Here is a 57,671-nt window from a genome sequence, read left to right as displayed (position 1 = left end):
GGCGACAGCCGACCGAGGCGCCAGTGCCGATACACCGCGCGCCAACTGTCCTGGCTCTCGCACTGAATGGCATATTGCAGGCTGCGGCAGTCTTGCCACACATCGATCCATTCGCCGAGGCGATACAGCGCATTGGAAAACAGCAACTGCTTGCGATCGTCCAGCGCCTCGGCACTCGGTTGCAGCGCTTCGAGCTGGTTTTTCAGGGCTTGCCAGCGGTCGAGGTCCGCGTCTTTGTGGTCAAGCCATTCGGCGGTCGCGGTCAGCAGTGGCGCGAACTTATCCACAAGCTCCGGCGTGCGTCGCTCGAGGGCATAGAGCGCGTCGTCGAGGGCATCGATCACCGGCAACAGATGGATCATTCGCCCGCGCAGTTCCTTGGTATTACGCACTGTCTGCGGCCGCGCGCCCTCGTGGGGCAACTGCCCGATCATCAATTCCAGGCTGTTGAAGTTCGCCACCATCGATGAACGCAGGGCGCTGACTTCGTCCGGCTGCACGTTGCGACTGAGGAAACGCAGGCTGTAGGTCGAGGCATCGGCGAACCATTTATTCACCGAATCGTTGAACACCGGTGCCAGCCGCCGTGGCCAGAACATGGCGCCGACCACTGCCGCGCAGGCAATGCCGAGAAAGATCTCTTCGGTGCGCGCCTCGGCCACATCCCACACCGCCAGCGGGTTATCCACCACCGGCAGCGCAATCAGCGGCAAGGTGTAACCGGCGAGCATCAAGGCGTAGCTGTTGGCCGTGCGCAGGTGCAAGGACAGGAACAGCAGAATTCCGGTCCACAGCGCGATGACCACCACCAGCACATAAGGGCTCTGCACAAACATCGGCACGAAAAAAGCCGCCGCCGCCGCACCGAGCAAAGTGCCAACGGCGCGGTACAACGCCTTGGAGCTGGTAGGGCCGACGAACGGGCTGGAAACGATGTACACCGTGGCCATCGCCCAATACGGACGAGGCATTTGCATAAGCATGGCGATGTACAGCGCGATCATCGATGCCGCGAACGTGCGCACACCGTAGAACCAGTCCCGCGCCGGGGGCACGCCAGTGAAAAATCCGCTCAAGGTTGAGCCACCGCAGGATGGTTGGCCGCTTCGAAAGCTTTCAGTACCCGCAGCGCCGCTTCCAGATCACTCGGGGCGATCCCTTCGAGCACTTCATGGCGCAAACGCACCAACTCGATTTCGACTGCCTGCACCAGTTCGCGACCGGTCTCGGTCAGGCTCAGGCACTTGGCGCGGCGGTCTTGGGTGTCTTCGGTACGACAGACGTAACCGGCATGGCACAGCTGATCCAGCAAACGCACCAGAGAAGGACTCTCCATCCCCGCCGCCTGCGCGACCGTCACCTGCCGCACACCCTCACCCAAACGCCCGATCATCAACAACGGCACGGCGCAGGCTTCGGAGATTCCATAGTTGACCAGCGTGGTCTGGCAGATCTTCCGCCAATGCCTGGCGGCCACCACCATGGCGCTGCTGATGTTCATCTGGAGAGCGGCGAGATTCTTTGGCATGAAGGGAGGCACACACTGTTAGTTTGCTAACTATCAATATGGCATTGGCGGGGAAAGTTGGTCAAGTTTTGAAACAATTCTCATGCTGGCAATGAGTTTTCACAGGTCCTCAAGACTGATTGGTTCGCCAGTTTCCTGATTGCGAGCGCGTATGAGCGTTGCAAGGTCGACATCATCCAGGCGGTCCAGCATCGCTTCATAGAGATCCGCCGAAACCAGATACGCCCTGATTCGATTGTTATCCACTACCGCGACTGGCCCGGCTTGTGTATCCCGCAAGACAGCACCGACGTTTTTAGCCAACTCGGTGATGCTGATGATTCTTTCGGCCAAAACATATTGCATGGGTCAGTCTCATCTTGGGATTTGTCGCCATGGAAGCTACTTCAAGCAAGTTAATAAGACCCAGAAGAAACCTGTGACGAGGTTTTTCGTTTACACCCCCCGCCCCTTCCTCAGCAGCACATCCAGCTGATCCACCACCTCCGCCCAATCCGCATCATCCAGAATCTCCTCACGCAGCAGCTCTGCCTGGCTCTCGCTCCAGAAGAACGCGTCCGCCAGGTGCAGTTCGGGTTTGAGTGGTGAATGGGTAGCGATGAATTTATCGATGCTTTCGGCGTCATCAGACAGGCCGAGTTGTTTGAACAGAGATGGGAGGCTGTGGGTTGGGGATTCCATGTTTGGCTCCTTCGTGATGGCTACTAAATGGGGGTGACCGCTACGCGGTCAATCGCGGGCAAGTCCGCTCCCACAGGGTTTTCGCAATTCCTGTGGGAGCGGGCTTGCCCGCGATTGACGGCAACGCTACGCCGACAGACTCAACTCGCACACCTCGGCATGCGGCACCATTTTCAAGAATTCCGGTACGCTCATGTGTACCAGATTGTTGTGGTTGCCGGCTTCGAGGTAGATGTCTTTCTGCCGGGTCAGCTGTGGGTCGATGACCATGTCCATCCCGTAGGATTCACCCAGTGCAGGCACGGCGCCGCGTTCGCAATCATCGAACAGGTGCGGCAGGTTGCTTTCACGGGTGATTTGCCATTCGCTACTGCCACGTACTTTGCTCAGGTCCAGGTGACGGCTGGCGGGTAGCACGGCCATCAGGTAATGCCCGTGGCGATCGTCGAGAATCACCGATTTGGCGACCCGTTCGGCAGGAATGCCCGCGAGCCGAGCCGTTTCAAGGCTGCTGGCCGAGTGCGGGTGGGAAACGATGTCATAGTCGCAGTGCGCCTTTTCCAGGCTGTTCTGCACGGTTTTAGCCATACGCATGATGCACCTCGGTGTCCGCAGCAACGAATCGCGGACGATGGTTAACTTTTTGTCTCCCTTAAAAGTCTAGGCCCGCTGGCGGGATCCGGCGTGAAATCCGCCCGTCGGACGCTGTCGACAACTGGTCAAAATTCATACAAGTGCAGGCTCAACTAGACTTGTATACAGAGCTACGAACAGCTCGCGGACGGATGACTCTCCCGGAGGGTCAAGTGAACACTCGTTGCTGTGCAATTGCGCTGCTGTTGGCCTTGAGCGGATCGGTCTTCGCAGCGGACACCGTCGTCCTGCTGGTTCCCAACCCTATCGGGATCTGGCTGATCACGTTCGGCATAGCGTTTCTGATTGCCGAGGCGGCCTTGCCCAATTACGGCGTGGTCGGTCTGGGCGGCATTGTGATGTTCGTGATCGGCGCGGTGATTCTGACCAATACCGAGGTCCCTGTTCCCCTGATGATCGGCCTGGGGTTGATCAGTGCTTTGCTGCTGATTTTCCTGCTGATCCACGCCTTGAAAACCCGACCGCGCCGCAACGTCAGCGGTGATGACGAATTACTCGGCAGCGTGACGCCGGTAACGTCGTTGCAGGCTGGCGATGCGTATATCGGCTGGGTCCATCTGCAAGGCGAACAATGGCAGGTACTGAGCGAAACACCGCTGCAACCGGGTCAACAGGTCCGGGTGGTGGCACGCAAGGGTCTCCTGCTGGAAGTGGCCGCGGCTGACGCGGTGCCCGCAATGAACAATGATGGCGGAGGATAGTCATGGGCCTGCAACTGGGTTTTGCCGCGCTGCTGCTATTGCTGATTGCACTGGCGGGGTCGACCTTCCGCATCCTGCGCGAATACGAACGCGGCGTGGTGTTCCAGCTCGGACGCTTCTGGCAGGTCAAAGGCCCTGGCCTGATCCTGCTGATTCCGGTGGTTCAGCAAATGGTTCGCGTCGACCTGCGTACCGTGGTACTCGACGTACCGCCGCAAGACGTGATCACCCGCGACAACGTCTCGGTCAAGGTCAATGCGGTGCTGTATTTCCGCGTGCTCGATCCGCAACGGGCGATCATTCAGGTCGAAGACTTTCTCATGGCCACCAGCCAACTGGCGCAGACCACGTTGCGGGCGGTGCTCGGTAAACATGAACTCGATGAATTGCTGGCCGAACGGGAGCGGTTGAATGTCGACATCCAGCAAGTGCTCGATGCTCAAACTGACGCCTGGGGCATCAAGGTGGCCAACGTCGAGATCAAGCACGTGGACCTCAACGAATCGATGATTCGCGCCATCGCCAAACAGGCCGAGGCCGAACGGGAACGCCGGGCCAAGGTGATCCACGCCGAAGGCGAATTGCAGGCCTCGGAAAAGCTCATGCAGGCTGCTGAAATGCTCGGCCGCCAGCCGGGGGCCATGCAATTACGTTACATGCAGACGCTGAGTTCGATTGCCGGGGACAAGAGTTCGACCATCGTTTTCCCGCTGCCGATAGAGTTGCTCAAGGGGATGGCGGATTTGTCGTCGAAACCTTGATGCACCGATGACCTGTGGCGAGGGAGCTTGCTCCCGCTCGGCTGCGTAGCAGTCGTAGATTTTTGGGGCGCTTCGCACCCCAGCGGGAGCAAGCTCCCTCGCCACAAAGGCCATTGCGATTATTTTTTGCGCAATTGCTCCAGAGCCTCATAAGGCTCTAGCGCCCATTGTTGTATGCGTTCGTTAAGCAGCACCGAGGCTTCGCGACGCTTGTCATCGCTGTCGCCGACAAACACCTGCGACGGCTGCTTGGCATGTTGTCCCGCCGCCGTGAGCACCTGCTTGCATTGTTCGATATCCAAAGCAAAGAACGCCGCCAACCGCCCCGTCATGGCTTGCGGCAGTTCGCTGTAGTTCACCGCCCATCCCCCAAACGCCCGGCATTGCGCCACCCCCACCGTCAGCAACCTCCCCAATCGTCGGGCGATGAAATCCTCACGGCTGCTGAACGGACATTCCTCATCCAGCACACTCGCCCCGATCATCCCCGGCACCATGTGCATGCCCGGGCGACGCAGATGCGAGACGGCGATTTCCAGCGGATCGCGATAAAGAAACAACCACGGGGTTTCAGGAAAACACTCGCGCAGCAACGGCAGTTCACCGATGTTCCAGGCGTCGAGTTTGATCACCAGCCGTTGCTCCACGCCAAGCCGACGTTGCCCGTAGGCAGACAGCAAGCCTTTGATGGCGGCACAGCGTTCGACGGCGGGCAAATCACTGCGCAGCAACGTATCCAGCGGCGGTGATTCGCTGATGACGATGTGATTATCGAGTTGCGCGAGCATCTGGCTGATCAGGGTCGAGCCGCAGCGAGAGGCGTGAAAGATAAAGGCGCTCGGCGTCAGGCCGGGACTGCAAACCTGCCAGGCAGCGAGGCTCGACAATGCAGTTTTTCGGCGAAACGCCTGATTGAACGGCAGCCGTAGCGCATCCTCCACCGCATCACGAAAAAACGGCTGATGCAGACGCGTGTCACCGAACCAGCACCAGTCGACTTGCCATTGCCCACCCTCTTGCCACACGCGGATCGGCAACCAGCCTTCGAGGTTCAGGCGCTCCATTGTTCATTCCATTGACGGCGACCGTCGCGCATCGCCGCGCGCAGTTCTTCACGGGTGAACAGCAGACCCCGCTCGGCCCCCAGCTCCAGCGTACGGACGATAAAAGCTTGGTTGTCCTGCAACCCCTGCAAGGACTTGCACAGCTGCGGATCGCTGGCCACCAATGTCTGAAACTGCGCAAAAGCGTCATGGCCGATTTGCGGCGACGGCGTGGTTGCCAGCCCGTCGATAATCGCCTGCTCCAGCCAGGCACCGGGTCGGCAATCGAGCACCAGATGAATCCGTGCCTGGGTATCGCGATTGTCCACGCGATGAGGCCGTGACAGGTCGAGAAACCAGCATTCGCCTGCGGCCATCGGCATGCGCTGGCCGTCCAGCAGAAAGTCCACTCGGGGTGGGCTGAGCAGCGGAATGTGCAGACGCAAATCAGCGTCTGGTTCGCCCAGGTCATAGTCGCGATGCTCGTGAATGCGCCCGCCCGGGCCGAGCCGCAACAGGCGCGCGCAGACGATCTCCAGCGGCAGATCCCGCAGCCCTTGCTGCCATCGAACATCTTGCAGCCAGGGCGAACGCAATAAAGGCTCACCGCGACCGGGCGACAGTTCAGTCAAGGCATCGGCTGCGGAAATCAGCGCCACACCGCTCCAGTCACCAGCGTAATAATCGCTATTGAAGTGACTGTGCCAATCGCCCTCGCCTATTGCCGCCAGCGCCTGCAACAGCAACGGCAAATCCACCGTTACCGGCAAGCGGGAGAAGGCCGGCCGACTCATCGTTTCGGCAGCACCGCGCATTCGCCGAGCCAGGTCAGCAAACGGTCGAGACAGGCCTCGACCGTTTGCGCGCCCGTGTCGAGCACCAGCGACGCACATGGCGGTGGTTCGTAAGGCGCGGAGACACCGGTAAACCCCGCCAACTCACCCCGTCGAGCCCGAGCGTAATGACCTTTGGGGTCACGCTGTTCACACACTGCCAACGAGGCGCTGCACCAGACTTCGCGGTAATCCTCGCCCAACCGTCGGGCGAACACTTCACGCAACTCCACCAAGGGCGCGATCATCGCCAGGATGACAATCTGCCCGTTCTCGACCAACAGCGCCGCAAGTTCGCTGGCGCGGCGGATGTTTTCCAGGCGATCACTGTCGGTAAACCCCAAATCGCGATTGAGCCCGACCCGCAGTCCGTCGCCATCGAGTACCACACTCTGCACACCGTGCTCGAACAGCTCGGCGTGCAGTGCCTGGGCCAAGGTTGACTTGCCCGCGGCCGGTAAACCGGTCAGCAGAATCGCCGCGCCACGATGACCGTTGCGGGTCTCCCTTTGGGCGCGGCTGATGCTCGCCGTCGGCGCCAGCAGGTTATTGGACCGGGGCATGGGCCACCGGCACTGAGATGTTGCCCGCCGCCCACGCCTCTTCGCGATTGGCCAGGGCGGTGGCGATGGATTGGACTTCGGTCGATTGCACTTCGTCAGGCAACGGATCAAGACCGGCGCTCGCGAAGATTTGCCCGTAAGCGTTGCGCAGGTCGGCGTAAGACAAGTCGCGTCGCAGATCCGCTTGCAACGTGTTCAGCTCACCCTGAATCAGGTCCAGTTCGCCAAGCCCGGCCGCCTGATAACGATTGCGCAGTTGGCCGACGATTTGCCCATCAATGTCTGATAGTTGCTGATTAGTCTTGAACTGCCGCATCGCCTCGCGATAGTTGGCGTTGGCCACGTAAAGCTGCGCCAGTACGGCAATCGACATCGCCTGTCGACGCGCCACGGCGACTTCTTCACCGGCCTTGGCGACGTCGATCGCGGCGGGTGCTGAAATCACATTGAACAGGTTCCAGGTGACTTTCACCCCGTAATCCGCCCAGCCCTGCTCCACCAAAAACGAGTTGCTGTCGTAATGCCCACCGGCGGAAAACTCCAGCCCCGGCAGCAGACGCAGCATGGCTTTGCGGGTTTCGGCGGCGCTGATGCGGGTCTGGTAATCCTGCTCTCGCAACTCCGGCCGACTGGTCAGGGCTTCCTGTTCCAGGCTGGCGAGGTCGATCTTGAGCTCCGGGATGACGTAATCGTCCTGGGTCGCCAACTTGAGGTCGGTGCCCAGCGGCAGATTGATCAGGGTCGCCAGTTCGGTTTTCGCCAGCGACAACGCACGGCGCTGTTCTTCCAGTTGGCGGGTCGCTTCGATCAGTGAGCGCTGATAACCCAATGCCTGAATCGGATCGCCGATGCGCTGTTCGCTCATGCTCTGGCTATTGTTGCGAGCGGTTTCGACCCGGGCCATCAGGCTGTCGATTTGCTTGAGCAAACGTTCGGCGGCCATGGCTCGCCAATAGGCCGAGCGTACGTCCTGAACGATGGTGTTGATCACCTTGCGCCGACGCTCCTGCACGATCAGCCGCTGATCGCCCTGCTGCTTGGCACTGATGTAACTGACGCCGAAGTCGAGCACGTTCCAGACCATGGTCAGGTCCGCCACTTCACGGTCGCGGTCCTGGGAGGTCGATGGTTCCAGGGACTGGGTTCCGGTTTCCACGCTCTGGCTGCTGGAAGCGTTGACGTTGTTACGCCCCACGTAACCGGCATCCAGCGCCATGCGTGGCAGCATGTCGAAACTGGCGAGGTCGAGTTGGCGCTTGGCCAAGGCCTCCTCCATGATCTTGAGCCGGCCTTCGAGGTTGTACTTCACCGCGCGAGCCATGGCCTGGTGCAGGGTCAGCGGCCCGCTGAGGGGTTCCTGACCCGTGTACATGTTTTGCAGATCGCTCTTGGCGCGCTGTTGGCTGACGCTGCGTTCGATCGGTTTACTGGTGACTGCACACCCGCTGATCGCCAGCGCCAGCAGGCTGGCGCCGAATAACTTCTGACTTCTCTTCATCCTTGGAGCCCCCAGGTGCTGCCCTGCTTTAATGGTTTTTCAGGCCTGCATTTCACTGATGCCGACCTGTTGCAAAGCCGCGGCCAGGCTTTCAACCTGCCGCTGCTCGGTGTCTTTGAGCTGTTGCAATTGCTGGCCAAGACTCGGTGCGCCAAACACGCCGCGCAGTCCTTGGGAAGCATCTCCCATCCTGATTGAGTTATTACCAAAGGTGCTCAGCGAATCCCCTTCGCTGCCAGTGTCTTGATTGAACAGATTCGACAGCGTGCTGCTGCCGAAGACCCCGCCGTCACCCCCGCCAAAGCCGAGGAAGCCGTGGCCTGAACCATCGCCACCGTTGTCACTGCTGCTGAATACTTGTGCGATAAAGCTTGGCGCCAGCGCCCCGTGGTTCATGAAAATGTCGCCCAAAGGCCGAATGCCGTTGCCGATCACCCGTTGCTCAAACAGCGGGGCAAAGGTCAGCGGCGAGCCGAGATCGCCAGTGGGCGGGGTGAAGACGATTGGCTGCAATGGCACGTTAGGCTGAGCGGGCACGGTGACAGGTGGTAAGACCACAAACGCCGGCACGGTGTTGATCGTGTAGTTGTTGGAGACCGCAACGCTGGCACCTATGTTGCCCGCCAGGTCCGTGACATTGCTGGTGTCCAGCGCAATGAAGTTGCTTGGGTCGGTGATGTTCGCGGCAGGTGTGAAGTTCCCGGTCCAGGTCTTGCCGCCGTCGCTGCTGGCCAGGTTAGTCAGCTCGCCGTTGGTGACGCTCAGGTCCGACAAATCGAAGTCGCTGACCGCCTCACTGAACGTGAAGGTCACCAGCGTCGTCTGGCCAATGCCCAGGTTCGGGTTGGCAACAACGATGGTGACGGTCGGGCGAGTCGCATCGAGCGCGTAGTTGTTGGAAATGGCGATGCTAGCGCCGGCATTGCCCGCCGCGTCGAGCACATTGCCGGTGTCGAGCAGGATCAGGTTGGTCGCATCGTTAAGGCTCGCGGTTGGCGTGAGCGTGGCGGTCCAGGTCACACCGCCGTCGCTGCTGGCCAGGTTGGACAGCACGCCATTGGCCACGCTGAGGTCCGACAGGTCGAAACCGGACACCGCTTCGCTGAAGGTAATGGTGACGGTAGTGGTCTCGCCGATACCCAGTTTATTGTCCGCGACCACAATGGTTGCGGTCGGGCGAGCGGTATCGATCGCGTAGTTGTTGGAATCGGTCACGCCGACGCCGCTGTTGCCCGACGCGTTGATCACACCGCTGTTGTCCAGGCTGATCAGGTTAGTGGTGTCCGTCACGCTGGCGGTAGGCGTGAAAGTCGCGGTCCAGGTCACGCCGCCATCGCTGGATGAAACGTTGCTGAGGGTGCCGTTGGCAATGGTCAGGTCGGCGTTGCTGAAACCGCTGACCGCTTCACTGAAGGTGATCGTCACCAGCGAAGTTTCACCGACCTTGAGGGCGTTGTCGGCAACCACGATGCTGGCGGTCGGCACCTGGGTTTCCACCACATAGTTAGCCGAGTTGGTGGTGCCGGCCCCGGTATTGCCGGCCACATCAGTCACACCGGTATTGGCCAGGGTAATGATGTTGCTGGCGTCGGTAATCCCGATAGTCGGGGTGAAAGTTCCGGTCCAGGTGATGCCGCCGTCGCTGCTGCTGACCGCGCTCAAGGTACCGTTGGCGACGCTCAAATCACTGTTGTCGAAACCTGTCACCGCCTCGCTGAAGGTGATGGTCACCAGCGCAGTTTCCCCAGGTTTCAGAGTCGTATCGCTCAGCACGATGGTGGCGGTCGGGCGCAGGCTGTCGATGGCATAGTTATTCGAATCGGTGGTACCGGCGCCCGTGTTGCCGGCCGCATCGATCACTCCGGTGTTGTCCAGGGTAATCAGGTTGGTCGAATCGGTGACGCTCGCCGTCGGCGTCAGGGTTGCGGTGTAGGTGATGTTATCGCTGGTGCTCAGATTGCTCAGGGTACCGTTGCTCACCGTCAGGTCGGCCGTGGTAAAACCGGTCACCGCTTCAGAGAACGTGATGGTCACCACCGATGTTTGACCAACCGCCAGCGCCGCGTCCGCGACCACGATGGTTGCCGTCGGGCGTACGGTGTCGATGGCGTAGTTATTGGAATCGGTGGTGCCGCTACCGGCGTTGCCCGAGCCGTTTTGTACACCGCTGTTATCCAGGGTGATGAGGTTGCTGGTGTCGGTGATGGCATTGGTCGGCGTAAAGGTTGCGGTCCAGGTGATGCCACCATCACCGCTGGTTACAGAGCTCAAGGTGCCATTGGCGATGGTCAGGTCGGCGTTGGTGAAACCGGTTACCGCCTCGGAGAAGGTGATGGTCACCAGCGACGTTTCACCGACGCTCAACGCATTGTCGGCAACGACGATAGTGGCCGTCGGCAGCACCGTATCGATGGTGTAGTTGCCGGAGTTGGTGGTGCCGCTGCCGGTGTTGCCGGCCACATCGGCCACACCGGTATTGGCCAGGGTAATGACGTTGCTAGAGTCATTCACGCCGACGGTTGGGGTGAAGGTCGCGGTCCAGGTGATGCCGCCGTCACTGCTGCTCACCGCGGTCAACGTGCCGTTGGCGATGCTCAGGTCGGCGTTGGTGAAACCGCTGACCGCTTCGCTGAACGTGATGGTCACCAGCGAGGTTTCACCAGCACTCAGGGTAGCGTCGGCCAGGACGATGGTCGCGGTGGGTCGGACCGTGTCGATGACGTAGTTGTTGGAATCGGTGGTGCCGCTGCCGGCGTTGCCCGACAGATCGGCCACGCCGGTGTTGTCCAGGGTGATCAGGTTGGTGGTGTCGTTGATGCTCGCGTTCGGGGTGAAGGTCGCGGTCCAGGTGATGCCACCGTCACTGCTGCTCACCGCGCTCAATGTCCCGTTGGTGATGGTCAGGTCGGCGTTGGTGAAACCGCTGACCGCTTCGCTGAAGGTGATGGTCACCAGCGAGGTTTCGCCGATTCTCAGCGCCGTGTCCGACACCACGATGGTGGCCGTTGCCCGCACGGTGTCGATGGCGTAGTTGTTGGAATCGGTGGTGCCGATGCCCACGTTACCGGTGCCGACAGCCTGCACGCCGGTGTTGTCCAGGGTGATCAAGTTGGTTGCGTCGGTAATGCTGGTGGTTGGCGTGAACGTTGCCGTCCAGGTAATGCCGCCGTCACCGCTGCTCACCGCCGTCAAGGTGCCGTTGGCAATGGTCAGGTCGGCGTTGGTGAAACCGCTGACCGCTTCACTGAAGGTAATGGTCACCAGCGACGTTTCACCGATTTTCAGCGCATTGTCGGCCACCACGATCGTCGCGGTCGGCAGGGTGGTGTCGATGGCGTAGTTGTTGGAATCGGTGGTACCGCTACCGGCATTGCCGGACAGATCGCTGACCCCGGTGTTGTTCAGGGTGATCAGGTTGGTGGCGTCGGTAATGCTGGCGGTTGGCGTGAACGTGGCAGTCCAGGTGATGCCGCCGTCACTGCTGCTGACCGCGCTCAACGTGCCATTGGCAATGCTCAGGTCGGCGTTGGTAAAACCGCTCACCGCCTCGGAGAAGGTAATGGTCACCAGCGAGGTTTCGCCGGCGCTCAGGGTAGCGTCGGCCACAACGATGGTCGCGGTGGGTCGGACCGTGTCGATGGCATAGTTGTTGGAATCGGTGGTGCCGCTGCCGGCGTTACCCCCCAGATCAGCCACGCCGGTGTTGTCCAGGGTGATCAGGTTGGTCGTGTCGTTGATGCTCGCAGAAGGCGTGAAGGTGGCGGTCCAGGTGATGCCGCCATCGCTGCTGCTCACCGAGGTCAATGTGCCGTTGGCAATGGTCAGATCCGCGTTAGTAAAACCGCTCACCGCTTCGGAGAAGGTGATGGTCACCAGCGAGGTTTCGCCGATTCTCAGCGCGGTGTCCGCAACCACGATGGTGGCCGTCGGGCGCACGGTGTCGATGGCGTAGTTGTTGGAGTCGGTGGTGCCGCTGCCGACGTTACCGGTGACGGCAGCCTGCACGCCGGTGTTGTCCAAGGTGATCAGGTTGGTCGTATCAGTAATGCTGGCGGTCGGAGTGAAGGTGGCGGTCCAGGTAATGCCGCCGTCACCGCTGCTCACCGCGGTCAATGTGCCGTTGGCAATCGTCAGGTCAGCGTTGGTGAAACCGCTCACGGCCTGGTTGAAGGTGATGGTCACCAGTGACGTTTCACCGATTCTCAACGCAGTGTCCGCCACCACAATCGTCGCGGTCGGCGGAGCGGTGTCGATAGCGTAGTTGCCCGAGGAACTGATGCCGCTGCCGGTGTTGCCCGCCAGATCCGCCACGCCGGTGTTGGCCAGGCTGATGACGTTGGTCGCGCTGATGATCCCTGCCGTCGGGGTAAACGTTGCGGTCCAGGTGATGCCGCCGTCGCTGCTGCTCACCGCGGTCAAGGTGCCATTGGCAATGCTCAGGTCGGCGTTGGTGAAACCGGTCACCGCTTCGGAGAAGGTGATGGTCACCAGCGAGGTTTCGCCCGCTGTCAGCGCTGTATCGGCCAGCACGATTGTCGCCGTCGGGCGCAGGGTGTCGATGGCGTAGTTGTTGGAATCGGTGGTGCCGCTGCCGGCGTTACCCGCCAGATCAGCCACGCCGGTGTTGTCCAGGGTGATCAGGTTGGTCGTGTCGTTGATGCTCGCGGAAGGCGTGAACGTCGCGGTCCAGGTGATGCCGCCGTTGCTGCTGCTCACCGCAGTCAACGTGCCGTTGGTAATCGTCAGGTCGGCGTTGGTGAAACCACTGACCGCTTCACTGAAGGTGATCGTTACCAGCGAGGTTTCGCCGATTCTCAGCGCCGTGTCCGCGACCACAATGGTGGCCGTTGGGCGCACGGTGTCGATGGCATAGTTGTTGGAATCGGTGGTGCCGCTGCCGGCATTACCCGCCAGATCGCTGACCCCGGTGTTATCCAGGGTGATCAGATTGGTCGTGTCGTTGATGCTCGCGGAAGGTGTGAAGGTCGCGGTCCAGGTGATACCGCCATCGCTGCTGCTCACCGAGGTCAACGTGCCGTTGGTGATGGTCAGGTCGGCGTTGGTAAAACCACTCACCGCCTCAGAGAAGGTGATGGTTACCAGAGAGGTTTCGCCGATTCTCAACGCCGTGTCCGCGACCACGATGGTCGCGGTTGGACGGAGTGTATCGATGGCGTAATTGTTGGAATCGCTGGTGCCGCTGCCGGCGTTACCCGCCAGGTCGCTGACCCCGGTGTTGTTCAGGGTGATCAGATTGGTCGTGTCATTGATGCTCGCGTTCGGGGTGAACGTGGCGGTCCAGGTAATGCCGCCGTCGCTGCTGCTCACCGAGGTCAACGTGCCGTTGGCGATGGTCAGGTCGGCGTTGGTAAAACCGCTTACCGCCTCGGAGAAGGTGATGGTCACCAGAGAGGTTTCGCCGATTCTCAACGCCGTGTCCGTCACCACGATGGTTGCCGTTGGCCGCACGGTATCGATGGCGTAGTTGTTCGAATCGGTGGTGCCGCTGCCGGCGTTGCCCGCCAGGTCGCTGACCCCGGTGTTGTCCAGGGTAATCAGGTTGGTCGCGTCAGTGATGCTGGCGGTTGGAGTGAAGGTCCCCGTCCAGGTGATGCCGCCGTCGCCGCTGCTCACCGAGGTCAACGTGCCGTTGGCAATTGTCAGGTCGGCGTTGGTGAGACCGGTGACCGCTTCGTTGAAGGTGATGGTCACCAGCGAGGTTTCGCCGGCCCTGAGGGCCGTGTCGGTGAACACAATGCTGGCGGTTGGCCGCGCCGTATCGACGACATAGTTATTGGAGTTGGTGGTACCGACGCCGGCGGTGCCCAGACCGTTTATTACCCCGGTGTTGTCCAGGGTAATGACGTTGGTCGTATCGGAAAGACTGGCGGTCGGCGTGAACGTTGCCGTCCAGGTGATGCCGCCATCGCCGCTGCTCACTGCCGTCAACGTGCCGTTGGCGATGGTCAGATCCGCATTGGTCAGACCGGTCACGGCCTCGGAGAAGGTGATCGTCACCAAGGACGTTTCGCCGATGCCCAGTGTAGTGTCAGCGACCACAATGGTCGCGGTCGGCGGCGGCGAATACGCGGTGTTGAGTACACCGCCATCGTTATAGATTGTCGCAACAGAGGTTGGCGAGGTGCCGGTTGCCCCCCCGCCCTGCGCGGTACCACCGGCACCACTGCCAGCGGCATTACCGGCCAGGGCGGCGAAGTTGGCTGCCGTGATCAACAATGTGCCTTTGTTCCAGATCGCACCGACGCCCTTGCCGCCCGCGCCGCCATTGCTGGCATTGGCATAGCCACCACCACCGCCGCCACCACCGCCGGCGCCAATGTTGTTGCTGATGGTCGACGTACCGACGATGGTGATGGTGCCGCTGCTGGCGTTGTAGATCCCGCCCACCGCGTTGCCGCCAGCGCCACCCACCTTGTCCCAACCGGCCCCGCCACCACCGCCGCCAATGGAAATCGTGCCATTGGTGGCCGTCGCGCCGTTACCGCCGTTGCTGTAATTGGAAACACCCACCCCGCCAAGACCGCCAGTGGTGGTGCCACCTCGACCGCCCATGTGGGTCGCGTCATAACCGCCGCCATAACCGCCAGCACCGCCACCGCCCGCCCCACCGCCCAAGGTGCCGGTGCCCGGCCCTGCCGAACCGCCATGCCCGCCGCCCTGGCCGCCCAAACCGCCGCCACCACCACCGCCACCGCCGTAAAAAGCGCCTGTAACACCGCCGCCGCCACCGCCACCGGAAGCGCCGTTGGAAGTCACGGTAACGTTGTTCAGGGTCAGAATCCCTGCGTTGAAAATGCCCCCGGCCATCGCGCCGGTGGCACCGTAGCCTCCGTTGCCGCCCGTGCCCGACACCAGGCCTCGGGTGATCACCAGGCCATCGAGCGTCACGATTTTGCCCGCCGCTATTTCAATCACTCGGGTCTGGTACTGACCATCGAGAATCACGTCAGCCGCGCCGTCGTTGTTCAAGTCGCCATCAACGGTGATGTTCTTGTTGATCAGCAGTTCGGACGTCAGCTGCACCGTCATGCTGCTGTTAAAGGTGACGATATCGCCGTTCTGCGCCGAGGCAATGGCGGCACGCAACGAGCCGACGCCCGTGTTGGCGTTGTTGGTGGCGGTCCAGGTGGCCAGCCCCCACTGATACTCGCTCATGGCCGTGGTCGAGAGGACGTTGGCGCTTTCGATGTTGCCGGTGGCAATTTCCAGATTCCAGTCGCCACCGATCCCGGTGCGATTACTGGAAGCAGCCACATCGCGGCCGGTCAGTTGCGCCAGCGAGTCGACAAAACTCAAGCCACGCTCACCTTCGGCGGTGTAGCAGCCATAGATCAAAATGTCGCCACCGACGTTCATGTCCTTGCCGATTTCCGTCAGCACTGCGCTGCGGGCCGCGACGTTGTCGGCCGACAGATAACTATCGCCCAGCCACAGATCGCCCGCGTTGCCGTGGGCAATGATCTGCACTGAGCTGATGCCCTGATGGGTGTCCAGATAGTCGGCAATTTGCTGCAAGCCATCTTTGCTGGCATCCAGTTGAACCACCTGAGTACCGGGCGCGACACCCTGAAGCAGGCTGTCGGCGTCCTTGACCCGCGAATCGACGAACACCACGCTCTGCCCCGGCACGGCAGCGGGGGCCGGTGCTGGCGTGGCATCGGCCTGGCCGTGGGTGTCCTTGCTGGCGACCGGTTGGTCGGCCGTCGGTGCCTTGACCGCCTCGGCGGTGGCATGGCTGTCAGCCTCGGCGGTGTCGGCCACCGTCGCGGCCACCGCACCGTCGAACAGCATGCGTGGTTCCAGGGACATGATCATTGGCGAGGCCAGCGCTCGTGCGCCTTCGGTAACCCGCGACTTGCCTTTGCTCCACCACATGCTGCTCACCCGGACTCGAACTTTCTGACGCATCAATGAAAACGCCGCGATCAACTGATCGCGGCGTCGGCTTTCATACGAATGACATTGGCGGCGCTGGCGGAGCCATCGAGCCAGAAGGACAACTCGGCGTATTGCTTGAACAAGTCCGGCGGCAGGATCGTGCGCCTGGACTGCAATTGGACTTTGGCCTTCACCTTGTGCAGCCCCGAGAGGCCGAGGGCCTGGTCGAATTCCGGCGCGTCATAGGCCAAATGATCGAAATCATGTTCAAACCAAGGTTCACCGATGAAGTCGTAGACCAGTCGCATCACCCGTTCCGGCGCCTGGCTCAGCAAGTCGTAATCGATGATCAGCAACGAGTCGGCGTGTTCGCCGTAATAGGCTTCCTTGAGGGCGGCCCAGGAAAACCCCACCAGCCGATTACGCTGGGCCAGGGTTTCGCAGCGGCTGTAGACCGTGTTGCGTTCGACCGCATCGCCGAACAGCTTGGTGTTTTCGAAGGGGTTGGCGCGGTACAGGCGCTCGATACTGTCCATGACCCAGGCGACATTGCGCACGCAGGCAATAATCTTGGCTTGAGGGAACAGATCGCTGATCGCCGGCAGGCGTGAGCTCCACAGACGGTTGGTGTCGAACACCACCGGTTTGTCGGCCTTGTCGGCGTAGAAAGAATCGAACAGGCCGCGCAACAGGCGGCGACGCAGGTCGGTGTCGATCACCGCACCGAATTCGCTGCCGGCGCTGCATTGCTCCAGGACACCGGAAAAGAGCGCCCCCACGGGGCTGGTCATACCGGCATGAAAGCGCGGGTTCTGCAACAGAATCGCAGAAAGCAGGGTTGAGCCCGAACGCGGCAAGCCGGAAATAAAGTGAAAGTGCTGCATCCATTCACCCGCCAAAAGTCCTTTTATAGGACGAGCGTAGACCATGAATGGTGTTGCGACTAGTGGTGCTCTGATATCAAATCGGAGCTAAATCGACTGAAAAAAACGATTGATATAACCGGCTGAAAGACGAATCGATTAAGCCCTCAAAACACGGGCTTACTTCAGCACATACAAGCGCGCCTCGGCGCCTCCCGCGTGGGTTTCACTGATGCGTTGCCAACCCGCAGGCAAGGGGGCGAATTCGTCCGGTCCATCGATGGTACCGACCAGCCAGACTCGACCATTACCTTTGGGCAAGGCGCCAAGACTATCCAGGTAGATGTCATGGGTCACCAGCGTACCGAAACCGTAAGCGTTCGGCCGGCTCGACCTGCCATCGGCCAACGGCGGCGTGTACAGCAACGGTTTGGCGTCAGTGCGGTTGTAATAGACATAACTCAGGTACCAAAGCATGTCGCTGGTGACGATTCGATCGCCGGGGGTGAAGTGCTGGTTCACGTAGTTGACCATGACGCTGATCTGATCGTCGGTATCCACCGTGGCATTGTTCTTCAGGCCCACCAGTTCGACGCCGACAAACAGCATCAGCACGGCCAGCGCCAATACCTTGGAGCCCGCGTACAAGCGGTCGATGGCCAGCGCCACAAACATCGGCAAGCCCAGGGCATAAGCGGTCAGGTAACGCTCGATAAACACCGGCGATATGAACGACACCACAAACACCAGCAACACCGGGAGAACGGTGTAGATCACCGCCAGTGCACTGCCACGGAAAACACTGCGATCCCGCGCCAACGCCACGCCCGCCAAGGCCAGCAGCGCCAGTGGCAGTGCGATAAAAACCAGCGTGGGCAGGTTCTCGCCGTCGTCCTGAATCAGGAACGACCAAATCATCGAAGGTAATGACCCGAGCGTGACAGGGAGCTCCCACCCCACATCGCCATTGGCTTTGAGCTGATCCATGTGCTGGATCAGATCGAGCAGATTGGGCACCCACGGCAGGTACAACGCCACAATCGCCGCATTGGCCAGCCACCAGCCAGAGCGCTGAATGTGCCGCAATCGATACCCTGATTGCACGCGGATCAGTCCCAGATACAGCCAGTGGCAAAGCACACACAGCGCCGTGAAGTAATGGGTGTAGAACGCCGCACTCATCAGCAAGGTGTAAATCACCAGATAGCGCGTGCGTTGCGGCCGCCTGATCCAATACATCAAGGCGATCGTGGCACCGATCAGCCACAGCCCCAGCAGGGAATACATCCGCACTTCCTGGCTGTAACGCACCGCCGTGGGTAGCAGCGCCAGCAGAACCCCGGCCAGCAATGCGGCGCGGCGGGTAGCAAGCAGGTCCACCAGCCAGACGCCGAGCCCCACCGTGGCAATCCCCGGCAGCGCACTCAGGCTGCGAATCGAAAAAATGCCGTCGCCGAACAGGCCGATCCAGCCGTGCAGCAGCATGAAATACAAGGGTGGATGCACATCATGAGCCGCATGTTCCCAGATCCCGGCCAGGGAATACTGGCTCAGCAACAGGCTAGACCCTTCGTCGCCCCAGATCGCAGCCGCCGTCAAGTCGTAAAAACGCACCAGGGCGGCCAATACCAGGATCGACAACAGCCAGTGCTCCCGCGCCCATTGAAGCAAGCGACGGACAGCCGCCCACAACCCCGGCATCGCATGCGGGTCCTGGGTATCGCCCAGCGGTGTTTCTCTGCGCGCCTCCATTACCTCCCCTTGCAACGGCCATGTGAAAACCGAAGCTTCACCAGCACTTTAGGACAGGCGCGAGCCCGACGTCGATGCTGGCCTTGCGACGGACGACGTCCGGCAATCATTCCGATCAGCGTCTACGCTTTGGCGTGGCGTGACCCAGCCACGGAGATGAAAGGAGTCGGCTGATCAGCGCGAACTGCCCGGATAACCGGGCCTGCAACGTGACGTATCAGACACTAACCTGAGGGATGAGGAATCATGGAAGTATTCATCGGCACTATCCAGCCTTTCGCCTTTAACTTCGCGCCCAACGGCTGGGCCCTATGCAACGGCCAGACGCTGGCGATCTCGCAATACAACACGGTTTTCGCACTGCTGGGAGTCAATTTCGGAGGCAATGGCACCACCAGTTTCATGCTGCCCAACCTGCAAGGTCGCATGCCGGTCGCCATGGGCAACGGCCTGGGCCTGACCCCACGCGTCATCGGCGAAGTATCCGGGACCGAGAACGTCACCGCGACCATCACTAACCTGCCCAACCACACCCACGCCTTGTCCGGGCTCACGGCCACCACCACCCTGCAACTGGCCAGCCCGGCGAGTAACCCGGTCACCAACCCGACCGCGACCAACTCGTACATCGGCGCCTCCGGCGGCGGCCCCGGCTCGGCGAGTATTTACTCCGATCAGCAAGGTGCCGCGGCCGTACCGCTCAAGGGCGTGGCCACTACGGTAACGGGGGAAATCTCGTCCGCCGGCAACGGCTTGCCCATGGAAGTGATGAACCCATTCCTAGTGCTCAACTTCAGCATCGCCCTGAACGGGCTATTCCCTTCGCGTAACTGAGGGTCTGGCCGGGGGTTCAAATCCCTCGGCCACTTTTGCTTTATGGAGTGATGCCATGCTGCAACAGGTTCAAAGCCAACACTTTCAGGCGCTGCTGGGCAAAACAGGAACGCTGCGGCTGCCCGATGGCAGTGAATTGCCGATCCATATCGACGCCCTTGCAGAAACGCCCCGTTCACAGATGCCAAACAGCGAGCGCATGCCGTTCAGCGTCGAGCTCAACAGCCTGCAACCCACTGATTTTGTCGATGGGCTGTGTGCGCTAGAGTTGCCGGAGCTGGGTCAGGTAGAAGATATTTTTGTTTCGCGGGTACCGGCCATGGGGCGTGATCCGCAACTGGGGTACTTCTACATCGCGTTCAACTGAAGAGCGACGCTGATCGCTTTATGTAGGAGCTGCCGCAGGCTGCGATCTTTTGATCTTGCTCTTTAAGATCAAAAGATCGCAGCCTGCGGCAGCTCCTGCACGGGATTGGCGGTGAGTTCACCCCTTCGGATACCACACCAACCGCTCCGCCGCCGGGTTGCGTTCTTCAACCTGAAACCCCAGCGCCAGGTAATGCTGGCGTGCATGGGGATTGTTGGCCCAGACCACCGTCGCTACCGGGCAGCGGATTTGTTGCGCGGCTTTCTGCACGCCTTGCAGCACCGTCCGACCGTAACCCTTGCCTCGGGCCTGGGGGATAAACGCCAGGTACAGCACGCGAATTTCATTGGGGCCGAAATCCGTGGTCAACGCGCCAATGGCCGTGTCGAGTTTCTCTATCACGTAATGCATGGCATTGGGGAAGTTCTCCCCCAGCCCTTGTTCCTGCACTTTGAATTGCTGGGCAACCACCTGCTGGACCACCTCCTGCTCACCGTCGATCCATTGCAAATCCGGCCGCGCCGCTTGGTAAAGGCTGTGCAGAAAAGGCCCATCACTGGTCCGCGAAGGCCTGACCACCAAGCCGTCCGCTGCCACTGAATCGGTATTCGCCATCGTTGTTCTCCCTTAGCTATTCACCCTTAGAAGCCGCTTTCCCTGACCCCCAAAGCCGCCAAGCGCCGCCAGGCAACGCCCAGCAACGACTCGCCGCTGCCCTGCAACACCACAATGCCGCGCAACGGCTGCACCGGCGTCGGGGTATTTTCGAGGATGCTCAACCGCGCGCCGTACTGCGCCTGCACCGGCTCGGCGCGCTGATGCTGATCACGCCGCACGGCTATTGGCCCGTGATGATCGGAGGTCAGCGCTTCCTGATCGACATAAGCCACGCCGTTGGTGTCGATTTCGCTCAATTGCACGGTGATCGCCGGGTGCATCGGGTCATCGGCAATGAACCGCCCGCTGGCACCCGGGGCGACACGCCAGAGTTCGGCTTCGGCCAGATAACCGCGCAAGCGCGCGCCGTCTTCGACCACCCGGGCCAAAGGATCTTTGGTCGAAAGCCAGCGGCCGACCGTTAACTGCGGCAGCAAATCGCGCACCTTGCCACCGTGGGGGGCGCGCAGCAGCAGACGCTCACGCTGGGCAGCCAGCCCCCGATATTCGGCCACGGCTTCAGCCAGGCGCTGTTCGACGATACCGGCATCGGCGGCGGTTTCGCTGCGGCCGGCCTGACGACGCATCTGCAACTGCTGGATCTGGATTTCGCGACGGACGATGGCCTGGCGTGAGTCCAGATCCGGGGATTCCAACTCGATCAGCACCTCGCCCTGAGCGACGATCTGGCCATCCTGCACATTCACCGTTTTGACCCGCGCCGCCACCGGCGCGTGCAGGGCGCTGGCGCGTCCGGCCTCTAGCATCGTCGGCAACTCCACCGCGCTTCGCCAAGGCAACGCCAGCAGCAGCAACAGCCCAAGCAATGCCAGACCGCTGAGCAGTACTCGAGGCGCATGCGCTTGTTCGCGACGGCTCCACCATTGCCGCCACTCACTCAGGATCGGCAGAAAAATGAACCACACCAGCTCCACCAGCATCAGGAAAATCCCCAACACCTTGAAGAACAGGTGATAGACCGCCAGCGCAATCCCGAAAAACAGCGCCGCCCGCCACAGCCACGCGCCATACCCCCAGATCAGCAAACGCCGCTGCATCTTCGGCGACCATGGTTCCGGCGCCGGGGCTGCGTAGCCGAACAAAAACTCGCGCAGCCGCCAGCGGCACAAGGCAAAGGCCCGCCCTTGAAGGTTATCCACTTCCCAGAAATCACTGAGCAAGAAGTAGCCATCGAAACGCATGAAAGGATTGAGGTTGATCACCAGCGTGGTGATCCAGGTCGCACTGGCGAGCATGAACGCCGCCGTGCGCCCGGGGCCGTCAGGCAGCAGTGACCAGGCGAGCAGCGCGATACACGCCAACACCAGCTCCGCCAGCACCCCGCCGGCACCGATCAACAACCGCGCACGGCGATCATTGACGCGCCAGGCGTCGCTGACGTCCGTGTAAAACATCGGCAGCAGCACCATGAACGCCACGCCCATGCTCTGCACCCGACAACCTGCGCGCTTGGCCATGAAGGCGTGGCCGAACTCGTGGCACAGCTTGGCGAAAAACAGCGCCACAGCGAACGCCAGCGCACCGCCGAGGCTGAACAGGTGCGGAAAGGTGGCGATAAACCGCTGCCAGTCCCGCGACACCAGAAACACCCCGAGGCCCAGTGTCGCGGGCAATCCGTAGCGCAATGCGCGCGGGCCGAAACGTTCCAGCCACGGCCAGGCGCGATTGAGAAAAGCGTCCGGGCGCCACAGCGGAACCCGGAAAAACAGGTATTGATGCAGCAGGATTTGCCACAGGCTTTGGCGCTGAGCCGCGGCCTTCAGGCTGTAACTGGCGCGCTGCGACGGGTCGAGGGCGCTGATCAGGTCGTGGCCGCGCAAAAACTCCAGCAATTGCTCAAGCGCCACGCCATCCAGCGGCAGCCCCGGTTCGCGGTTGGCGGCACGCAGCACTTGCTCCGGATCACCCAGAGACCAATGGCGCAGCAAACGCATCGCCGCCGCACCGAGTTTGAAATAGCGCCCACGCACCGGGTCGGCCAAGGTCCAGCGCGGCGATCCGTCGAGGGCTGGGGCCGCCGTCGACAATTGCAGGTCTGCCCGCAGGCTCGGCAGGCTCATCTACAGGCCCACGCTTTGACGCAACCCGGCCAGCGGTCGACGCAACAGATACAACGCCAGCGGCGCACGGTCGCCGAAGACTTTCGCAGTGCCGCGCAAACCGATGCGCGGCGGTGCGGCGTCGAACGTCGCATCCAGTCGATAAGCCAGTTGCCCGGCAGCAGTGGGCTGCGCTTCGTAAGCCGAACGTTCGAGTTTGGCCAAATGCCGCTGCAGCGGATCACTGTCGAGAAACAGTGCGACCTGCGCCCCCGCCTCCAGGGCAATCGCATCGCCCACGGCCAATTCGATGCGCAACTCGGCCTGGTTCGGGTCGGCGATTTCCATCAGCCGCTCGCCGGTTTGCACGGGTTTGCCGGTCCAGCGTTCGGCGTCGGCGAACACCGCGATGCCGTCCCGCTCGGCACGCACTTCGCTGCGTTTGAGCAGCTCCCGGGCGTAATCCCGTTCGGCGCGCTTCTGCTCCACTCGCGCCGCCAGCAGATCGATTTTCGAACTGGACTCGGCATCGGCGAAGGAGCGTTGGGAATTGGCCTTGAGTTCCGCTTCGGCAACGCCCAGGGCCCGCCCGGCCACATCGGCCTGAGCCTTGAGCGTGGTGCTTTCGAAGCGCAGCAGCAGGTCACCGGTTTTCACTGCCTGGTTGGGTTTGACCAGAAACTCGGCGATCACCCCGTCCAGCGGCGCTGCGACCACCCGACCGCCCAATGGGACGACTTCGGCCGGGGCCAGCACCGATTGGCGCACCGGGATCAGCAACCCGAGCAACAACACGGCAACCAGCGCCACCTGACGCTTGCGCGTCCAGCGCAGCCGCCAGGGTTTGCGCGGTTGTTGCGCCAGCCAGGCATGGCTGTAAGTGTCGCCCAGTTGCGACAGCAGCACTTGTTCGGAAGGGTTCCACGGCACATCCCGCGCCAGCCATAGACCGCCGAACACCTCGCCCTGATGATCGATCAGCGGCAGCCAGAACACCTGAGCGGCTGACAGACTTTGCCAGTCGGCCAGAATCGATTCACTGAGAAGATCGGGGGTGATCACCCGCGCTTGTTTCAGCACCTCAAGCTTGAACAGCTGCGCGACTGCTTGCTCGACAAATGCCACGAACGGCGCATTCGGTTCCACGGCACTGACACCGGTGACCGCCTGCACCTTGCCGGCGATCAACAGCGCGGCATGGCGGAAACCGAACAGCGCCTGACCGTCATTCACCAGGCTGTAAGCCAGTTGCGAAGGCGTGCGCGCGGCGCGGGTCTGGCGTTCGAGGTCGAGAAACCTTGCGAACACCTGCTCGGCGCCGCCGGTCACCGGGGCGTTCATTTGAGCTCCGCGAAATGCGCCGTTCCGCTCATGCCGGCCAACAGACCGTTGGCGTTGGGCAGCGCCGCCACCAGCAGCAAGGTCTGGCTGCCTTCATCGATACGCGCACCGAGGCGTTTGACCGTGGCATTCAGCGGCTGACCGGTTTCATCGGGGACAAAACTGAACGTCTGGCCGGACTTGAGTTTGCCCATCCAGCGCGACGGCACCAACAGGTGAATTTCCAGGGTGCGGTTATCGACCACGTCCAGCAACGGCGCGCCAGCGGCAACGCTTTCGTAGCGCTTGACCTTACGCTCGACGACCTGACCATCGAACGGCGCCACCACGCTGCAGCGTTTGACCTGAACCTGATAGACCTGAGACTGCGCCTGAATCTCGCTGACCTTGGCCTCGGCCCGCGCCACTTCAAAGCGCCCGACCGAATTCAACGCCGCCAGTTGTTTGTTGTGTGCCAGCTCTTCACCAGCACCACGGCTGGCGGCCTGAGCCGCGTTGAGCTGGGCCTGATAAGCCGAACAGTCAAACCGCGCCAGGGTGTCGCCCTTTTTGAACGACTCGCCCTCACTGAACGGCAACTCGACAATCCGCCCCGACAACTCGCTGGCCAGCACCGCCTGATCCCGGGCCCGCAGCACACCACGGGCGTCACTGCTGGCCGATGCATTACCGCCGACCGCGCTACTTTCCAGCAACGGATCGTCTGGCGCAGGCGTTTGCGCCTGTACTACGCACGTTACGAAGGTCAATCCAATAACCAAAATACGAACACGCCGCATAACCGTAACTCCCTGACGGATGAGCGGAGTCTATGACAGCGGGGGTGAGCGTCAAGCCGGATGGCCATCATTGGTTGAAAGAGCGTGTTCGCTGATCAGTATTAATTGCCTTACAAATCATCCAGAAGGTTCCTACACCATAGCCGGACAGCCACAGATTGCAGACGTAGACCTGACACCTTAATCTCGCCGAACTAAACCTTGTACGCAGCGATTAAGTTCGCTGGCAGTCAGGGTGAAGAAACCGGCTCCGGCCGGTTTTTTCGTTTTTCTGCGAGCAGATCAGCGCTGCGCCGTCTCTGCCACCGGATACACCGACTCCCATCCCCCACCCAACGCCTTGTACAAACCAACCATTGCCAACGACACCCCGGTCGAACTCTCGACCCACTGCTGTTGGGTCGCCAGCAATTCGCCTTGCACGGTGAGGACGTTGACGAAATCCACCACCCCTTCGACGTATTGCTGCTGCGCGGTGCGCAGGGCGATCTGGTTCTGGCGTACGGCTTCGGCGAGGCTGTCGCGGCGCAGTTGGCTGGCGTTGTAGGCGGTGAGTTGATCCTCGATTTCATGCCAGGCCCGCAGCACGGTTTGCTGGTAGGCCAGCGCCGCTTCCTGTTGTTGGGCTTCGCGCAGGTGCAGCATGCCGCGCAGGCGACCGCCGTCGAACAACGGCAGGCTGAACTGCGGACCGATGACGAACGAGCGCGAGCCCCAGGAACCGAAATCGCTCAATTGCATGGCTTGCGAACCGATATTGCCCGACAGGGTGATCCGCGGATAAAAGTCGCCCTTGGCCACGCCGATGCTGGCAGTCGCGGCATGCAGACGGGCTTCGGCCTGACGGATATCAGGGCGGCGTTCGGCCAATTGCGACGGCAAGCCGATGGCAACCTGACGCGGGGTTTGCGGCACGGGAGCGTCTGTGGATAACTCGGCGGACAGCGCTTGCGGCGGCTCGCCCATCAACAGGCTCAGGGCGTTGATCAATTGCGACTGACGCTGCTCTAGCGCCGGCAAACGTGATTCGATGGCCGCGACTTGCGCAGCGGCTTCGGCAACGTCCAGATCCGTCGCCACACCGTCGGCCAGACGCAGTTGCGAGAGTTTCAAACTGTGCCGGGCGACGTCGAGGTTCTGCTCGGTGACGGCCCGGGTGCTTTGCACACCGCGCAGCTGGATGTAGTCCTGAGCGGTTTCGGCGAGCACCGACAGCAGCACGCCGCGACGATCGTTTTCCGCCACTTCCAGAGTGGCATCAGCGGCTTCGGTTTCGCGGCGCACATGGCCCCAAAAATCCAGCTCCCAAGAGGCGGAAAAGCCTGCGTCCCACAGATTGAACGCCGAGTCGCCGTTGTTGCCCGACGGATCGTTCAGACCTTCACCGCTGTTGCGTTTGCGCCCGTAGCTGCCGCTGGCGGCGGTGTTGGGATAGCGGTTGGCGGTGATCACTTGGCGCGCGGCGCGGCTTTGTTGCAAGCGGCTGCTGGCAAGTTTGAGGTCGAGGTTGTCGGTCAGGGCGCGTTGGGTCAGGGCCGAGAGTTTTGGGTCGTGGAATACTTCCCACCAGCGTTCGTTCATTTCGGCGGGAGCGATCTGACTGGCGGCGGCTTTGGTTGGTTTGGACCATTCGGCCACTTGTTGCGGCCGAGGTTTCTGGAAGTCCGGGCCGACAGTGCAAGCACTCAATGAAAGCAGACTCAACACAAAAACCACTGAATGAATGCTGGCCCTGTGGCGAGGGAGCTTGCTCCCGCTGGGCCGCGCAGCGGACCCAAAATTTGCGAGCGCTGCGCACTCGAACGGGATGGTGCGGCATTCCGACAAGCTCCCTCGCCACAGGGATGTGTGATTAACAAAGTTCATCGTTGCGCGACCTCATGCTCGCTGGCGCTTGCTGTATCAATCCTCGCCTCCACCGACATCCCCACCCGCAACCTCTCGGCCAATGCCTGACCCGGTTCCAGAACGATTTTCACCGCAATCCGTTGCACAACCTTGGTGAAGTTGCCGGTGGCGTTGTCCGGTTTGACCGAGGCGAAGGTCACGCCAGTGGCCGGTGCGATGCTCTCGACGCGGCCGCGCAGGGCTTCGCCGCCAAGGCTGTCGACGTGCACTTGCACGCTCTGCCCCGGCTGTACGTCAGTCAGTTGGGTTTCCTGAAAATTGGCGACCACATACGCGCGCTCCAACGGCACCACGGCCAGAATCTTGCTGCCCGGTGTGACATAAGCGCCGACCCGCACCGCGCGCTCGCCGACCATCCCGTCCTGGGGCGCAACGATGCGCGTATAGGACAGCTCATAGCTGGCCATTTCCAGCGCTGCTTGCGCTCGTTTCAGCCCACCTTCGGCCGCATCACGCTGGGCGGTCAGAATCTCAACCTGCTTGCGTTCCGCCGCCAGCACCGCCGTGACATTGGCCAAGCGAGCGGAGGCTTGATCGATACGCGTGCGCGCTTGCTGAGCATTCTGCACCGTGCCGGCGCCAACCCCGGCGAGGTGGTTGTAGCGGTTCAGTTCATGCTCGGCGAAGGCCATTTCAGCCTTCGCCGAAACTACCGTCGCCTGGGCCTGAGCAATCACCGACGTCTGGCGTTCAAGGGTTGAACGAGCGTTCTGCAGTTGCGCCCTGGCCACCAAGGTTTCAGCGTCGGCAGCCTCAGCGGCAGCGCGCAGATCGCGGTCGTCGATCAACGCCAGTAGCTGTCCGGCCTTGACCTGCTGATTGTCTTCCACCAGCACGTCCTTGATGAACCCCGCCACGCGCGGTGCTACCAGGGTGAAGTCCGCCGAGACGAAAGCATCGTTGGTGCTCTGCTGTGTACGCTTGCCGAACAAGCCCGGCGCCAGCAGATAAATCAACACGCTGACCGCCATCACTGCGGCAATGCCGACAGCGACTTTTTGCTTTGATTGAGTCGTCATAAAAACCTTCTGTTTCAGTGAAGCATTCAAGTCGGCGCGCGCGGTGGATAGATCCGCGTCGGCAGCCAGAAAATCATCAGGATCAGCGCCACGGCGACGCCGGCCATGCACAGATAAAGATCGGAGGACGTCAGCACCACGGCCTGTTGATGCAGTCGGTGAGCGAGACCAGCGCTAGTGCCGTCAACCAGAGGCGAATTACCAAGGTTGTCCACCAGCATGGTCGAGTGGAAATGCAGCCTTGCAGTGGTCAGCGCCTCGATCACACCGGTGGCAATCACCGCCGCCAGGCCTTTCACGGTATTGAACCAGGCCGAGGCGTACGGCCCTTCCATTGGAGTGATGCTGCCAGTGGAGAGCATCAACAGCGGCAGCACGGCCATGGGCTGGCCGAAAATCTGCAGCCATTGCAGAACGTAGAAATCGTCACGAATCCACGCCGACGTCAGTTGCGAACCACCGAGGCAAGACAGCGTCAGCATGCTCAGGCCGATCCCCAGCACCCAGCGGCAATCGACCCAGCGCAGGTTGCACAGCGCCGCCACCAACGGCAGCGCGATCAACTGTGGCAGCGCCGCCAGCAGCATGATCGGCGCGGTCTGCACCGGGCGATAACCCTGGACCTGAGCCAGGTAACTGGAAGGAATGAGGACCACCGCGAGCAACACCACCAGCACGCCGGCCAGGGTCAACAAGGCGAACGACAGGTTGCGGATACCGAGCATCTGCAACTTGAAGAATGGAATCGGCTGCGACCACTCATTGATCAGAAACAGCACCAGCAACAGCAGCCCGCCGCCGAGCAGTACGCAAATCAGGCTCGACTCGAACCAGTCCAGCCGATTGCCCTGCAGGATGCCGATCACCAACATGCAGATCGCCGGAAAACCCAGCAGCAAGCCGCGCCAGTTGAACTGCTTGAAGCGTTCCAGCCGCAGCGGATCCTGAGGCAAACCGTAAGCCACCGCCGCCATGGCAATCAGGCACGGCACGACGATCTGCCAGAAGGTCCATTGCCAGCCGACGTACTCGGTCCACAACCCGGCCAGCGGCGTACCGAGACCGGGGCCGAAGGTCGCCGTCAGGGCATAACCGGCCAGGCCATAGAGTTTCACATTGGCCGGCAGGAACCGCAGGGCAACGGTCATCAGCATCGGCGGCAGCGCGCCGCCGGCAAGACCTTGCAAGGTGCGCATGACCAGCAGGCTTTCGTAATTCGGAGCGAACGGGCACAACACACCCAACAGGGTGAACGCACTGATCGCGCACAGCGTGAAGCGCCGCAACGAGAACGTCACCGAACACCAAGGGGCAAACGCCATGGCGGCCACCGAGGTCGCGGTGTAACTGGCGACCAGCCAGGTGCCTTCGTCGTAACCGATGGCCAACGCGCCGCGAATATCGGCCAGGGCGACCTTGGTCACCATCTCGTTCAGGCCCGACACCAGCACCGCCAGCAACACGCCCACCAAGCCAATGATGATTCGCGGGCCGAAGACCGGCGGCGTGATGGCGGTTGCTGGTTTGGCCGCAGCGAGAGGCGCCGTGACCGTGAGGGAAGTCATGTACTGCATGCTCCGGAAGGGGAATACCGAAGCATTTTAGGGAGCGTGGAAGCTTACGAAAATTGACTTATCGACAAGTTATAAGTGCGCTCTATGCAGCAATTAACGCCGGAAAACGACACAGATCCCTGTGGGAGCGGGCTTGCCCGCGAAGAGGCCATCACCTTCAACATAAACGCTGACTGACACACCGCTTTCGCGGGCAAGCCCGCTCCCACAGGGGTATGCGTCAACCGTCAACTCAGGTGGGTTGTGCCGCCAGCCAGGTTTCATCGCAACAGGTCTTGAGGGTTTCACGCATCCAGCGATGGGCCGGGTCCTTGTCGAAACGCGGATGCCAGGCCTGGGTCAGCATCAGGGTCGGCAACGGAATCGGCAGGGTGAACGAGCGCAGCTTTAGGCCCAGGCGTCGCACGCTGAGCAATGCTTCCTTGGGCACCGGCAAGATCAGATCGGAATCCGGCAAGGCGAACATCGCCGCATGGAAACTCGGCGCAATCACCGCCACCCGCCGCTCCAGCCCCAAGGCGTTGAGCGCCGTGTCGATGGGGCCACGGGCGATCCCTCGGCGCGACATGCTGATATGGGAAAAACCGGCGTACCGTTCGGCGGTGATCTCTTCATCGAACAACGGGTGATCTTCACGCACCAGCCCGACAAAGTGAGTGGCAAACAGGTTCTGCACCTTCACTTCCGGCATCAGCGGCCGGTTGTTGCTGACGCTTAAATCGATGCGCCCTTCGCGCAAGGCTTCGTCGTCCCCGTCACCCTCAGGGACAAAGCGCAATTCGCAATGCGGTGCCTGGCGCTCCATCGTGTCGAATAGCTTGCCGCCGTAGACGCCCACAAAGAAATCATTGGCGCGAATGCTGAACCGTCGGCGCAAACTGCCCAGATCCACGTCATCGGCGGAGCGGAACAGCAAAGCGGCCTGCTCCACCAGGTCCCGCACCTGCTCGCGCAACTCCAGTGCCTTGGGCGTTGGCACCAGGCCTCGACCGGCGCGCACCAGAATCGGGTCGCCGATGGCCTCGCGGATTCGCGTCAGCGTCCGGCTCATCGCCGCCGGGCTGAGGTTCATCCGCCGCGCAGCGCCCACCACACTGCCCTCGTCGAGCAAGGCGTCGAGGGCGACTAACAGGTTCATGTCCGGGAGTTGCATGTTGAGCACTCGTGTCTGATCTGGATTGATTCAGACGCAATGCTAGCAAACATCCTCCTGACTGATGTATTGGCAGGTCTGGCGCCATCGCGGGCAAGCCCGCTCCCACAGGGTTCTGTGTTGAACACATAGTCCGCATCCACTGAAGATCACTGTGGGAGCGGGCTTGCCCGCGATGGCGCCAGATCAGTCATCGCAAAGCTCAACGCTGCATGCCCCACCGCTTCACCGTCACCCGCTCCAACGTATCAAACACCAGATTCTCCACCAGCAACCCAATCAAGATCACCACCGCCAACCCGGCAAACACCTTGTCGGTGTACAGCTCATTACGATTCTGGAAGATGTACCAACCCAAACCGCCCTTGCCACTGGTAGCGCCAAACACCAATTCAGCAGCGATCAGCGTACGCCAGGCGAAGGCCCAACCGATTTTCAGCCCGGCAAGAATCGACGGCAGCGCGGCCGGGATCAGGATGAACAGCACGAAACGCATGCCCTTGAGGCCGTAATTACGCCCGGCCATGCGCAAGGTTTCCGAGACACCGAGAAACCCGGCATAGGTGTTCAAGGCCAACGCCCAGAGCACCGAATGCACCAGTACAAAAATCAGACTGTTCTGCCCCAGCCCGAACCACAGCAGCGCCAGCGGCAACAGGGCAATGGCCGGCAGCGGGTTGAACATCGAGGTCAGCGTACTCAGCAGATCACGACCGAACCGGGTCGACACCGCCAGCGTCGTCAGGACAAACGCCAGAACGATGCCAATCAGGTAACCCTTGAGCAAAACAACCAGCGAAATCCACACCTTGCTCAGCAGTTCGCCGCTGAGCAGGCCCTCCTGCAGCGCGCTGGCGGTTTGCAAAAAGCTCGGCAGCAGCAGGTCGTTATTCTGATAGCGGGCGACGGCTTCCCAAAGCACCGCGAGCAACATCAGGATCAGGCTTTTACGCAGCCAGCCCTGCTGCCAGAGGCGCTGGCCGAGCGGCAATTCACGCTCCAGCGGCACGCTGGTCAGCGGCTGCAAAACAGTTTCGTATTCTTTACGCGCAGATGATGAATGGCTCATCGGGCAATCCTCCAATGGCTCAATAAGCGATGCGAATGTCGGCGAAATCCAGGTCACGCTCGGTTTCCGGCGACTGACCTTCATCGAACAACAGCCGATGAATCCGCCGCGCCGATTCCTGGAACGCCACGCCACCCAAACTGTGCAAGTCGTATTGATGGCTGTGGACTTCCGCCCGCACCCGGCCCGGATGGGGCGACAGCAGCAAAATCCGGTTGCCCACCACCAACGCCTCTTCGATGGAGTGAGTGACGAACAGCAGCGTGAAACGCACCTCTTCCCAGAGCAGCAGCAACTCCTCCTGCATCTTGCGCCGGGTCAGCGCATCGAGGGCGGCGAAGGGCTCGTCCATCAACAGGATTTTTGGTTGCATCGCCAAGGCGCGAGCAATGGCCACGCGAGCTTTCATGCCGCCAGACAAGGTATGCGGATAGGCATCGGCAAACGCCGCCAGACCGACCTTGTCCAGATAGTGCAGCGCCCGCTCTTCAGCCTCTTTGCGCTTGAGCGTTCTGGAAGCGAGCAGCGGAAACATCACGTTCTGTTTGACGGTTTTCCACGGTGGCAGCTGATCGAACTCCTGGAACACCACGATCCGGTCTGGCCCTGGCGCATCGACCCGCTGGCCTTGCAGGCGAATCTCGCCCTCACAGGGCTGGATGAACCCGGCGACCGCCTTGAGCAATGTCGACTTGCCGCAGCCGGAAGGACCGAGCAACACAAAACGGTCCGCCGGATCGATCTCGAAACTGACCTGATGGGTCGCTCGAACCACCCGCGCAGGCGTGCGGTATTCCAGGCTGACCTGGTCGACCGACAGCAGCGCTTGAGCTGCCGCGATCGGCTTGCTGGCCGTGTGGCCTTGCAAAGGGGCGTTCATGTCGGTCAGCTCCCTTGCAGCGGTTTAGTGTCTTGGAAGAAGTAGTCCTTCCACGAATCCGGTTTGTTTTTGATCGCACCGACGCGGTAGAGGAACTCGGCCAGCGGGTAGGTGTTTTTCGGTGTGATGCTGAATTCGAACTGCGGGTTGTCGATGATTTTCAGCAACGCCGCGCGGTCGATTTTGGCCTTGGTGACACGGATGTAAGTGTCGGCTGCCGCACCTTTATCGTTCTGCGCAAACTCGGCCGCTTCGGTTAGCGCGGCGATGAAGGCGTTGTAGGTTTTCGGGTTCTCGCTACGGAATTTCTCAGTGGCGAACAGTACGGTCGGCGAGTTCGGACCGAGCAAGTCATAGGTATTCAGCACCACATGCACGTTGGGGTTTTCCAGCGCCTGATCCTGGAACGGCGGGTTGGAGAAGTGCCCACTCAACTCGGTGCCGCCTGCGATCAGTGCCGCAGTGGCATCCGGGTGCGGAACGGCGATGGTGTACTTGTCGAGGCGATTGAACTCCTTGTCGCCCCATTGCTTGGCGGCGGCGTATTGCAGGAAGCGCGACTGCACCGAAACCCCGACCGCCGGCACCGCGATGCGGTCCTTCTCGGTGAAGTCCGCAATGGTTTTGACCTTGGGATTATTGCTCACCAGGTAGTAAGGGAAGTTGCCCAAGGAAGCCACGGCTTTGACGTTTTGCTTGCCGTGAGTGCGGTCCCAAATCGTCAGCAGTGGGCCGACGCCGGCACCGGCAATATCGATGGAGCCGGAGAGCAACGCATCGTTGACCGCCGAGCCGCCGGAAAGCTGAGTCCAATCGACCTTGATGTCGATGCCTTCCTGCTTGCCGTATTTCTCGATCAGGTTCTGATCGCGCACCACGTTGAGCAGCAGATACACGATGCCGAACTGTTCGGCGATACGGATTTCACCTTCGGCGTGAGCAACGGTCGGCGCTACCAGGCTGCCGGCGAGCAGACTGAAACCCAGGCCAATGGCCGCAGCCAAGGGTGCAAATGGAAGACGTTTGGACATGGGAATTCTCCGAAATCAAAAAGGCGCGTCGCCCTGAATGGTGGTGCGATACAACTTGCGGCGCAGATGGCTGGGGCATCCGGCGGCGAGGTGAATCAGCGAACGGTTGTCCCAGAACACCAGGTCGTGGGCCTGCCATTGATGGCGGTAAATGTTTTGCGGCAGCACGCTGTGGGCATAGAGCTCGTCGAGCAATTGTTTGCTCTCGTCTTCCGGCAAACCGACGATGCGGGTGGTGAAACCTTCACTGACGAACAACGCCTTGCGGCCGTTTTCCGGGTGGGTGCGGACGATGGGGTGAACCACCTCGGCGACCTGAGCGAGTTGCTCCGGCGTCAGGGTCGGACGCCAATTGCCTTCGAATTTGCTCTCGCTATAGCGCGCGGTATAAGAATGCGCCGCCGAGCGGCCTTCGACGGCTTTACGCAGCGCATCGGGCAGGCTGTCCCAGGCTTTGTGCATGTCGGCGAACAGCGTGTCGCCGCCTTCGGACGGCAGCTCCTGGGCATGCAGCATCGAGCCCAGGCTCGGCAGTTCTTTATAGGACAGGTCCGAATGCCAGAACTTGCCGGCGTCACCGAGGCCGATGGATTGGCCGTTTTCGATGATGTTGGAAACGATGAGGATTTCCGGATGCCCGGCCAGCAGGAACTGTTTGAGCACGTGGATCTGCAACACGCCGAAACGGCGGCTGAAGGCGATCTGCTGTTCGGGGGTAATGCGCTGGTCGCGGAACACCACCACGTGATGATCCAGGTGCGCGCGATGGACGCGGGCGAAATCCTGGTCATTGATCGGGCGGGACAGGTCCAGGCCGATGATTTCGGCACCGACGGCACCGCTGAATGGACGGACTTCGAAGACTTGCGACGCGAGGGTGGCGGCGCTGGTTGATGCAGGTTTTGGAGAAAAAGAGACGGCTGACATAAAAATCACTCCCACGCACGGCACGCTCAAAGGGCGCGCGTCGATCAGAAACTCACGGAGGTCCCGTGTTGGTTCGTGTCGTGCGGCGCGCCGATTGGTCGGCAGGTACGCAGGGGAGTGACTTTATAGGTATAAGAATTGGAATTTAAATACCGTTAGTGAATAACGATATGGCTTTTGATTTTTATCGCTCTTGAGGCCGCCATCGCGGGCAAGCCCGCTCCCACAGGGTTCTGTGGCGATCACAAAATCCTGTGGGAGCGGGCTTGCCCGCGATGAGGCCATCAGCCCCGACCGAAGACTACCGCTCGTGCAGTGCCTCGGCTCGCGCCCGAATAATCGGTTTGAGCAAATAACTGAGCACGGTCTTCTTGCCGGTAATGATATCCACCGACGCCACCATCCCGGGGATGATCAGCAACGGTTTTTCATCCGTCCCCAGGTGACTGCGCTCGGTGCGCAGCTTGATGATGTAGTACGTGGTCTTCTTGTCTTCGTCGGTGATGGTGTCGGCACCGATCTGCTCAAGCTTGGCCTTCAGCCCACCATAAATGGTGTAGTCGTAAGCCGTGAACTTCACCGTGGCGTCCTGTCCCGGATGCAGGAAGGCGATGTCTTGTGGACGAATTTTGGCTTCCACCAACAAGGTGTCATCCAGCGGCACGATCTCCACCAGATCGCTGCCCGGCTGGATCACGCCGCCGATGGTGTTAACCAGCAGCTTGTTGACGATGCCGCGCACCGGCGATGTCACCAGCGTCCGGCTGACCCGGTCTTCCAGCGCCTTGCCGGTGGCTTGGGCCTTGTTCAGATCGGTGCGCGCTTCGTTGAGTTGGGTCAAGGCTTCGCTGCGGAATTTGCCGCGAGTCTCGTCGATCTTACGCTGAACTTCCTTGATCGCCGATTCGGCGCGAGGAATCGCCAGGGTGGTGGCGTCCAGTTGCCCGCGGGTTTCAACCTCGGCGCGTTTGAGGCGTAAAACCTCAACCGGTGACACCGCGCCCTGAGCCACCAGCGGCTCGGACATGTTGATTTCCTGACGCTGCAAGGCCAGGCCACTGCGGTACTGAGCCTGTTTGGAGGTGAACTCGCGCAGCTCTTGTTGACGCTGAATCAACTGCTCCTTCAAGCCACCGATCTCATCGTGTAATTGCTGACGACGGCTGATGTACAGCGACTCTTCACTGGCAGCCTGAGTGGGAACAGCCTTGAGCACGTCGGCGGGGAAGTTCAGCGGACGGTCATCGACCTCGGCGCTCAAGCGCTCCACACGCAGCAGCATCGACAGCCGATCGGCCTCGGTTTCACCGACGTTGGAGGCAAACCGCGTGTCATCCAGACGAATCAGCGGCGCGCCGGCCTCGACGATCTGCCCTTCGGTGACGAACAACTCAGAGACGATGCCGCCCTCAAGGTTCTGGATTTTCTGGATCTTCGACGACGGAATCGCCTTGCCGTCGCCCTTGGTAACTTCATCGATCACCGCGAAGTTGGCCCAGAGCATCAGGAACACGAAGAAGCCGATGATCGCCCAGATCGTCAACCGCACCACACGCGGGGCGTCTTCGATCAGTGCTTTGTTGACCTCGGGAAGCGGCTGGCCTTGCAGCGATGCGGAGCCTTTGAAGTAGCGGCGGATGGATTCTTTGACCCCGGACTTAAGCAACACTGATCTGCCCCTTCTTCAACGCTTCCATCACGGCGGCTTTCGGGCCATCGGCGAGTATCTGCCCACGGTCGATCACCAACAGACGATCCACCAGCGACAACAACGAAGCCCGGTGCGTCACCAGCACCACGGTCTTGTTTTCAACCACTGCAGCGAGGCGTTGCTTGAGGCGTTCTTCACCGGTGTTGTCCATGGCGCTGGTCGGTTCGTCCAGCAACAGGATCGGCGGGTTGAGCAGCAGCGCTCGGGCCAGGGCGACGTTCTGACGCTGACCACCGGACAGGTTCTGCCCACGTTCACCGACTTGCAGCTCATAACCTTGCGGGTGCAGACGGGCGAACTCGTGAACGCCGGCCAGTTCCGCAGCTTGCAGCACCAATTCGTCTTCGACGTAACGCGCGCCCGAGACCAAATTGTCGCGCAAGGTGCCGGCGAGCAATTGAATGTCCTGGGGCACGTAACCGATGTTGTGGCGCAATTCGCTGACGTCGATCTGACGGATATCCACACCATCCACCAACAACGCGCCGTCGTCCGGCTGATAGAGGCCCACCAGCAATTTAGCCAGGGAGCTTTTGCCCGAGCCGCTGCGGCCAATGATGCCGATCTTCTCGCCGGGCTTGATGATCAGGTTGATATTCTTCAGCGCGGGGTTCTGCTGATCCGGATAAGTGAAGTTCAACTGGCGGCATTCAATGGCGCCCTGCAGCACCTTGCGGCTCAGCGGACGCTCGTCGAAATTGCGCTCCTGCGGCAGCTCCATCATCTGATCGACCGAGGTCATGGTCACGCGGGCCTGCTGGTAGCGAGTCAATAGGCCGGACAACGAAGCCAATGGGCTGAGGGCACGGCCGCTGAGCATGTAGCACGCAATCAAACCGCCCATGCTCAGATGGCCGTCGATGATCTGGTACACGCCGAAGACGATCATGATCACCCCGGCCAGTTGCTGAATCAGCAAGGTGATGTTCATCGCCAGACCGGACAGCATTTTCACCCGCAGTTCGAGGCGGCTGAGGGTGCCGATGGTTTGCTCCCACTGATACTGGCGCTCGCTTTCGGCGTTGTTGACCTTCACCGCATCGAGGCCGGCGAGGGTTTCGATCAGGCTCGACTGGCGCTCGGCGCCCAGGGCCATGGTTCGTTCCATGGTCGCCACCAGTGGTTTCTGCAAGGCATAACCGATCAGCAAGGCAATCGGGAACGCCAACACCGGAATCCACACCAGATGCCCGCCCAGAATCGCGATGACCATGAAGATCAGCAGCGTAAACGGCAGGTCGATCAGGCTGGTGAGGGTCAGCGACGCGAGGAAGTCCCGCAGGCTCTGAAACTCATGGATGTTCTGGGCGAAGCTGCCGACCCGAGCCGGGCGGTACTTCATGGCCATGCCGACGATGCGTTCGAACAACGTCGCGGAGATGATCAGGTCGGTTTTCTTACCGGCCAGGTCCAGGCACAAGCTGCGCAGGCTCTTGAGGATCAGGTCGAACAGGTAAGCGCCCGTGATGCCGATGGCCAGGACCCAAAGGGTCGACTCGGCCTGGTTCGGTACCACGCGGTCGTAGACATTCATCACGAACAGCGGCGCGGCCATGGCAATGATGTTGATCAGAAAACTGGCAGCGATGGCGTCGACATACAGCCAGCGCGAACGCTTGAGGGTGTCGCGAAACCACGAGCGTGCGCGCGGGATCAGCGTGCCGTGGTTAACGTCGAATTTATGTTGGGGTTGGGCGAAGAAGACTTTGCCGCTGTAATCGTCGGCGAGCAGTTCACGGCTGACGCAGACCTCGCCACCATCGCTTTCGCTGAGCAGCAAGCGGGCCTGGTCGTCACCGTGCCAACCGAGCAGCACCGCACTGCGACCTTCCTTGAGCAGCAACAGCGCCGGCATGGCAATCGCCGGAATCTGCTCCAGCTTGCGTTGCAATACCCGCCCTTGCAGCCCGGCGCGAGCGGCCGCACGGGGCAGCAGTTCGACGCTCAGGCGTTGTTTGGGCAGCGGCAGGCCGGTGGTCAGCATCGCGGCGCTGGCCGGTTTCTGGTGCAAAGTGCAAAGGGCTAACAGGCCGTCCAGTAACGGATCGTCATGCAGCGCGCGCGGATCATGAATGAGTTGAACTCGACTGACTTCTGATTCCACGCTCGACACTCTTGGCTAACGATTAAAATGGGGCAGGACTCAATTCATCCCGGGCAGCTGAACCTTGGGCTTCACGTCGTTTTGCACAACGGATGCCAACGGTGCGACTACGCCCTGACTTTTGAGCAATTCGCCCATGGTCGCCTTGATTCGGTACTGAGTAAATAACTGAATGTTTTTGATCTCGGCCAGCCGACGGGAAGCGCTGAACAGCTCGTTTTCACTGTCGAGCAGGTCGAGCAAGGTGCGTTCGCCAAGGCTGAACTGCTTCTGATAAGCGCTGCGCACACTGGCGCTGCGATCAACATATTGCTGGGCGATCGGCACTTGGGCGTTGGCGTTATTCAGGGCATTCCAGGCCAGACCCAGTTCCTCGTTCAACACACGCAGGGCGTTGTTGCGAATATCCAGCGCCTGGTTCGACAGGTAGGACTTGGATTCCAGATCGGCCTTGTTGCTGCCACCGGCAAACAAATTGAAGCGCATGCGCAGCATGGCCTGCCATTCGTTGTTGTGACCGTTCTGACCATCGAGATCGTTATCGGCGGTGCGACCCAGTTCGGCATCGAAGCGCGGGTAGAAGCTCGACTTGGCGGCTTCGTACTGCTTCTCGGCAGCGGCGATATCGGATTCGGCGGAGCGCAGGATCGGGCTGTTTTCCAGCATCTGCGCCCGGGCTTCATTCAGGTTGGCCGGCAACAGCGCCATAAAATCGGCAGGCCGCTCCAGTTGATCCGGCATCTGGCCGACGGCACTGAGGAAGTTGGTTTCGGCATCCGCCAGGTTGGTCTGTTCAGTGATCAGGTTGTTGCGGGCCTGGGCCATACGCGCGTCAGCCTGATCAAGGTCGGCACCGCTGCCCACGCCGCGCTGGGTGCGCAACTTGATCTGGTCGAGAATCCGTTCGTGGTTCTTCAGATTGTCTTCGGCCAGGCGCACAAATTCGCGGCGGGTCAACACATCGAGATAGACCTGAGCGACGGTCAGCCCGGTACGTTCCGACGTGCCCATCAAGGAATATGCGCGAGAATTAACGGTGGCTTGTTGACGCCCTACTTCGCTGGACGTCGCAAAACCGTCAAAAACCATCTGCGACAGACGTAAACTTGACTCGCTGCGGTTCAGCGTTTCCCAGTGATTGTTGTTGCCGGTGGTACGGGTGGTGACGCTGTCGGTGCCTTCGCGACCATAACCGCCCAGCAGATCGACCCTTGGCAGGTATCCCCCTTTAGCGGCCTTTAACTGATAATCCGCGGCCAATCGGCTGTTGACCCCCGCCTGGATTTCCGGATGGACATCCAGCGCCTGCTGCATGGCCTGCGGAAGGCTTTGTGCCTGAACAAAACTGGTGGCAAGGGCGAAGGGTAGAACCTTGAACAGGTGCAAACGCATAGTTGGAATTTCCCGGGACTTCTTGTCTTGGAATCACTGCAGAACGTGGCACTGCATCGGATGATGGCAACCGGAATGACCGCATGTCGGAAAGTTCAAAATCGGAACTGGATCACACACTGTAGGACAGGTCGCCGCTTAAATATCAATGTGACATTACCGGGGCGATTGTTTAGGATGGCTCCCAGAAGGTCAATAGTTTGGCATAAAGTTAATTTCGAAAAAATATAGCCAAATTATTGACGATTACCGCGTCAAAGTTATGCATCAAACATCTTTGAAAGTACGTCCAGCCCCGATCGGCGAACACGCCGACCGGTTCATGGAAGTCAACTGAACGTGACACCCGGAGAGTCTTCAATGAGCAGTGTTGTTGCCATCGTCAAAAGCATTGTTGGTCAGGTTTTCGCGGTGTCCCCAGAGGGCGTCCGCCGCGTACTCGTTGAAGGCGACCGGTTGTTCGTCGGCGATCAGGTAGACACCGGCGCCGCCGGCGCCATTACGCTCGAACTGGCTGACGGTCGGACCCTGGACCTGGGCCGCGACACGCAGTGGAGCGGCAGCAATCCGGATTCCAGCACCGATCTTGCGCAAGCCACTGCACAAGCCGCGCCATCGGTTGACGAATTGCAGCAAGCCATCGCCGCCGGCGTCGACCCGACCACCGCTCTTGAAGCTACCGCCGCCGGCCCTACGGCTGCGGGCACGGGTGGTGCTGCCGGTGGTGGCCACAGCTTCGTGGTGCTGGATGCAACCGCTGGCCGGGTCGACCCGACCATTGGTTTCCCGACCGCAGGCATCGGCACTGCCGCTTTGGCAACACAAAACACCACCGGCGGCCAGACTGCCAATACCAGCACCAACGCCCCGCGCGAATCGACCCTGAGCCTGAGCGCCACGCCAACCATCACCGAGGCCGGTGGTGTGCTGGTTTATACCGCGACCCTGACCCAGGCACCGCTGACCGACCTGACCATCACCCTGTCCAACGGCTCGGTGATCGTGATTGCAGCCGGCCAAACCACCGGCACCGTCAACGTTCCGCTGGCGCCGAACGATACTGTTTATAACGATCCGACCCAGATCACCGTGACCGTCACCAGCACCACGGGCGGCAGCGGTATCGTGGTCACCCCGCCGACTGTTCCGGCCGTGACCCAGGTCACCGACACCGTCGACACCACCACGGTCACACTGACAGCGGGCTCGACCGTCACTGAAGGCGGGCAGATCACCTACACCGCGACATTGACCAACCCGGCGCAGACGCCGGTCACCGTCACCTTGTCCAACGGTTCGACCATCACCATCGCCGCGGGCAACACCACCGGCAGCGTGAACGTTCCGACGCCAGCCAATGATGTCTACAACAACGGCAGTACCGTCAGCACCACGATTACCGGCGCGACTGGTGGCAACTTCGAAAATCTGGTGCCGAACCCGACCCCGGCCGTCACCACCATTACCGACTCGGTCGACACTACCACCGTCACGCTGACGGCGGGCTCGACTGTGACCGAAGGCGGTCAGATCACCTACACCGCAACCCTGACCAACCCGGCGCAGACACCCGTCACCGTCACCTTGTCCAACGGTTCGACCATCACCATCGCCGCGGGCAACACCACCGGCAGCGTGAACGTTCCGACGCCGGCCAATGACGTTTACAACAATGGCAGCACCGTCAGCACCACCATCACCGGGACTACTGGCGGCAACTTCGAGAATCTGGTGCCGAACCCGACCCCGGCGGTCACCACCATTACCGCTTCGGTCGACACCACCACCGTCACGCTGACGGCCAGCTCGACTGTGACCGAAGGCGGTCAGATCACTTACACCGCGACCCTGACCAACCCGGCGCAGACACCCGTCACCGTCACCTTGTCCAACGGTTCGACCATCACCATCGAAGCCGGTAAAACCACCGGTTCCGTGAACGTCGACACCCCGGCCAATGACGTCTACAACAACGGCAGTACCGTCAGCACCACGATTACGGGCGCTACCGGCGGCAATTTCGAGAACCTGGTGCCGAGCACCACGCCGGCCGTCACCACCATCACCGACTCGATCGACAACACCGGCCTGAGCCTCAGCGCCACCGGCAGCGTCGTCGAAGGTGGCCAGATCACCTACACCGCCACCCTGACCAACCCGGCCGGCACGCCGATGACCGTGACCTTGAGCAATGGCTCGGTCATTACCATCGAAGCGGGCAAGACCACCGGCAGCGTGACTGTCGACACCGCGGCCAACGACGTCTACAACAATGGCAGCACCGTCAGCACCACGATCACCGGCACCACCGGCGGCAATTTCGAGCAACTGACCCCGAGCACCGAACCAGCACTCACCACCATTACCGATTCGAAAGACGACACCGGCCTGAGCCTGTCCGCGTCCACCGAAGTGGCCGAAGGTGGTCAGATTCTGTACACCGCTACGTTGACCAATCCAGCCGGTTCGCCGGTCACCGTGACGTTGAGCAACGGCGCAGTGATCACCATCGCCGCTGGCGCGACCACCGGCAGCGTGAGCGTCGATGCGCCTGCCGATGATGTTTATAAAGATGCCGGCAAGGTTGAAGTAACCATCGCGGATGCCGCGGGTGGCAACTTTGAGAACCTTGTGACGGACCCGGCAGCAGCGGTCACCGATGTGACCGACACCCTCGACACTTCGACCGTCAATCTAACCGCGACTTCGAGTGTGGCTGAAGGCGGGACGGTGGGTTACACCGCGTCCGTGTCAGCGCCGGTCACCGGCTCGCCAGTGGTCGTCACACTCTCCAACGGCCAGACCATTACCATTCCGGTTGGCTCGAGCAGTGGTTCTGTAAACTTCGTTGCGCCAAACGATGCGCTGGCCGGTGGCAGCTCGCTGAGCGTCAAGATCGACGATGCGAAGGGCGGCAACTACGAGAAACTGGACGTCGACGGCAAGTCGGCGGACACCTCGGTAACTGATACCCAGGACACCACTACCCTCAGCCTGAGCGCTACCGATTCGGTCGCTGAAGGTGGGTCGATTGTTTATACCGCGACCTTGACCAACGCCGCCGGCACTCCGGTGACCGTCACGCTGAGCAATGGCGCCGTCATCACCATCGCCTCCGGCGCCACCAGCGGTTCCGTGACCGTCGATGCGCCGAAGGACGACGTCTACAAGGACGCCGGCCAGGTCGAAGTCACCATCAAGGATGCCGCGGGCGGCAATTTTGAGAACCTGGCGACGAACCCAGCGGCGGCGGTCACCGACGTGACCGATACCATCGACACCTCGACCGTAAACCTGACCGCGACGTCCACCGTCGCCGAAGGCGGCACCGTGGTTTACACCGCGTCCGTCAGCGCACCGGTGACCGGTTCGCCCGTGGTTGTGACCCTGTCCAACGGCCAGACCATCACCATCCCGGTCGGCTCGAGCAGCGCCAGCGTCAACTTCACCGCGCCAAATGATGCGTTGATCGGTGGTAACTCCCTGAGCGTGAAGATCGACGACGCCAAGGGCGGTAATTACGAGAAGCTGGAAGTCGACGGCAAGTCGGCGGACACCTCGGTGACTGATACCCAGGACACCACCAACCTGTCGCTGACCGCGACCGGCGCCGTGGATGAAGGCGGCCAGATCACCTACACCGCGACCCTGACCAACGCCGCCGGTACACCGGTCACCGTGACGCTCAGCAACGGCGCCGTGATAACCATCGAAGCGGGCAAAACCACCGGCTCCGTGACCGTCGACGCACCGAAGGACGACGTCTACAAGGACGCCGGCACCGTTGAAGCGACCATCACAGGTACGACCGGCGGTAACTTTGAGAAGCTGGTCGCCAGCGATACACCGGCGGTGACCACCGTCAACGACACCATTGATACCAGCACCGTTTCGCTGACAGCCACTGCGAATGTCGCCGAAGGCGAAACCGTGGTTTACACCGCTTCGGTGTCTGCGCCGGTCACTGGTTCGCCAGTAGTCGTCACCCTGTCCAACGGTCAGACCATCACCATCCCGGTCGGCGAAACCACCGGCAGCGTAAACTTTGTCGCGCCAAACAGCCCGCTGGCGGGCGGCAGCTCCCTGAGCGTCAAGATTGACGGCGCTACGGGCGGTAATTACGAGAAGCTGGAAGTCGACGGCAAGTCGGCGGACACCTCGGTGACTGATACCCAGGACACCACCAACCTGTCGCTGACCGCGACCGGCGCCGTGGATGAAGGCGGCCAGATCACCTACACCGCGACCCTGACCAACGCGGCCGGTACACCGGTCACCGTGACGCTCAGCAACGGCGCCGTGATAACCATCGAAGCGGGCAAAACCACCGGCTCCGTGACCGTCGATGCGCCGAAGGACGACGTCTACAAGGACGCCGGCCAGGTCGAAGTCACCATCAAGGATGCCGCGGGCGGCAATTTTGAGAACCTGGCGACGAACCCAGCGGCGGCGGTCACCGACGTGACCGATACCATCGACACCTCGACCGTAAACCTGACCGCGACGTCCACCGTCGCCGAAGGCGGCACCGTGGTTTACACCGCGTCCGTCAGCGCACCGGTGACCGGTTCGCCCGTGGTTGTGACCCTGTCCAACGGCCAGACCATCACCATCCCGGTCGGCTCGAGCAGCGCCAGCGTCAACTTCACCGCGCCAAATGATGCGTTGATCGGTGGTAACTCCCTGAGCGTGAAGATCGACGACGCCAAGGGCGGTAATTACGAGAAGCTGGAAGTCGACGGCAAGTCGGCGGACACCTCGGTGACTGATACCGCGAGCACCACCACCCTCAGCCTGAGCGCAACCGACTCGGTCGCTGAAGGTGGTTCGATCGTTTACACCGCCACCCTGACCAACGCCGCCGGCACTCCGGTGACCGTGACGTTGAGCAACGGCGCCGTGGTCACCATCGCCGCCGGCGCCACCACCGGTAGCGTGACCGTCGATGCGCCAAAAGATGACGTCTACAAAGACGCCGGCCAGGTTGAAGTCACGATCAAGGACGCTGCGGGCGGCAACTTCGAAAACCTGGCAACCAACCCGGCGGCTGCGGTCACTGAGGTGACTGACACCATCGACACCTCGACCGTGAACCTGACCGCGACGTCTACCGTCGCAGAGGGCGGGACCGTGGTTTACACCGCTTCAGTCTCTGCGCCGGTCACCGGTTCGCCAGTGGTTGTGACCCTGTCCAACGGTCAGATCATCACCATCCCGGTCGGCGAAACCACCGGCAGCGTGAACTTTGTCGCACCAAACAGCCCCCTGGCGGGCGGCAGCTCCCTGAGCGTCAAGATCGACGATGCGAAGGGCGGCAACTACGAGAAACTGGAAGTCGACGGCAAATCGGCGGATACCTCGGTCACCGATACTCAGGACACCACTACTCTGAGTCTGAGCGCTACCGATTCGGTCGCTGAAGGTGGTTCGATTGTTTATACCGCGACTCTGACTAACGCCGCCGGCACTCCGGTCACCGTGACGTTGAGCAACGGCGCAGTGATCACCATCGAAGCGGGCAAAACCACCGGCTCCGTGACCGTCGACGCACCAAAGGACGACGTCTACAAGGACGCCGGCACCGTTGAAGCGACCATCACAGGTACGACCGGCGGTAACTTTGAGAAGCTGGTCGCCAGCGATACACCGGCGGTGACCACCGTCAACGACACCATTGATACCAGCACCGTTTCGCTGACAGCCACTGCGAATGTCGCCGAAGGCGAAACCGTGGTTTACACCGCTTCGGTGTCTGCGCCGGTCACCGGTTCGCCAGTAGTCGTCACCCTGTCCAACGGTCAGACCATCACCATCCCGGTCGGCGAAACCACCGGCAGCGTGAACTTTGTCGCACCAAACAGCCCCCTGGCGGGCGGCAGCTCCCTGAGCGTCAAGATCGACGATGCGAAGGGCGGCAACTACGAGAAACTGGAAGTCGACGGCAAGTCGGCGGACACCTCGGTGACTGATACCCAGGACACCACCAACCTGTCGCTGACCGCGACCGGCGCCGTGGATGAAGGCGGCCAGATCACCTACACCGCGACCCTGACCAACGCGGCCGGTACACCGGTCACCGTGACGCTCAGCAACGGCGCCGTGATCACCATCGCCGCCGGCGCGACTACCGGCAGCGTGACCGTCGATGCGCCAAAAGATGACGTCTACAAAGACGCCGGCACTGTCCAGGCAACCATCTCCACCGCCACCGGCGGCAACTTCGAAAACCTGGCGACCAACCCAGCGGCGGCGGTCACCGAGGTGACCGACACCATCGACACCTCGACCGTGAACCTCACCGCGACCAGCACTGTGGCTGAAGGCGGCACCGTGGTTTACACCGCGTCTGTCAGCGCACCGGTGACCGGTTCGCCGGTGGTTGTCACCCTGTCCAACGGCCAGACCATCACCATCCCGGTCGGCTCAAGCAGCGCCAGCGTCAACTTCACTGCGCCGAATGATGCCCTGAACGGCGGCACATCCCTGAGCGTGAAGATCGACGACGCCAAGGGCGGCAACTACGAGAAGCTGGACGTCGACGGCAAGTCGGCGGACACCTCGGTGACCGATACCGCGAGCACCACCACCCTCAGTTTGAACGCGACCGACTCCGTGGCTGAAGGCGGTTCCATCGTTTACACCGCCACCCTGACCAACGCCGCCGGCACTCCGGTGACCGTGACGTTGAGCAACGGCGCCGTCATCACCATCGCCGCCGGCGCGACTACCGGCAGCGTGACCGTCGATGCGCCAAAAGATGACGTCTACAAAGACGCCGGCACTGTCCAGGCAACCATCTCCACCGCCACCGGCGGCAACTTCGAAAACCTGGCGACCAACCCAGCGGCTGCGATCACCGACGTCACCGATACCATCGACACCTCGACCGTGAACCTCACCGCGACCAGCACTGTGGCCGAAGGCGGCACCGTGGTTTACACCGCGTCCGTCAGCGCACCGGTCACCGGTTCGCCAGTGGTTGTGACCCTGTCCAACGGCCAGACCATCACCATTCCGGTCGGCTCAAGCAGCGCCAGTGTCAACTTCACTGCGCCAAATGATGCCCTGGCCGGTGGCACATCCCTGAGCGTGAAGATCGACGACGCCAAGGGCGGCAACTACGAGAAGCTGGACGTCGACGGCAAGTCGGCGGACACCTCGGTGACCGATACCGCGAGCACCACCACCCTCAGTTTGAACGCGACCGACTCCGTGGCTGAAGGCGGTTCCATCGTTTACACCGCCACCCTGACCAACGCCGCCGGCACTCCGGTCACCGTGACGCTGAGCAACGGCGCCGTGATCACCATCGCCGCCGGCGCCACCACCGGTTCTGTGACCGTCGACGCACCGAAGGACGACGTCTACAAGGACGCCGGCCAGGTTGAAGTCACGATCAAGGACGCTGCGGGCGGCAACTTCGAAAACCTGGCGACCAACCCAGCGGCTGCGATCACCGACGTCACCGATACCATCGACACCTCGACCGTGAACCTCACCGCGACCAGCACTGTGGCCGAAGGCGGCACCGTGGTTTACACCGCGTCTGTCAGCGCACCGGTGACCGGTTCGCCGGTGGTTGTCACCCTGTCCAACGGCCAGACCATCACCATCCCGGTCGGCTCAAGCAGCGCCAGCGTCAACTTCACAGCGCCAAACGATGCCCTGAACGGCGGCGCATCCCTGAGCGTGAAGATCGACGACGCCAAGGGCGGCAACTACGAGAAGCTGGAAGTCGACAGCAAGTCGGCCGACACCTCGGTGACTGATACCGCGAGTACCACCACTCTCAGCCTGAGCGCGACCGACTCGGTCGCTGAAGGTAGCCAGATTACCTACACGGCAACCTTGACCAACGCCGCCGGCACACCAGTGACCGTCACGCTGAGCAACGGCGCCGTCATCACCATCGAAGCGGGTAAAACTACCGGCTCCGTGACCGTCGACGCACCGAAGGACGACGTCTACAAGGACGCCGGCCAGGTTGAAGTCACGATCAAGGACGCTGCGGGCGGCAACTTCGAAAACCTGGCGACCAACCCAGCGGCTGCGATCACCGACGTCACCGATACCATCGACACCTCGACCGTGAACCTCACCGCGACCAGCACTGTGGCCGAAGGCGGCACCGTGGTTTACACCGCGTCTGTCAGCGCACCGGTGACCGGTTCGCCGGTGGTTGTCACCCTGTCCAACGGCCAGACCATCACCATCCCGGTCGGCTCAAGCAGCGCCAGCGTCAACTTCACAGCGCCAAACGATGCCCTGAACGGCGGCGCATCCCTGAGCGTGAAGATCGACGACGCCAAGGGCGGCAACTACGAGAAGCTGGAAGTCGACAGCAAGTCGGCCGACACCTCGGTGACTGATACCGCGAGTACCACCACTCTCAGCCTGAGCGCGACCGACTCGGTCGCTGAAGGTAGCCAGATTACCTACACGGCAACCTTGACCAACGCCGCCGGCACACCAGTGACCGTCACGCTGAGCAACGGCGCCGTCATCACCATCGAAGCGGGTAAAACTACCGGCTCCGTGACCGTCGATGCGCCGAAGGACGACGTCTACAAAGACGCCGGCACTGTCCAGGCAACCATCTCCACCGCCACCGGCGGCAACTTCGAAAACCTGGTGCCAAGCACTGCCCCAGCAGTAACCAGCATCACCGACACCATCGACACCTCGACCGTCACCTTGAACGCCACCGCTTCGGCAGCTGAAGGCGGCACCGTCACTTACACCGCGACTGTCGGTGCCCCCGTGACTGGCAGCCCGGTCACCGTGTCCTTGGCCAACGGTCAGACGATCACTATCGACGTCGGTCAAACCACCGGCACCGTGACCACCCCCGCACCGAACGACGCATTGGCCGGTCATACCCCGCTGACCAACTCGATCACCAGCGTCAGCGGCGGTAACTACGAGAACCTGGTGGCGGATAAATCGCCGGTCAGCACCACTGTGACCGACACCGTCGACACCACCACTCTCAGCCTGAGCGCGACCAACTCGGTCGCCGAAGGTAGCCAGATCACTTACACCGCGACCCTGACCAATGCCGCCGGCACACCAGTGACCGTCACGCTGAGCAACGGTGCCGTGATCACCATTGACGCCGGCAAAACCACTGGCACCGTGACCGTCGATGCGCCGAAGGATGACGTCTATAAAGACGCCAGCACTGTTCAGGCGACCATTTCCAACGCCACCGGTGGCAACTTCGAAAACCTGGTCACCAGCAACACAGCGGCAGTCACGACCGTCACCGACACGATCGACAAAACCGAAGTCAGCATCAGTGGCAGCACCTCAGTCACCGAAGGCCAGACCGCCAGCTACACCGTCAGCCTGACTCACCCGGCACAGACCGAAGTGACGCTGAAAATCGTCTACAGCGGCACCGCCGCCGACGGTTCGGATTTCACCGGCGTGTACACCGTGAAAATCCCGGCGGGCGCCAGCAGCGCGAGCTTCGACGTCGCGACGCTGGACGACAAGCTCACCGAAGGCACCGAGAACTTCGTGGTCAAGATCGACTCGGCCACTGGCGGCAACTTCGAAAACCTCGCAGTCAGCGCTTCCAACGGCAGCGTCAGCACCTCGATCACCGACAACGATGCAGCGCCGGTTCTCGACCTGGACGCCAACAACTCCAGCGGCGCCACCGGGGCCAACTACAACGTGACCTTCACTGAAGGCACCACCGGCCCAGGCGTCTCGATCGGCGACACCGACCTGAAAATCACCGACCCGGACAGCACGATGCTGACCGGCGCCACCATCGTGCTGACCAATCGTCAGCCGGGCGACGCGCTGAACCTGGGCAACAGCGTCAATGGCATCACCATCAATGCCAACAGCCAGGACGGCACCGTCACCCTGACCCTGTCGGGCAACGCGACGCTGGCCGACTACATGCAGCAGATCAAAAACATCAGCTTCACCAACAGCAGTGAAGATCCGAGCACCGTGCCGCGGATCATCACCGTGACGGTGACCGATGGCAGCAACTACTCCAACACCGCGACCACCACCGTCAACGTAGTGGCTGTGAACGATGCGCCGACCGCCGCACCGGTTAACGTCACTGGCACCGAAGACACCCCGCTGATCCTCGGCTGGTCGACCTTCGGTATCAGCGATATCGACAGCCCGTCCGCCAACCTGGGGGTGAAAATCACTCAGTTGCCGGGCGAAGGTAAATTGCAGTACCTGGACGGTGCGACCTGGAAAGACGTGGCGACCAACCAGACCTTCAGCAAGGCCGATATCGACGCGGGCAAGTTGCGCTTCACGCCAGATGCCAACGAATCGGGCGTCGATGGCTACGGCGGCACCAACGTGGGCAACAACCAGGCCGACTACGCGCAGATCAAGTTCCAGCCAACCGACGGTCAACTGCTGGGCAACACCGGCACGGTGAAAATCGACATCACGCCGGTTGCCGATGCGCCCTCCCTGAGCGTCGCGGACAACAGCGTCAAGTCCACCGGCCTGACCAAGGAAGTCTGGACCGGTCTGCCGGGTCTCGGTACCGATGGCAACGGTGCGTCTTCCGGCACGCTGAAATCGGTCATCGACGGCGCGGGTACACCGAACTCCAGCGGCACCGTGACCAACGTTCAGTCCGACGGCAGCGTCGCGGTCGGGACGGCCTCGAAAACGTCCGGCCTGATTTTTCTCGAAGCCGGCAAGACTTACACCTTCAGCGGTACCGGTGACGACAGCCTGTTGGTGACCATCGGTGGTAAAAACGTGGCCGCAATCACTTGGGGTGCGGGCGGTAACCTGAACGGTTCGTTCACCCCGACCACCAGCGGTTATTACACCCTGGACATTTACCACCATAACCAGAAGGGCCCGGGCAGCTATGACGTCAATCTGTCGGTCAACGGCGGTGCGGCGGTCGACCTCAGCAGCGCCGGCGTGCCGCTGTACACCGGCGTGGCGGATCTGGCCGCGTCTGGCGTGACAGTGTCCGACCTGCACGGCACCAATGGCGAAGGCTACTACGACGGCTACAAACTCAACGAAGGCGCCGAAGGCACCAGCGTTCACTTGTCCGCAATCAAAACGGCACTGACCGACACCGACGGCTCCGAAAGCCTGAGCGTGAAGATCAGCGGCATACCGGCGGGCTCGGTGCTCACCGATGGCGCGGGCCATACCTTCACCGCCAGCGCCACCTCCGGTGAAGCCAACGTCACCGGCTGGAACCTCGGCGCCCTGACCGTCACCCCGCCGCCGTACTACAACGGCCATTTCACCCTGACCGTCACTTCGACATCCACCGAAGCGCTGGGTGGTTCGGCGCCAAGCACCGCACAGATCCCCGTTACGGTTTACCCGGCGGTATACAACGCCATCACCGCCACCGCCGCCGATGACACCATCACCGGCACCGACGGCAACGACATCATGATCGCCGATATCGGCGGGCTGACCGTGGTGCCGGGCACCAACTACAACATCGCATTCATGGTCGACAGCTCGGGCAGCATGAGCGCTTCTTCGATCAACGCGGCCAAGGATTCGCTGACCGCGGTGTTCAACACCCTCAAGCAAAGCATGGGTGGCAACTCCGGGACGGTGAACATCTTCCTGGTGGACTTCGATAACCAGGTCAACAAGTCGGTATCGGTGAACCTGAACGATCCAAACGCCCTGACCTTGCTCAAGTCCGTTCTGGATTCGATGTCGTCCGGCGGAGGCACCAACTACGAGGACGTGTTCAAGACCACGGCCAACTGGTTCCAGAGTGCCGACGCGATTGCCAACACCGGCGCGAAGAACCTTACGTACTTCATCACCGACGGCAAGCCGACCTACTACCAGAGCGGCGAGCAAACCAACCCGACCTTGTTCGGCAACGTGAAGCTCGATGACGTCATCACCACCACCAATTACAAATTGGGGCAGACCTATTCCAGCTACCTGGACAGCACTCACTCCCTGACCATCGACAGTGCCGGCAACGTCACGCTGCTGACTCTAAAAAACTCGGGGCGCTGGAGCAGTACCGAACTGGGTACCCTCCATGCCGAAGGTAACGGCACGTACGAACTGTCCTATCGCGATGGCACCGGCAGCTATACCGATTCCACTGCCATCGACAACTCCACCAGCAGCTTCACGTTGCTGAAAAACGTGTCGACAGTAGAAGCCATCGGCCTGAATACGGACATCACCCTCGGCGATCTCAAGCCGTACGACTCGGATCAAACGCCACAAACCAACATCGACCCGAAAGACCTGGCCAACTCGGTCATCGGCCATACCGAAGCGACGATGCCGGGTGCCGACATGGTCAATGGCGGTGACGGCAACGACATCCTGTTCGGCGATCTGGTGAGCTTCAATGGCATCGCCGGCGAGGGTTATCAGGCCATGCAGGCGTTCGTGGCCCAGCAGACCGGCGTCGATGTCAGCAAAGTCACCACCAGCAACGTGCATCAGTTCATCACCGAGCACTACACCGCGTTCGACGTGTCCGGGGCCCACGACGGCAGCGACACGCTGCTGGGTGGCGCGGGCAATGACATTCTCTTCGGCCAGGGCGGCAACGACCTCCTCGACGGCGGCAAGGGCAATGACATTCTGCTCGGCGGCAGCGGCAATGACTCGTTGATCGGCGGTAAAGGCAACGACCTCCTGATTGGCGGTTCGGGTGCCGACACCTTCATCTGGAAGGCTGGCGACACCGGCAACGACGTGATCAAGGACTTCAAGGCCAGCGAAGGCGACCGCATCGACCTGCGTGATCTGTTGCAGGGCGAAAGCGGCAGCACCATTGATAACTTCCTGAAAATCACCACCGTGGACGGTGTGTCGTCTCTGCAAGTCAGCTCTGGCGGCAAGTTCAATGGCGCCGACGCTGCAGCGGCCACCCCGGACGTGACGATCAAACTGGAAGGTAACAATTGGTCCAGCGCCAGCATCAACTCGTTGATCGCCGGCAGTGACCCGACCATCAAAATCGATCACAACAACAGCTGATCGCAGGCTGACGGCCGCCCAAACCGGGCGGCCGTCACGTTTGCGCCCACCTCGCGGGTGACGATTTCGTCGTCGCACCGCATACTCGCCTGCGTTGACCTATGCTGCTGACAGCACGACGCTGGTCTATTTCCGAGGGATGCTCAATGTTTTACGTGCAACGCGATGCACAAGGTCAGTTGGTGCGCGTGGAAGCCACGGCCTACGCCGAGGCCACGGAAACGCTGCCGGCCGACAACCATGAAATCCAGGCCTGGTTTGCCCATGAAGTGGTTGAAACCAGCCTCAAGCAGCTCAAACAGAGCGACCTGGAAATGATCCGGGTACTCGATGACTTGATTCAGGTGCTGACCCAAAAAGGCGTGATCCGCGTCACCGACCTGCCGGCCGCCGCACAAGCCAAGCTGATGGACCGGACCCAGGCCCGTGAAGCGTTGGGCGGGTTGAGCCAGTTGATCGATGATGAAGAGACGGGGTTGATCTAACGACCCTTCGTTGGCGCCTGCACTGGCGCCTTCGCGAGCAAGCCCGCTCCCACATGGGTTCTGTGTTGATCGCATGATTGCGGTTCGACACAAATCCAGTGTGGGAGCGGGCTTGCTCGCGAAGGCGATCTTCAACTCACCACTGCCCTACCCGGCTAAACCTCGGCCCGACCCTGCATCTCCGGCGATTCAAGGTGATCCAGCGCTCGCTCCACCAACAACTGCACGCCATCGGCCATTCGGCTGAGGGCCAGGGCTACTGAGCGCCGTGAGCCTTCCACATCATCCGCCAGGTCGGCGGCTATGGCGCTGATGGACAGCAAGTCTTCGGAGGCGTTGGCGAGAAGGGCTTCGGTGTCGATGTCGGGGGAGACGGTGAAGAGGCGGCCTTTGCGGGGAGCAGGCGGATTTGGAGTTACTTTGAACATGGTGTGCTCTCTTTGATTACAAGGAGGCTGACCTAATGTTCGCTTGCACGCGAATTAAGGTGGCAGCTATGTGCGGGGTGCAAGACCGAGTAGACCACACCAAAACCTCGGCAGACCCGAAGGTCTCCCGCACACAGCCGCCATAAAGCAATCACAACAAGCATTAAAAATGCCTGATGAATGGCCAGAGGCAGTGTTTGGATGTGGGTTTTACCCGGACTTGCACGTCCGTGTCACCGATTATTCAGTGACAAGGCCAGACTAGCCTTGGACTTCAGCCGGAACAAGTTCACCAACACCGCTACAACTTGAAGGAAATCTCCTAGGACTTTGCTGCCGGAATAATCGGTGTCCGCACGGGCGCCATCGCGGGCAAGCCCGCTCCCACAGGGGGCGGAAGTCAACGCAGGATTGTGGTACCACACAAATCCTGTGGGAGCGGGCTTGCCCGCGATGACGGCATCAGCCTCACCGCCAAGGCTTAGGCTCACCAAACAACTGCCCCTGAACCCCATACAACCCCATCTCACGAATCACCGCCAACTCCCCTTCGGTCTCGACCCGCTCGGCAATCAACGGCAAATCAATGCTATGCGCCGCCCGCTGAATCGCCTCGATGAACAGACGCTTGTCGCTCTCCTGATCAATCGCCCGGATGTAACTGCCGTCGATCTTCAGATACGCCAACCCCAGCCGCGCCAAATTGCCGATCATGCTGAAGCGCCCACCAAATCGCTGCAGGCTCAGCGAGAATCCAAGCTCGCGCAAACGCCGCGTCAGCTGTTCCAGCACCGCTTGTTCAGGCACTTGTTCTTCGCCGATTTCCAGGGTCAATCGTTCCCCCAGATTCGAATGCTGACGCAGAATCTCGAACACCTTGTTCAGTGCCTGCGGATCCGCCAGTGTCGCCGAAGACAGGTTCAGCGCCAGCGACTCTTCATGGTCAGCCATCTGCTCGAGCACCCGTTCCAGCATCAAACGGTCCAGCCGCGCCGTCCAGCCGAAACGCTCGAGCCAGGGCAGGAAACGCCCGGCGGGAATGGTCTGGTCCTGCTCGTCGAGCAGGCGCGACAATACTTTGTAATGCAGCACCACCTGCGTGTCGTGGCTGGCCACCACCGGCTGGAAGTACAGCTCGAAACGCTGCTGATCCAACGCCTGATCCAGCAAGGTGTGCCAGGCATGGTGGTCATCGCCAACCCGGGCCGATGCACTGTGATCGAGGCACGCCCAGCTCGGTTCGCCCTGACTTTCCGCCTGGGCCAGTGCCTGATCCGCCAACCCGATCACCGCTTGCGGCGAGTCGCCATGGGCAAACGGCGCCAGCCCGATCGAGGCCACCGACGCGACGTCCGTGGCGCCCGTCGCATGCAGGCTCGCCAAGGCGCTTTCGAGGTTACTCGCCAGTTGCAGCGCTTCTTCGCGCACCAGCCCCGGCGCCAGCACGGCAAATTCACCGCCACGAATGCGCGTCACAAGGTTCTGGGTTTCCGGGTACTTGGCGCACTCTCGGGACAACTGCTCACCCACCGCTTTCAGCAATTCATCGGTGCGCTGACCACCCAACCGTTGGTTCAAACCCGCCAGATCCTTGACCCGCAACAGCAGCAAATAGCCGGAACTGGCCTGTTCAGGATTACTCACTCGCGCGTTCAATTGCATTTCGAAATAGCGTCGGTTGGCCAGGCCGGTCAGGTTGTCCTGATAGGACTCGGCCCGCAGTTTTTCACTGCGTTCGGCCTGCTCCTGGAACAGCGCCTTGAGCTTCTCGACCATCTGGTTCATGGCCTGCACCACCCGACGCAGTTCCGGGGTGCGCGGCAGTTCCGGCAGGCTGAGGAATTCGCGGCGAGCAATCGCGTGGGATTGCTTGACCATGTAATCCAGCGGCTTCAGTTGCCTGCGCAGCAACAGCGCGCCCAACACCGCACTCACCGCGCCGCAGATCAGCAACCAGCCGAGGCTGCCCAATGCGCTCTGCCAGAGCTTGGCCAACGCGAACATCGGATGGCTGACCACCTCGACCCGCGCGGCCTGCTCCCAGCCACGGCTGACAAGTGCGTCGCCACCGGCCGGTTCCAGGCCGATCAGTTTGACGAACCAGTCCGGCACATTGGTGACCGCAGGGATACCGCTGCGCTCGACAATCGTCTTGTCGTTGGCCAGATCGACCACACGGATGCTCGCGTAATAACCACTGTCGAAGATCGAACTGACCAGCAACTCGACCATCGCCGGGTCGTCGATGTTCGGCGTCAGCGACAGCGCCAACGCCGTGGCGGCGTCCTGGGCATGGGAGCGCAACTGGTTGACGTACTGGGTACGCGAGCTTTCCAGACTGACCATGAAGCTGCCGGTGAAGGCGACCACCAGGAACAGACAGATAGCGATCAACAGCTGTTTGAACAAAGACATCTGAGCGCGTGCTCCTAGTTAGTCGTCTCGACCGGGAAACCTTCGGCCTGCATTTTCTTCAACACATCCTGCCAGCGGGACAGGCGTTTGGTGTCTCCAACCTTTTTGTTGCCTTTGGCACCCGGCAACCATAACCCTTCGGCATTAAAAGAGTAGACCGGCAGCAAATCGGTTCGCTGGCTGGCAGGCTTGATCGCGTCGATCAGGCTGTCGAGCACCAAAGGCATGGCCTCGGGGCTCGAGTAGTAAGTCAGCACCATGTGCGCGCGGTTCAGGCGCAAAGCCTTGACGTAGGTGATGCGCAGCTTGTCACTGGAGACACCGAGATGGCGCAGGCTGAAATACTTGGCGATAGCGTAGTCTTCGCAGTCGCCGGCGCCTTTCCACAAGGCTTCGATCGGCGTTTCCCAATAATCGACCTCGTGCCACAGGTCGATGTCTTCTTCGTAGCGCATCTGCTTGTTGAAGAACCGGTTAACCACGTTGAGCTGTTCCAGCTCGCCAATCTGCTTCTGCGTGGCCAGCAATTGCTGCCAGGCATCGATGCGCTGCTGCCCTTCACCCAAAGGCCCGTACAATGCCTGCGCGCGGCGGCTGATCAGCGAAAAATCCCAGTCGGCATGCAGCCCGCCCAGCATGATGCCGGCCAGCAGCAGCGCGCAGCCTAGCCAGCGCAAAGTCCGAGGGATCGCGAAACGTACCGCCAATGCGAGGCATCCAGGGTAGGCAGGTGGAAGTCGGTCGATGGTGCAGGTTAGCCCGATAAAAAACAATGGCACGGTGAGATCACTGCCAGCACGCTAGACTTTAGGGTAGTGCGATCCTTTGCCCGTTTGACAACCCGTCAGGCAGTCACTAGTGTCCATTTGGATCCAAACCTTTCATTTGATCAGGGTGCGTTTGTTGTGACACAGAAGCCCAACCCTCTCAGCAGCATCAAGGTCAACGGGCCGATTCCCGCCCATCTGGCGCGCTCGGTGATCGAAGAAACCCTGCGCGCGGCGATTCTCGACGGTCGCATTCCTTGCGGCATCGCTCTGCGCCAGCAAGACCTCGCCGACCTGTTCGGCGTCAGCCGCATGCCGGTGCGCGAAGCCTTGCGCCAGCTCGAAGCGCAAGCGCTGCTCAACGTGGTCGCCCATAAAGGCGCGGTGGTTGCACCGTTGGTCCAGGGCGATGCGGCAGAAACCTATGAGCTGCGAATTTTGCTGGAGTCCGAAGCCCTGCGTCGGTCGATCCCCTTGCTTGAAGCCGCCGATTTCGAACAGGCAGCGCGCTATATCGACGAGTTGGAAACGGAACACGACTACACCGAGATCGGCCGGCTCAATCGCCTGTTCCACATGGCGCTTTACCACAAAGCCCCCAACCAGCGGCTGCTGAGACTCGTCGAGGACGGGTTGAACGAAGAGGAGCGCTTCTTGCGTTTCAATCTGGAAGCCATGGGCCTGGGCAAACTCTCCCAGGAAGATCACCGAGCATTATTGCGAGCCGCCGAAGAGCGGGACGTCGAGCGAGCGGTGACATTGCTCGAAAACCACCTCAACCGGGGTGTCGAAGTCATCACGCGCTACCTCGAAAGCGCTGAGCCGCAGCGCCGGAAAACCTCGAAGTAAACCCGCAGCGACAGCCCCGAGCGAGCCCATTGAGCGGCTCGCTTTCGCTTGTCGCGACATTGAGCTGATCCGCACCTGGATTACTCGACGAACAAATCTGCTTACAAATCCGCCTTTCGTTCGCACCTCAGACCGGTGTGCAGCGACTT

At 61.2% G+C, this 57,671-nt stretch carries 36 protein-coding genes and 1 pseudogene (1 of these 37 running past the window's edge); 7 read left to right on the top strand and 30 right to left on the bottom strand.

Annotated elements, in window-relative coordinates:
* From AB3226_RS15605 to AB3226_RS15585, 5 genes are all read right to left on the bottom strand, one after another.
* Positions 1-1,076, bottom strand: partial view of an FUSC family protein gene (locus tag AB3226_RS15605; RefSeq protein ID WP_367373692.1) — the 5' portion only. It extends 997 nt beyond the left edge of the window; the window shows 1,076 of its 2,073 coding nt (coding positions 1-1,076); its start codon is at positions 1,074-1,076; its stop codon lies beyond the left edge, outside the window.
* Positions 1,073-1,501, bottom strand: a complete 429-nt coding sequence (locus AB3226_RS15600) for a MarR family winged helix-turn-helix transcriptional regulator (protein WP_367375805.1) — start codon at positions 1,499-1,501, stop codon at positions 1,073-1,075. The genes AB3226_RS15605 and AB3226_RS15600 overlap by 4 nt, the downstream gene beginning before the upstream one ends.
* 126 nt (positions 1,502-1,627) lie before the next feature.
* Entirely contained in the window at positions 1,628-1,873 is a 246-nt protein-coding gene (locus AB3226_RS15595) for a type II toxin-antitoxin system Phd/YefM family antitoxin (RefSeq protein ID WP_367373691.1), read from the bottom strand.
* A 90-nt stretch (positions 1,874-1,963) separates the two neighbouring features.
* Positions 1,964-2,209, bottom strand: coding sequence for a DUF2789 domain-containing protein (locus AB3226_RS15590; RefSeq protein WP_367373690.1), 246 nt, complete (start codon positions 2,207-2,209; stop codon positions 1,964-1,966).
* A 126-nt stretch (positions 2,210-2,335) separates the two neighbouring features.
* Complete coding sequence (locus tag AB3226_RS15585; protein WP_367373689.1) at positions 2,336-2,803, bottom strand: aminoacyl-tRNA deacylase; 468 nt, start codon at positions 2,801-2,803, stop codon at positions 2,336-2,338.
* A 212-nt stretch (positions 2,804-3,015) separates the two neighbouring features.
* Here AB3226_RS15585 and AB3226_RS15580 point away from each other — a divergent pair, with 212 nt between their 5' ends.
* Both AB3226_RS15580 and AB3226_RS15575 read left to right on the top strand, forming a co-directional pair.
* Positions 3,016-3,564 (top strand): NfeD family protein, encoded by a 549-nt coding sequence (locus AB3226_RS15580; protein ID WP_367373688.1) that lies wholly within the window; start codon positions 3,016-3,018, stop codon positions 3,562-3,564.
* Positions 3,565-3,566: 2 nt separating this feature from the next.
* Positions 3,567-4,325: a slipin family protein gene (locus AB3226_RS15575; RefSeq protein WP_008009522.1), complete on the top strand. Its 759-nt coding sequence runs from the start codon at positions 3,567-3,569 to the stop codon at positions 4,323-4,325.
* A gap of 119 nt (positions 4,326-4,444) precedes the next feature.
* On the opposite strand, the gene AB3226_RS15570 is transcribed toward AB3226_RS15575, so the two are convergent.
* The 7 genes from AB3226_RS15570 to AB3226_RS15540 all read right to left on the bottom strand — a co-directional run bounded on the left by AB3226_RS15570 (position 4,445) and on the right by AB3226_RS15540 (position 18,776).
* Positions 4,445-5,389, bottom strand: coding sequence for a sulfotransferase family protein (locus AB3226_RS15570; protein WP_367373687.1), 945 nt, complete (start codon positions 5,387-5,389; stop codon positions 4,445-4,447).
* Positions 5,377-6,162 carry an aspartyl/asparaginyl beta-hydroxylase domain-containing protein gene (locus AB3226_RS15565; protein WP_367375804.1) on the bottom strand — a complete coding sequence of 262 codons (786 nt, stop codon included), beginning with the start codon at positions 6,160-6,162 and terminating at the stop codon, positions 5,377-5,379. Before AB3226_RS15565 ends, AB3226_RS15570 begins: the two co-directional genes overlap by 13 nt.
* Positions 6,159-6,764, bottom strand: coding sequence for an adenylyl-sulfate kinase (gene cysC / locus AB3226_RS15560; RefSeq protein ID WP_367373686.1), 606 nt, complete (start codon positions 6,762-6,764; stop codon positions 6,159-6,161). The genes AB3226_RS15565 and cysC overlap by 4 nt, the downstream gene beginning before the upstream one ends.
* Positions 6,748-8,262, bottom strand: a complete 1,515-nt coding sequence (locus tag AB3226_RS15555; RefSeq protein ID WP_367373685.1) for a TolC family protein — start codon at positions 8,260-8,262, stop codon at positions 6,748-6,750. Before AB3226_RS15555 ends, cysC begins: the two co-directional genes overlap by 17 nt.
* 39 nt (positions 8,263-8,301) lie before the next feature.
* Positions 8,302-16,158 (bottom strand): Ig-like domain-containing protein, encoded by a 7,857-nt coding sequence (locus AB3226_RS15550; RefSeq protein WP_367375803.1) that lies wholly within the window; start codon positions 16,156-16,158, stop codon positions 8,302-8,304.
* A 50-nt stretch (positions 16,159-16,208) separates the two neighbouring features.
* A complete protein-coding gene (locus AB3226_RS15545; RefSeq protein ID WP_038978410.1) occupies positions 16,209-17,045 on the bottom strand; it encodes a sulfotransferase in 837 nt (278 codons plus the stop codon).
* Positions 17,046-17,204: 159 nt separating this feature from the next.
* Positions 17,205-18,776 carry a glycosyltransferase family 39 protein gene (locus AB3226_RS15540; protein WP_367373684.1) on the bottom strand — a complete coding sequence of 524 codons (1,572 nt, stop codon included), beginning with the start codon at positions 18,774-18,776 and terminating at the stop codon, positions 17,205-17,207.
* Between the two features lie 246 nt (positions 18,777-19,022).
* On the opposite strand from AB3226_RS15540, the gene AB3226_RS15535 reads away from it, so the two are divergent.
* On the top strand, positions 19,023-19,610 hold the full coding sequence (locus tag AB3226_RS15535) for a phage tail protein (protein ID WP_367373683.1): 588 nt from the start codon (positions 19,023-19,025) through the stop codon (positions 19,608-19,610).
* 55 nt (positions 19,611-19,665) lie between these two features.
* Positions 19,666-19,977, top strand: a complete 312-nt coding sequence (locus AB3226_RS15530; protein ID WP_367373682.1) for a DUF6916 family protein — start codon at positions 19,666-19,668, stop codon at positions 19,975-19,977.
* Positions 19,978-20,094: 117 nt separating this feature from the next.
* On the opposite strand, the gene AB3226_RS15525 is transcribed toward AB3226_RS15530, so the two are convergent.
* From AB3226_RS15525 to AB3226_RS15455, 15 genes are all read right to left on the bottom strand, one after another.
* Complete coding sequence (locus AB3226_RS15525) at positions 20,095-20,592, bottom strand: GNAT family N-acetyltransferase (protein ID WP_367373681.1); 498 nt, start codon at positions 20,590-20,592, stop codon at positions 20,095-20,097.
* Positions 20,593-20,618: 26 nt separating this feature from the next.
* On the bottom strand, positions 20,619-22,715 hold the full coding sequence (locus AB3226_RS15520) for an HlyD family efflux transporter periplasmic adaptor subunit (protein ID WP_367373680.1): 2,097 nt from the start codon (positions 22,713-22,715) through the stop codon (positions 20,619-20,621).
* Positions 22,716-24,035: an efflux RND transporter periplasmic adaptor subunit gene (locus AB3226_RS15515; protein WP_367373679.1), complete on the bottom strand. Its 1,320-nt coding sequence runs from the start codon at positions 24,033-24,035 to the stop codon at positions 22,716-22,718.
* Entirely contained in the window at positions 24,032-24,814 is a 783-nt protein-coding gene (locus tag AB3226_RS15510) for an efflux RND transporter periplasmic adaptor subunit (protein ID WP_367373678.1), read from the bottom strand. The genes AB3226_RS15515 and AB3226_RS15510 overlap by 4 nt, the downstream gene beginning before the upstream one ends.
* A gap of 282 nt (positions 24,815-25,096) precedes the next feature.
* Entirely contained in the window at positions 25,097-26,680 is a 1,584-nt protein-coding gene (locus AB3226_RS15505; RefSeq protein WP_367373677.1) for an efflux transporter outer membrane subunit, read from the bottom strand.
* Complete coding sequence (locus tag AB3226_RS15500) at positions 26,677-27,741, bottom strand: HlyD family secretion protein (protein ID WP_367373676.1); 1,065 nt, start codon at positions 27,739-27,741, stop codon at positions 26,677-26,679. Before AB3226_RS15500 ends, AB3226_RS15505 begins: the two co-directional genes overlap by 4 nt.
* A 26-nt stretch (positions 27,742-27,767) precedes the next feature.
* Complete coding sequence (locus tag AB3226_RS15495) at positions 27,768-29,306, bottom strand: MFS transporter (RefSeq protein ID WP_367373675.1); 1,539 nt, start codon at positions 29,304-29,306, stop codon at positions 27,768-27,770.
* A 241-nt stretch (positions 29,307-29,547) separates the two neighbouring features.
* On the bottom strand, positions 29,548-30,468 hold the full coding sequence (locus AB3226_RS15490; RefSeq protein ID WP_367373674.1) for a LysR family transcriptional regulator: 921 nt from the start codon (positions 30,466-30,468) through the stop codon (positions 29,548-29,550).
* Between the two features lie 202 nt (positions 30,469-30,670).
* Positions 30,671-31,537: an ABC transporter permease gene (locus AB3226_RS15485; protein ID WP_315866683.1), complete on the bottom strand. Its 867-nt coding sequence runs from the start codon at positions 31,535-31,537 to the stop codon at positions 30,671-30,673.
* Between the two features lie 19 nt (positions 31,538-31,556).
* Entirely contained in the window at positions 31,557-32,417 is an 861-nt protein-coding gene (locus tag AB3226_RS15480) for an ABC transporter ATP-binding protein (protein WP_367373673.1), read from the bottom strand.
* Positions 32,418-32,422: 5 nt separating this feature from the next.
* Complete coding sequence (locus AB3226_RS15475; protein WP_367373672.1) at positions 32,423-33,448, bottom strand: ABC transporter substrate-binding protein; 1,026 nt, start codon at positions 33,446-33,448, stop codon at positions 32,423-32,425.
* Positions 33,449-33,463: 15 nt separating this feature from the next.
* Complete coding sequence (locus AB3226_RS15470; protein ID WP_367373671.1) at positions 33,464-34,375, bottom strand: TauD/TfdA dioxygenase family protein; 912 nt, start codon at positions 34,373-34,375, stop codon at positions 33,464-33,466.
* 301 nt (positions 34,376-34,676) lie between these two features.
* Positions 34,677-36,044 (bottom strand): HlyD family type I secretion periplasmic adaptor subunit, encoded by a 1,368-nt coding sequence (locus AB3226_RS15465; protein ID WP_367373670.1) that lies wholly within the window; start codon positions 36,042-36,044, stop codon positions 34,677-34,679.
* Positions 36,034-38,190 carry a type I secretion system permease/ATPase gene (locus tag AB3226_RS15460; RefSeq protein ID WP_367373669.1) on the bottom strand — a complete coding sequence of 719 codons (2,157 nt, stop codon included), beginning with the start codon at positions 38,188-38,190 and terminating at the stop codon, positions 36,034-36,036. Before AB3226_RS15460 ends, AB3226_RS15465 begins: the two co-directional genes overlap by 11 nt.
* Before the next feature lie 39 nt (positions 38,191-38,229).
* On the bottom strand, positions 38,230-39,582 hold the full coding sequence (locus AB3226_RS15455) for a TolC family outer membrane protein (protein WP_367373668.1): 1,353 nt from the start codon (positions 39,580-39,582) through the stop codon (positions 38,230-38,232).
* A 360-nt stretch (positions 39,583-39,942) separates the two neighbouring features.
* On the opposite strand from AB3226_RS15455, the gene AB3226_RS15450 reads away from it, so the two are divergent.
* Complete coding sequence (locus AB3226_RS15450) at positions 39,943-52,578, top strand: retention module-containing protein (protein WP_367373667.1); 12,636 nt, start codon at positions 39,943-39,945, stop codon at positions 52,576-52,578.
* Between the two features lie 146 nt (positions 52,579-52,724).
* Positions 52,725-53,063: a tryptophan synthase subunit beta gene (locus AB3226_RS15445; RefSeq protein WP_367373666.1), complete on the top strand. Its 339-nt coding sequence runs from the start codon at positions 52,725-52,727 to the stop codon at positions 53,061-53,063.
* Positions 53,064-53,218: 155 nt separating this feature from the next.
* On the opposite strand, the pseudogene AB3226_RS15440 reads toward AB3226_RS15445, so the two are convergent.
* The 3 genes and pseudogenes from AB3226_RS15440 to lapG all read right to left on the bottom strand — a co-directional run.
* Positions 53,219-53,458: pseudogene (locus AB3226_RS15440) on the bottom strand (DUF6124 family protein); the annotation flags it as partial.
* A 501-nt stretch (positions 53,459-53,959) separates the two neighbouring features.
* Entirely contained in the window at positions 53,960-55,906 is a 1,947-nt protein-coding gene (gene lapD, locus AB3226_RS15435) for a cyclic di-GMP receptor LapD (RefSeq protein WP_367373665.1), read from the bottom strand.
* Positions 55,907-55,920: 14 nt separating this feature from the next.
* Entirely contained in the window at positions 55,921-56,613 is a 693-nt protein-coding gene (lapG, locus tag AB3226_RS15430; RefSeq protein ID WP_367373664.1) for a cysteine protease LapG, read from the bottom strand.
* Positions 56,614-56,811: 198 nt separating this feature from the next.
* On the opposite strand from lapG, the gene AB3226_RS15425 reads away from it, so the two are divergent.
* Positions 56,812-57,522, top strand: a complete 711-nt coding sequence (locus AB3226_RS15425) for a GntR family transcriptional regulator (RefSeq protein WP_367373663.1) — start codon at positions 56,812-56,814, stop codon at positions 57,520-57,522.
* Positions 57,523-57,671 lie beyond the last annotated feature (149 nt).

This window comes from Pseudomonas lini (assembly GCF_964063345.1).
Classification (GTDB): domain Bacteria; phylum Pseudomonadota; class Gammaproteobacteria; order Pseudomonadales; family Pseudomonadaceae; genus Aquipseudomonas; species Aquipseudomonas lini_B.
This window is presented reverse-complemented; position numbering and strand designations above follow the sequence as displayed.

What these genes read in the sequence shown, in the direction of transcription:
- AB3226_RS15600 (WP_367375805.1), bottom strand. Translation starts at nt 1,501, where the DNA reads ATGAACATCAGCAGCGCCATGGTGGTGGCCGCCAGGCATTGGCGGAAG.
- AB3226_RS15595 (WP_367373691.1), bottom strand. Translation starts at nt 1,873, where the DNA reads ATGCAATATGTTTTGGCCGAAAGAATCATCAGCATCACCGAGTTGGCT.
- AB3226_RS15590 (WP_367373690.1), bottom strand. Translation starts at nt 2,209, where the DNA reads ATGGAATCCCCAACCCACAGCCTCCCATCTCTGTTCAAACAACTCGGC.
- AB3226_RS15585 (WP_367373689.1), bottom strand. Translation starts at nt 2,803, where the DNA reads ATGCGTATGGCTAAAACCGTGCAGAACAGCCTGGAAAAGGCGCACTGC.
- AB3226_RS15575 (WP_008009522.1), top strand. Translation starts at nt 3,567, where the DNA reads ATGGGCCTGCAACTGGGTTTTGCCGCGCTGCTGCTATTGCTGATTGCA.
- AB3226_RS15570 (WP_367373687.1), bottom strand. Translation starts at nt 5,389, where the DNA reads ATGGAGCGCCTGAACCTCGAAGGCTGGTTGCCGATCCGCGTGTGGCAA.
- AB3226_RS15565 (WP_367375804.1), bottom strand. Translation starts at nt 6,162, where the DNA reads ATGAGTCGGCCGGCCTTCTCCCGCTTGCCGGTAACGGTGGATTTGCCG.
- cysC (WP_367373686.1), bottom strand. Translation starts at nt 6,764, where the DNA reads ATGCCCCGGTCCAATAACCTGCTGGCGCCGACGGCGAGCATCAGCCGC.
- AB3226_RS15555 (WP_367373685.1), bottom strand. Translation starts at nt 8,262, where the DNA reads ATGAAGAGAAGTCAGAAGTTATTCGGCGCCAGCCTGCTGGCGCTGGCG.
- AB3226_RS15550 (WP_367375803.1), bottom strand. Translation starts at nt 16,158, where the DNA reads ATGTGGTGGAGCAAAGGCAAGTCGCGGGTTACCGAAGGCGCACGAGCG.
- AB3226_RS15545 (WP_038978410.1), bottom strand. Translation starts at nt 17,045, where the DNA reads ATGCAGCACTTTCACTTTATTTCCGGCTTGCCGCGTTCGGGCTCAACC.
- AB3226_RS15540 (WP_367373684.1), bottom strand. Translation starts at nt 18,776, where the DNA reads ATGGAGGCGCGCAGAGAAACACCGCTGGGCGATACCCAGGACCCGCAT.
- AB3226_RS15535 (WP_367373683.1), top strand. Translation starts at nt 19,023, where the DNA reads ATGGAAGTATTCATCGGCACTATCCAGCCTTTCGCCTTTAACTTCGCG.
- AB3226_RS15530 (WP_367373682.1), top strand. Translation starts at nt 19,666, where the DNA reads ATGCTGCAACAGGTTCAAAGCCAACACTTTCAGGCGCTGCTGGGCAAA.
- AB3226_RS15525 (WP_367373681.1), bottom strand. Translation starts at nt 20,592, where the DNA reads ATGGCGAATACCGATTCAGTGGCAGCGGACGGCTTGGTGGTCAGGCCT.
- AB3226_RS15520 (WP_367373680.1), bottom strand. Translation starts at nt 22,715, where the DNA reads ATGAGCCTGCCGAGCCTGCGGGCAGACCTGCAATTGTCGACGGCGGCC.
- AB3226_RS15515 (WP_367373679.1), bottom strand. Translation starts at nt 24,035, where the DNA reads ATGAACGCCCCGGTGACCGGCGGCGCCGAGCAGGTGTTCGCAAGGTTT.
- AB3226_RS15510 (WP_367373678.1), bottom strand. Translation starts at nt 24,814, where the DNA reads ATGCGGCGTGTTCGTATTTTGGTTATTGGATTGACCTTCGTAACGTGC.
- AB3226_RS15505 (WP_367373677.1), bottom strand. Translation starts at nt 26,680, where the DNA reads ATGAACTTTGTTAATCACACATCCCTGTGGCGAGGGAGCTTGTCGGAA.
- AB3226_RS15500 (WP_367373676.1), bottom strand. Translation starts at nt 27,741, where the DNA reads ATGACGACTCAATCAAAGCAAAAAGTCGCTGTCGGCATTGCCGCAGTG.
- AB3226_RS15495 (WP_367373675.1), bottom strand. Translation starts at nt 29,306, where the DNA reads ATGACTTCCCTCACGGTCACGGCGCCTCTCGCTGCGGCCAAACCAGCA.
- AB3226_RS15490 (WP_367373674.1), bottom strand. Translation starts at nt 30,468, where the DNA reads ATGCAACTCCCGGACATGAACCTGTTAGTCGCCCTCGACGCCTTGCTC.
- AB3226_RS15485 (WP_315866683.1), bottom strand. Translation starts at nt 31,537, where the DNA reads ATGAGCCATTCATCATCTGCGCGTAAAGAATACGAAACTGTTTTGCAG.
- AB3226_RS15480 (WP_367373673.1), bottom strand. Translation starts at nt 32,417, where the DNA reads ATGAACGCCCCTTTGCAAGGCCACACGGCCAGCAAGCCGATCGCGGCA.
- AB3226_RS15475 (WP_367373672.1), bottom strand. Translation starts at nt 33,448, where the DNA reads ATGTCCAAACGTCTTCCATTTGCACCCTTGGCTGCGGCCATTGGCCTG.
- AB3226_RS15470 (WP_367373671.1), bottom strand. Translation starts at nt 34,375, where the DNA reads ATGTCAGCCGTCTCTTTTTCTCCAAAACCTGCATCAACCAGCGCCGCC.
- AB3226_RS15455 (WP_367373668.1), bottom strand. Translation starts at nt 39,582, where the DNA reads ATGCGTTTGCACCTGTTCAAGGTTCTACCCTTCGCCCTTGCCACCAGT.
- AB3226_RS15450 (WP_367373667.1), top strand. Translation starts at nt 39,943, where the DNA reads ATGAGCAGTGTTGTTGCCATCGTCAAAAGCATTGTTGGTCAGGTTTTC.
- AB3226_RS15445 (WP_367373666.1), top strand. Translation starts at nt 52,725, where the DNA reads ATGTTTTACGTGCAACGCGATGCACAAGGTCAGTTGGTGCGCGTGGAA.
- lapD (WP_367373665.1), bottom strand. Translation starts at nt 55,906, where the DNA reads ATGTCTTTGTTCAAACAGCTGTTGATCGCTATCTGTCTGTTCCTGGTG.